Annotated in this window: 46 protein-coding genes and 1 tRNA gene; 35 read left to right on the top strand and 12 right to left on the bottom strand. The window is 72.5% G+C overall.

Features of this window, described 5'->3' with window-relative positions; all coding sequences use genetic code 11:
- The first annotated feature begins 209 nt into the window (after positions 1 to 209).
- The 17 genes from K4S16_RS03105 to K4S16_RS03025 all read left to right on the top strand — a co-directional run bounded on the left by K4S16_RS03105 (position 210) and on the right by K4S16_RS03025 (position 19,274).
- On the top strand, positions 210 to 785 hold the full coding sequence (locus tag K4S16_RS03105) for a Trp biosynthesis-associated membrane protein (RefSeq protein WP_149257251.1): 576 nt from the start codon (positions 210 to 212) through the stop codon (positions 783 to 785).
- A complete protein-coding gene (locus K4S16_RS03100; RefSeq protein ID WP_149257250.1) occupies positions 782 to 1,447 on the top strand; it encodes a response regulator transcription factor in 666 nt (221 codons plus the stop codon). Before K4S16_RS03105 ends, K4S16_RS03100 begins: the two co-directional genes overlap by 4 nt.
- Before the next feature lie 19 nt (positions 1,448 to 1,466).
- Complete coding sequence (locus K4S16_RS03095) at positions 1,467 to 1,895, top strand: DUF2752 domain-containing protein (protein ID WP_200841661.1); 429 nt, start codon at positions 1,467 to 1,469, stop codon at positions 1,893 to 1,895.
- A gap of 113 nt (positions 1,896 to 2,008) precedes the next feature.
- The gene (gene trpC / locus K4S16_RS03090; protein WP_149257248.1) at positions 2,009 to 2,815 is read left to right on the top strand and encodes an indole-3-glycerol phosphate synthase TrpC; all 807 of its coding nucleotides are present in this window, start codon (positions 2,009 to 2,011) and stop codon (positions 2,813 to 2,815) included.
- A gap of 141 nt (positions 2,816 to 2,956) precedes the next feature.
- The gene (gene trpB / locus K4S16_RS03085; protein WP_149257247.1) at positions 2,957 to 4,189 is read left to right on the top strand and encodes a tryptophan synthase subunit beta; all 1,233 of its coding nucleotides are present in this window, start codon (positions 2,957 to 2,959) and stop codon (positions 4,187 to 4,189) included.
- The gene (gene trpA / locus K4S16_RS03080) at positions 4,186 to 4,998 is read left to right on the top strand and encodes a tryptophan synthase subunit alpha (RefSeq protein ID WP_149257246.1); all 813 of its coding nucleotides are present in this window, start codon (positions 4,186 to 4,188) and stop codon (positions 4,996 to 4,998) included. The genes trpB and trpA overlap by 4 nt, the downstream gene beginning before the upstream one ends.
- A 171-nt stretch (positions 4,999 to 5,169) precedes the next feature.
- Entirely contained in the window at positions 5,170 to 5,661 is a 492-nt protein-coding gene (locus K4S16_RS03075; protein WP_149257245.1) for a vitamin K epoxide reductase family protein, read from the top strand.
- 59 nt (positions 5,662 to 5,720) lie between these two features.
- Positions 5,721 to 6,497: a thioredoxin domain-containing protein gene (locus K4S16_RS03070; RefSeq protein ID WP_149257244.1), complete on the top strand. Its 777-nt coding sequence runs from the start codon at positions 5,721 to 5,723 to the stop codon at positions 6,495 to 6,497.
- 145 nt (positions 6,498 to 6,642) lie between these two features.
- The gene (locus K4S16_RS03065; protein ID WP_149257243.1) at positions 6,643 to 7,467 is read left to right on the top strand and encodes a thioredoxin domain-containing protein; all 825 of its coding nucleotides are present in this window, start codon (positions 6,643 to 6,645) and stop codon (positions 7,465 to 7,467) included.
- A 67-nt stretch (positions 7,468 to 7,534) separates the two neighbouring features.
- Complete coding sequence (gene lgt / locus K4S16_RS45525; protein WP_235036531.1) at positions 7,535 to 8,932, top strand: prolipoprotein diacylglyceryl transferase; 1,398 nt, start codon at positions 7,535 to 7,537, stop codon at positions 8,930 to 8,932.
- Between the two features lie 11 nt (positions 8,933 to 8,943).
- The gene (locus tag K4S16_RS03055; RefSeq protein ID WP_235036530.1) at positions 8,944 to 9,678 is read left to right on the top strand and encodes a VIT1/CCC1 transporter family protein; all 735 of its coding nucleotides are present in this window, start codon (positions 8,944 to 8,946) and stop codon (positions 9,676 to 9,678) included.
- A gap of 69 nt (positions 9,679 to 9,747) precedes the next feature.
- On the top strand, positions 9,748 to 10,539 hold the full coding sequence (locus K4S16_RS03050; protein WP_149257242.1) for a hypothetical protein: 792 nt from the start codon (positions 9,748 to 9,750) through the stop codon (positions 10,537 to 10,539).
- Between the two features lie 52 nt (positions 10,540 to 10,591).
- Positions 10,592 to 11,767, top strand: coding sequence for a hypothetical protein (locus K4S16_RS03045; RefSeq protein ID WP_149257241.1), 1,176 nt, complete (start codon positions 10,592 to 10,594; stop codon positions 11,765 to 11,767).
- 408 nt (positions 11,768 to 12,175) lie between these two features.
- A complete protein-coding gene (gltB, locus tag K4S16_RS03040; RefSeq protein ID WP_149257240.1) occupies positions 12,176 to 16,747 on the top strand; it encodes a glutamate synthase large subunit in 4,572 nt (1,523 codons plus the stop codon).
- Positions 16,748 to 16,765: 18 nt separating this feature from the next.
- A complete protein-coding gene (locus K4S16_RS03035) occupies positions 16,766 to 18,229 on the top strand; it encodes a glutamate synthase subunit beta (RefSeq protein WP_149257239.1) in 1,464 nt (487 codons plus the stop codon).
- A gap of 86 nt (positions 18,230 to 18,315) precedes the next feature.
- A complete protein-coding gene (locus K4S16_RS03030; protein WP_200841660.1) occupies positions 18,316 to 18,750 on the top strand; it encodes a helix-turn-helix transcriptional regulator in 435 nt (144 codons plus the stop codon).
- A gap of 71 nt (positions 18,751 to 18,821) precedes the next feature.
- Positions 18,822 to 19,274 carry a VOC family protein gene (locus K4S16_RS03025; protein ID WP_149257238.1) on the top strand — a complete coding sequence of 151 codons (453 nt, stop codon included), beginning with the start codon at positions 18,822 to 18,824 and terminating at the stop codon, positions 19,272 to 19,274.
- A gap of 7 nt (positions 19,275 to 19,281) precedes the next feature.
- On the opposite strand, the gene K4S16_RS03020 is transcribed toward K4S16_RS03025, so the two are convergent.
- Positions 19,282 to 20,709, bottom strand: a complete 1,428-nt coding sequence (locus K4S16_RS03020) for an aminotransferase class I/II-fold pyridoxal phosphate-dependent enzyme (protein ID WP_149257237.1) — start codon at positions 20,707 to 20,709, stop codon at positions 19,282 to 19,284.
- Between the two features lie 289 nt (positions 20,710 to 20,998).
- Here K4S16_RS03020 and K4S16_RS03015 point away from each other — a divergent pair, with 289 nt between their 5' ends.
- On the top strand, positions 20,999 to 21,859 hold the full coding sequence (locus K4S16_RS03015) for a hypothetical protein (RefSeq protein WP_149257236.1): 861 nt from the start codon (positions 20,999 to 21,001) through the stop codon (positions 21,857 to 21,859).
- Positions 21,860 to 21,874: 15 nt separating this feature from the next.
- On the opposite strand, the gene K4S16_RS03010 is transcribed toward K4S16_RS03015, so the two are convergent.
- Positions 21,875 to 22,558, bottom strand: a complete 684-nt coding sequence (locus tag K4S16_RS03010) for a helix-turn-helix domain-containing protein (protein ID WP_149257235.1) — start codon at positions 22,556 to 22,558, stop codon at positions 21,875 to 21,877.
- 108 nt (positions 22,559 to 22,666) lie between these two features.
- Between K4S16_RS03010 and K4S16_RS03005 the strand changes: the two genes are divergently transcribed.
- Both K4S16_RS03005 and pyk read left to right on the top strand, forming a co-directional pair.
- Entirely contained in the window at positions 22,667 to 23,224 is a 558-nt protein-coding gene (locus tag K4S16_RS03005) for a type 1 glutamine amidotransferase domain-containing protein (protein ID WP_149257234.1), read from the top strand.
- 109 nt (positions 23,225 to 23,333) lie between these two features.
- Positions 23,334 to 24,764, top strand: coding sequence for a pyruvate kinase (gene pyk / locus K4S16_RS03000; RefSeq protein WP_149257233.1), 1,431 nt, complete (start codon positions 23,334 to 23,336; stop codon positions 24,762 to 24,764).
- 151 nt (positions 24,765 to 24,915) lie between these two features.
- Here the strand turns inward: pyk and K4S16_RS02995 are convergent, their stop codons facing one another.
- Both K4S16_RS02995 and K4S16_RS02990 read right to left on the bottom strand, forming a co-directional pair.
- The gene (locus K4S16_RS02995; RefSeq protein ID WP_149257232.1) at positions 24,916 to 25,668 is read right to left on the bottom strand and encodes a helix-turn-helix domain-containing protein; all 753 of its coding nucleotides are present in this window, start codon (positions 25,666 to 25,668) and stop codon (positions 24,916 to 24,918) included.
- Positions 25,669 to 25,876: 208 nt separating this feature from the next.
- A tRNA-Leu gene (locus tag K4S16_RS02990) sits at positions 25,877 to 25,960 on the bottom strand.
- Positions 25,961 to 26,052: 92 nt separating this feature from the next.
- Between K4S16_RS02990 and K4S16_RS44225 the strand changes: the two genes are divergently transcribed.
- Positions 26,053 to 26,655 carry an ANTAR domain-containing response regulator gene (locus K4S16_RS44225; protein ID WP_160160842.1) on the top strand — a complete coding sequence of 201 codons (603 nt, stop codon included), beginning with the start codon at positions 26,053 to 26,055 and terminating at the stop codon, positions 26,653 to 26,655.
- 239 nt (positions 26,656 to 26,894) lie between these two features.
- Here the strand turns inward: K4S16_RS44225 and K4S16_RS45520 are convergent, their stop codons facing one another.
- On the bottom strand, positions 26,895 to 27,050 hold the full coding sequence (locus K4S16_RS45520; RefSeq protein ID WP_235036529.1) for a hypothetical protein: 156 nt from the start codon (positions 27,048 to 27,050) through the stop codon (positions 26,895 to 26,897).
- Here K4S16_RS45520 and K4S16_RS02980 point away from each other — a divergent pair.
- The 5 genes from K4S16_RS02980 (at position 26,983) to K4S16_RS02960 (ending at position 31,940) form a co-directional block, all read left to right on the top strand.
- Entirely contained in the window at positions 26,983 to 28,116 is a 1,134-nt protein-coding gene (locus K4S16_RS02980) for a branched-chain amino acid ABC transporter substrate-binding protein (protein ID WP_268843215.1), read from the top strand. The two genes, K4S16_RS45520 and K4S16_RS02980, sit on opposite strands and share 68 nt — an antisense overlap.
- Positions 28,117 to 28,221: 105 nt before the next feature.
- On the top strand, positions 28,222 to 29,187 hold the full coding sequence (locus K4S16_RS02975) for a branched-chain amino acid ABC transporter permease (protein WP_149257231.1): 966 nt from the start codon (positions 28,222 to 28,224) through the stop codon (positions 29,185 to 29,187).
- Entirely contained in the window at positions 29,184 to 30,359 is a 1,176-nt protein-coding gene (locus tag K4S16_RS02970; RefSeq protein WP_200841658.1) for a branched-chain amino acid ABC transporter permease, read from the top strand. The genes K4S16_RS02975 and K4S16_RS02970 overlap by 4 nt, the downstream gene beginning before the upstream one ends.
- Positions 30,360 to 30,406: 47 nt before the next feature.
- Positions 30,407 to 31,147, top strand: coding sequence for an ABC transporter ATP-binding protein (locus tag K4S16_RS02965; protein ID WP_149257983.1), 741 nt, complete (start codon positions 30,407 to 30,409; stop codon positions 31,145 to 31,147).
- Entirely contained in the window at positions 31,137 to 31,940 is an 804-nt protein-coding gene (locus tag K4S16_RS02960; protein WP_149257230.1) for an ABC transporter ATP-binding protein, read from the top strand. Before K4S16_RS02965 ends, K4S16_RS02960 begins: the two co-directional genes overlap by 11 nt.
- A 65-nt stretch (positions 31,941 to 32,005) precedes the next feature.
- Here K4S16_RS02960 and K4S16_RS02955 read toward each other — a convergent pair whose 3' ends face one another.
- Together K4S16_RS02955 and K4S16_RS02950 are read right to left on the bottom strand one after the other, a co-directional pair.
- The gene (locus tag K4S16_RS02955; protein ID WP_160160841.1) at positions 32,006 to 32,590 is read right to left on the bottom strand and encodes a DUF4352 domain-containing protein; all 585 of its coding nucleotides are present in this window, start codon (positions 32,588 to 32,590) and stop codon (positions 32,006 to 32,008) included.
- Between the two features lie 283 nt (positions 32,591 to 32,873).
- Complete coding sequence (locus K4S16_RS02950; protein ID WP_149257982.1) at positions 32,874 to 33,230, bottom strand: PaaI family thioesterase; 357 nt, start codon at positions 33,228 to 33,230, stop codon at positions 32,874 to 32,876.
- A 138-nt stretch (positions 33,231 to 33,368) separates the two neighbouring features.
- On the opposite strand from K4S16_RS02950, the gene polA reads away from it, so the two are divergent.
- From polA to coaE, 6 genes are all read left to right on the top strand, one after another.
- Positions 33,369 to 36,059 (top strand): DNA polymerase I, encoded by a 2,691-nt coding sequence (gene polA / locus K4S16_RS02945; protein WP_149257228.1) that lies wholly within the window; start codon positions 33,369 to 33,371, stop codon positions 36,057 to 36,059.
- 1,167 nt (positions 36,060 to 37,226) lie between these two features.
- Positions 37,227 to 38,315: a polysaccharide deacetylase family protein gene (locus K4S16_RS02940; protein ID WP_235036527.1), complete on the top strand. Its 1,089-nt coding sequence runs from the start codon at positions 37,227 to 37,229 to the stop codon at positions 38,313 to 38,315.
- A 238-nt stretch (positions 38,316 to 38,553) separates the two neighbouring features.
- Positions 38,554 to 40,035, top strand: coding sequence for a 30S ribosomal protein S1 (gene rpsA / locus K4S16_RS02935; RefSeq protein WP_149257226.1), 1,482 nt, complete (start codon positions 38,554 to 38,556; stop codon positions 40,033 to 40,035).
- 214 nt (positions 40,036 to 40,249) lie between these two features.
- Positions 40,250 to 42,202, top strand: a complete 1,953-nt coding sequence (locus tag K4S16_RS02930) for an endonuclease/exonuclease/phosphatase family protein (protein ID WP_149257225.1) — start codon at positions 40,250 to 40,252, stop codon at positions 42,200 to 42,202.
- 149 nt (positions 42,203 to 42,351) lie between these two features.
- Complete coding sequence (locus K4S16_RS02925; RefSeq protein ID WP_149257981.1) at positions 42,352 to 42,786, top strand: GNAT family N-acetyltransferase; 435 nt, start codon at positions 42,352 to 42,354, stop codon at positions 42,784 to 42,786.
- Positions 42,787 to 42,811: 25 nt separating this feature from the next.
- On the top strand, positions 42,812 to 43,408 hold the full coding sequence (gene coaE, locus K4S16_RS02920; protein ID WP_149257224.1) for a dephospho-CoA kinase: 597 nt from the start codon (positions 42,812 to 42,814) through the stop codon (positions 43,406 to 43,408).
- Between the two features lie 10 nt (positions 43,409 to 43,418).
- Here coaE and K4S16_RS02915 read toward each other — a convergent pair whose 3' ends face one another.
- Complete coding sequence (locus K4S16_RS02915) at positions 43,419 to 49,283, bottom strand: TIR domain-containing protein (protein ID WP_149257223.1); 5,865 nt, start codon at positions 49,281 to 49,283, stop codon at positions 43,419 to 43,421.
- 24 nt (positions 49,284 to 49,307) lie between these two features.
- Between K4S16_RS02915 and K4S16_RS02910 the strand changes: the two genes are divergently transcribed.
- A complete protein-coding gene (locus K4S16_RS02910) occupies positions 49,308 to 50,543 on the top strand; it encodes an SLC13 family permease (protein ID WP_149257222.1) in 1,236 nt (411 codons plus the stop codon).
- A 34-nt stretch (positions 50,544 to 50,577) separates the two neighbouring features.
- Here K4S16_RS02910 and K4S16_RS02905 read toward each other — a convergent pair whose 3' ends face one another.
- The 3 genes from K4S16_RS02905 to K4S16_RS02895 are packed head-to-tail and all read right to left on the bottom strand — an operon-like array spanning position 50,578 to position 53,246.
- Positions 50,578 to 51,435, bottom strand: a complete 858-nt coding sequence (locus K4S16_RS02905) for an inositol monophosphatase (RefSeq protein ID WP_149257221.1) — start codon at positions 51,433 to 51,435, stop codon at positions 50,578 to 50,580.
- A 30-nt stretch (positions 51,436 to 51,465) separates the two neighbouring features.
- Positions 51,466 to 52,236 carry a hypothetical protein gene (locus tag K4S16_RS02900; RefSeq protein ID WP_235036526.1) on the bottom strand — a complete coding sequence of 257 codons (771 nt, stop codon included), beginning with the start codon at positions 52,234 to 52,236 and terminating at the stop codon, positions 51,466 to 51,468.
- On the bottom strand, positions 52,233 to 53,246 hold the full coding sequence (locus K4S16_RS02895; RefSeq protein WP_149257220.1) for a hypothetical protein: 1,014 nt from the start codon (positions 53,244 to 53,246) through the stop codon (positions 52,233 to 52,235). The genes K4S16_RS02900 and K4S16_RS02895 overlap by 4 nt, the downstream gene beginning before the upstream one ends.
- A 190-nt stretch (positions 53,247 to 53,436) precedes the next feature.
- Between K4S16_RS02895 and K4S16_RS02890 the strand changes: the two genes are divergently transcribed.
- Both K4S16_RS02890 and uvrB read left to right on the top strand, forming a co-directional pair.
- A complete protein-coding gene (locus K4S16_RS02890) occupies positions 53,437 to 54,597 on the top strand; it encodes a sensor histidine kinase (RefSeq protein WP_149257219.1) in 1,161 nt (386 codons plus the stop codon).
- A gap of 92 nt (positions 54,598 to 54,689) precedes the next feature.
- Positions 54,690 to 56,807: an excinuclease ABC subunit UvrB gene (uvrB, locus tag K4S16_RS02885; RefSeq protein WP_149257218.1), complete on the top strand. Its 2,118-nt coding sequence runs from the start codon at positions 54,690 to 54,692 to the stop codon at positions 56,805 to 56,807.
- 12 nt (positions 56,808 to 56,819) lie between these two features.
- On the opposite strand, the gene K4S16_RS45515 is transcribed toward uvrB, so the two are convergent.
- A complete protein-coding gene (locus K4S16_RS45515; protein ID WP_149257217.1) occupies positions 56,820 to 57,656 on the bottom strand; it encodes a GNAT family N-acetyltransferase in 837 nt (278 codons plus the stop codon).
- Between the last annotated feature and the right edge of the window lie 15 nt (positions 57,657 to 57,671).

Below are 57,671 nucleotides of genomic sequence, written 5' to 3'. Positions count from 1 at the left end.
TGGCGGCCCTGGGGGTGGGGCTGGCGGGGGGCTTGCTTTGCTTGAAGCTCGGGTCGGGGGCTGGGAGTTGTGGTGTCTGCGGGGTTGGGCTGGGGGGTCGTTGGGGGTTCGTACGGCTGCAATAAACTCAGGTGCATGTCCGTGGGAACGTCCGAAATGGTGGTCCGGCAGGTCGGTGTGCCAGTGGTGGGCCTTGAGCGGGGCGCCTTGTGACGCCTGGGCGTGAACGCGGGCTGACCGCGGTGTTGTGCGCTGCGGGGGCCGGGCTTGTGCTGCTCGCCGCTGGGCGTACCTGGGCCACTGTCAAGGCGCAGGGGTCCATTACGCCGTTCACCCAGCAGTTGACCGGGGGCGACCTCGGGGGTGCGCCTGGGGCGTTGGGGTGGGCCGGGCTTGCTGGGCTTGCGGCGTTGTTGGCTACGCGGGGGCGGGTTCGGGCTGGGGTCGGGGTGCTCATCGCCCTGTTCGGGGTCGGTATCGCCTACGCGTCCACGGTGGCCGTTCAGCGGTCCAGTGTGCTTGCGGCCGCCGGTGACAAGAGTGCTTTGCTGAGGCTCGGCGCGCATCCCCTGCTGGACGTCAACCTGTGGTGGGTGGTGTCCGTGGCCGGTGGGGTCGTGCTTGTCGTGGCCGGAATGCTTACCGCCGTGCGCTCTGCGCACTGGCCTGGGATGTCGGCCCGGTACGAGCGCGCCGCGCCGCGCCGGGCGGCGGAGGACGACCCGTCCGCCATGTGGAAGTCGCTCGACCGCGGCGAGGACCCGACCGCGCACGAGCGGTCGTGAGCGCCGACGGTGGCGGGGTCGTGCTCGTGGTCGAGCACGACCCGGCCGTCGCCGAGCTGGAACGCCGCTACCTCGCCCGGGAGGGCTTCGACGTCGAGATCGAGGGCGACCCCGCCGGGGCGGCCGCCGCCGCGGAGCGCCGCCGGCCCGACGTCGTCGTCCTGGACCTGTCCACCTCCGCGCTGCCCGCCGACCTGTACCGGCGCGTCGCCGACGCCGCCCGGCCCGCGCCCGTCGTCGCCGTCACCGGCCCCGTCGACCCGGCGGTCGCGCACCTGCTCGGCGACCACCGCGTCGACCGGCCCTTCGGGCCCCGCGTCCTCGTCGCCGCCGTCGCCGAGGCCCTGCGCGCCGGCGGCCCCGCCGAGGCGCCCGGACCCCTGCGCGCCGGACGGATCGCCCTCGACCCGCGCGACCGGGCGGCCGTCGTCGGCGACCGCCGCGTCGCCCTCACCGTCACCGAGTTCGACCTCCTCGAGTTCCTGATGGCCAACCCCGGCCGCGTCTTCACCCGCGAGCAGCTCCTCGACGCCGCGTGGGGGCCGGGCGCCGGCGCCGGAAGCCGCACCGTCGACGTCCACGTCGCGCAGTTGCGGGCCAAACTCGGGGACGGCAGCCCCATCCGGACGGTGCGCGGCGTCGGCTACGTCCTGGATACGTGACCCGCTTAGGGTGGACGTCGTGACGCGCGTATCCGTACCTGAGCGGGCCGGCTTGCGGGCTCTGGCGCCGCACGCGGCGGTGCTGGGCGGGGTCGCGGCCGGAGTCCTGGTGGTGGCGTTCGGCGCGGACCCCAACGAACCGGGCCACTACCCCGGATGCCCCTTCCTGGGGCTGACCGGGTTCTACTGCCCCGGGTGCGGAATGACGCGGCTCGTCTACGCGCTCACGCACGGGCACGTCGGCGTCGCGTTCGGGCTCAACCCGCTGCTGTTCGTCCTGCTGCCCGTCTTCGGCTACCTGTACGTGCGGTGGACGGTCACGACCGCGCGGGGGCTGCCGATGCGGTCCGTCCTGTTCAAGCCTGCCGTCGCGTATTCGTTCGTCGGCCTTCTCATCGTCTACTGGATCGTGCGCAACCTGCCGTTCGCGCACGTGCTCGCGCCCTGACGCGCGCGGCCCGGCCGGCGGGGAACCGGACGTGCCCTCCCGGGTGCGGGGCGCGTCGGAGGGGGCGGCTACGATCGGTGCACGGAACGACCTGAAATAGGGGGCCTGCGACCTTGAGCGTTTTGGACGAGATCATCGACGGCGTCCGGGCCGATCTCGCCGACAGGCAGCGCGAGGTCCCGCTCGACGCCCTCAAGGAGCGGGCGGCGAAGGCCCCGGCCCCCAAGGACGCGCTCGGCGCGCTGCGCGGGCAGGGCGTCTCGGTCATCGCCGAGGTCAAGCGGAGCAGCCCGTCCAAGGGCGCGCTCGCCGCGATCGCCGACCCCGCCGCGCTCGCCCGCGACTACGAGGCCGGCGGCGCCAAGGTCATCAGCGTGCTGACCGAGCGGCGCCGGTTCGGCGGCAGCCTCGCCGACCTCGCCGAGGTCCGCGCCAACGTCGACGTCGCCGTCCTGCGCAAGGACTTCATCGTCACCTCCTACCAGCTGTGGGAGGCGCGGGCCGCGGGCGCCGACATGGCGCTGCTGATCGTCGCCGCGCTGGAGCAGGACGCCCTGGTCTCGCTGGTCGAGCGCGCCGAGTCGATCGGGCTGGTGCCGCTCGTCGAGGTGCACACCGAGGAGGAGGCCGCCCGCGCGGTGGACGCGGGCGCCAAGGTCATCGGCGTGAACGCCCGCGACCTGCGCACCCTGCAGGTCGACCGCGGCGTGTTCGCCCGGGTCGCCCCCCTGATCCCCAAGGACGTCGTGAAGGTCGCCGAGTCCGGGGTGCGGGGTCCGCACGACCTGCTCGCCTACGCCTCCAGCGGCGCCGACGCGGTGCTGGTGGGGGAGAGCCTCGTGATCGGCAAGGACCCGCGCGCCGCCGTGGCCGACCTCGTCGCCGCCGGCGCCCACCCGGCGCTGCGGCAGAGCGGCTGAGGCACCGGGCGGCCCTCCGCCCGCGACGACTGGATAGGCTACGGACATGCAGGTCGAACCGCTCCGGGAGCGATGGCGGGGCTGATCCAGGACCCCAGTGACCGGATCAGCCGCCTCTCCCACGACAGGACGCGTTTTCTCATGACCATGGACACCGCCGCGCGCGGTGCTGGAGCCCTGCCCGACGCCACGGGCCACTTCGGCCGCTTCGGCGGGCGGTTCGCCCCCGAGGCCCTCATGGCGGCCCTGGACGAACTCGCCCGCGAGTTCGAGACCGCCAAGAACGACCCCGCCTTCAACGCCGAGCTTGAGGACCTCCTCGCGAACTACGCGGGCCGCCCCAGCCTGCTGACGGAGGCCGCGCGCTTCTCCGAGCACGCGGGCGCCCGGGTGCTGCTCAAGCGCGAGGACCTCAACCACACCGGCTCCCACAAGATCAACAATGTGCTCGGCCAGGCGCTGCTCACCAAGCGGATGGGCAAGAGCCGCGTGATCGCCGAGACCGGCGCCGGCCAGCACGGCGTCGCCACCGCCACGGCCGCGGCGCTGCTCGGCCTGAGCTGCACCGTCTACATGGGCGAGGTCGACACCGAGCGGCAGGCCCTCAACGTCGCCCGGATGCGGATGCTCGGCGCCGAGGTCGTCCCCGTGCGGACCGGCAGCCGCACCCTCAAGGACGCCTGCAACGAGGCGTTCCGCGACTGGGTCGCCACCGTCGACGACACCCACTACTGCATCGGCTCGGTGATGGGCCCGCACCCGTTCCCGCTGATGGTCCGCGACTTCCAGCGCGTCATCGGCGTCGAGGCCCGGCGGCAGTGCGTGGAGATGACCGGAGCCCTCCCGGACGCCGTCGTCGCCTGCGTCGGCGGCGGCTCCAACGCGATCGGCACCTTCCACGCCTTCGTCGGCGACGAGTCCGTCCGGCTGTACGGCTTCGAGGCGGGCGGCGACGGCGTCGCCACCGGCAAGCACGCCGCGACCCTCGTCGGCGGCTCCCTCGGCGTCATCCACGGCATGCGGACCTACCTGCTGCAGGACGACGACGGCCAGACGATGGAGACCCACTCGATCTCCGCCGGGCTCGACTACCCCGGCGTCGGCCCCGAGCACTCCTGGCTGCACGACACCGGCCGCGCCGAGTACCGCGAGATCACCGACGCCGAGGCGATGGACGCGTTCGCGCTGCTGTGCCGCACCGAGGGCATCATCCCGGCGATCGAGTCCGCGCACGCCCTCGCCGGCGCGCTCAAGGTCGGCAAGGAGCTCGGCCCCGACGCCACGATCGTCGTCTGCCTGTCCGGACGGGGCGACAAGGACATGCACACGGCCGCCGCCTTCTTCGGCCTGATGCCCGAGGGAGAGAACGCGTGACCGTCCAGACCGCCTACGACAAGGCCAAGGCCGACGGGCGCGCCGCCCTCGTCGGCTACCTGCCCGCGGGCTTCCCCACCTACGAGGGCGCCGTCGAGGCCGCCAAGACCATGGTGGACGCGGGCTGCGACGTCATCGAGATCGGCCTGCCCTACACCGACCCGATGATGGACGGCCCCACCATCCAGGACGCCGTCCACCAGGCGCTCGTCGGCGGGATCCGCGTCGCCGACGTCTTCCGCACCGTCGAGGCCGTCGCCGCCACCGGCGTCCCCACCCTCGTCATGACATACTGGAACCCCGTCGACCACTACGGCGTCGACCGGTTCGCCCGCGACCTCGCCGCCGCCGGCGGCTCCGGCCTGATCACGCCCGACCTCACGCCCGAGGAGGGCGGGGCGTGGCTGGAGGCCTCCGACGCCCACGGCCTCGACCGGGTGTTCCTCGTCGCGCTCAGCTCCACCGACGAGCGCATCGAGACGATCACCCGGGCGTGCCGCGGCTTCGTCTACGCGGCGTCGCTGATGGGCGTCACCGGCGCCCGCTCCGCCCTCGACACCGGTGCCCCGCGCCTGGTGGAGCGGACCCGCGCCGTCCTGGACAAGGCCGGCCGGGCCCTGCCGGTCGGCCTCGGCCTCGGCGTCGGAACCGGCGCCCAGGCCGCCGAGGTGGCCGGGTTCGCCGACGGTGTGATCGTCGGGTCGGCGTTCATCCGCCGGCTGCTCGACGCCCCCGACCTCGCCTCCGGGCTCGCCGGCGTCCGGGCGCTCACCGAGGAGCTGGCCGCGGGCGTCCGGCACGGCCGCTGATCGTTCCGGACAGGCCGCGGCGTCCGCGCGGGACCGGCGAAACCCGGCTCCGCGCGGACGCCCGCCCACGTCGCGGGAACTCGGGGCGGTCCGGGCGGAGTTGAAGGCTTGAGGCGCCGCCGCTCTCCAATAGGGTGTGACCGCCGGCACAGGCGGTCGCGGGAGGATCAGATGACGCAAGAGATGACGGTGAAGAGCCGGGCGGGGGCTGCGGGGCAGCCGCTGCCGCCCGCGTGGCTCCAGGCCGCGGCGTGGGTGCTGACCCTCGCCGGCCTCGGCATCTCCGTCTACCTGACGATCTCGCACTACGACGAGGGCGCCCTGGTGTGCTCGGCGTCCCGGACGGTGGACTGCCACGCCGTCACCACCAGCGAGTACTCCACCCTGGCGGGCGTCCCGATGCCGCTGTTCGGCCTCGCGTTCTTCGTGGCGTTCGGCGCGCTGCTGACGCCGTGGGCGCTGCGGTCGACCTGGGCGCCGCTGCGCTGGGGGCGGGTCGCGGCCACCTCGGTGGGCGTGCTGTTCGTGGTCTACCTGGTGACCGTCGAGCTGGCGCTCCTGCACAAGATCTGCCTGTGGTGCACCGGCGTCCACGTCATCACCGTCCTGCTGTTCCTCCTCGTCCTGGCCGACGAATTCCGGCGGGTCGGCCAGGTCGACTAGTCTCGCCGCCGTAGCGCGCCGCACCGTGCCGGCGCTGTTCCGCACGCATAGGAGAACCAATGAGCAAGGCCGCACGAGAGCGGTCCGCGAGGGAGCGCCTGGCCGCCGAGCGCAAGCGGCAGGCGGCGCGGGAGAAGCAGCGGCGGCTGCTCGCCATCGTCCTCGGGTCGGTGGTGGCCGTGGCGGTCATCGTGGTCGCGACCGTCCTCGTCATCGACCAGAAGAACAAGAACGGCCGCGCCGAGGTGCACAAGGGCGCGCTCGCCCCCCTCAGCCGCCAGGCCGACGGCTCCATCCTGATGGCGCAGTCCGGGGTCGCCAAGCCGCAGCTGGAGATCTTCGAGGACTTCCAGTGCCCGATCTGCAAGCAGTTCGAGGAGGCGACCGGCCAGACCGTCCAGAACCTCGCCCAGCAGGGCAAGGTCAAGGTCGTCTACCGGCCGTTCCACCTGTTCGGCCAGCAGAAGGACCCCGTCCGGATCAACTCGCTGCGCGCGGCCGAGGCCGCGCTGTGCGTCCCGGCCGACAAGTGGGTCTCCTACCACGACGCGCTCTTCAAGTTCCAGCCCCCCGAGGGCGAGAAGGGCTTCTCGCCCGACGACCTCGTCAAGTGGGGCAAGGACGTCGGCGTCACCGACCCGAACTTCGAGAAGTGCGTGCGGGACGGGCAGAAGAAGTCCACGGTCGACGCGATGACGAAGTACGCCCTGCAGGACCGCGGCGTCCAGGGCACGCCGACCGTCTTCCTCGACGGCAAGCAGCTCGACCAGTCGCAGTTCATGAACCCCGCCGCCCTGCGGGCGACGATCGAGTCCGCGGCGGCCGCCGCCAAGTGACCGGCCGCGTCCACGACGCCTGAACCCCGAGCGCCGCGCCGTCCCCTCCCGGACGGCGCGGCGCCGCGTTTTCCCGGCCCGGCACCCCCTTCCCCGCTACGCTCTTAGTCGCTCACGTATACGCAGAGTCACGATCGGGGGATCGATGAGCGACCAGGGCAGGGAGCCGTCCGCGCGCGAGAGGCTCGCGGACCGGCAGGCACGGGCCGCGGCCCGGCAGCGGCGCCAGAGGATGCTGCTCGTCATCCTCGGCGCCCTCGCCGTGGTCGCGGTCGCGGTCGTGGCGGGCGTCGTCACGCTCAACCGGCACGGCGAGAAGCCCCTGGAGAAGTCCTACCAGGGTGCCCTGGCGCCCGCCGCCCGCCAGCGGGACGGGTCCGTCGCGATGGCGCAGCCGGGCGTCGCCGCGCCGGTCCTCGACGTGTGGGAGGACTTCCAGTGCCCCGCCTGCAAGGCGATGGAGGAGCGGATCGGCGCGACGATGAAGCAGCTCGCCGCGGAGGGCAGGCTCAAGGTCGTCTACCGGCCGTTCCAGCTCTTCCAGCAGGACCCGCTGATGGCCAACTCGCGGCGGGCCGCGAACGCCGCCGCCTGCATGCCCGCCGACCACTGGGTCAGGTACCACGACAAGCTCTACGCCGAGCAGCCGCCCGAGGGCGAGACGGGCTTCCCCGACGCGGACCTCATCCGATGGGCCGAGCAGCTGGGGGTCGCCGACCCGTCCTTCGCCGCCTGCGTCCGCGGCAACCAGAAGATCAAGACGGTGGACCAGGCGAGCGCCCAGGCCGGCCGGGCGGGCGTCGACGCGACGCCCTACCTCGCGCTGAACGGCAAGAAGGTCCGCAACGACGTCCTGGGCTCGCCGGACGACCTCAGGAAGGCCGTCGCGAAGGCCGGCGGCGGCTCTCCCGGGCCGGGGAGCACCCAGTCCGGCGCCACGTCCGGCGGCGCCGGCGAGGGAACGGCGTAGATGACGATCTCGTAGCGGTCCCGGAGAGGGCGCACACTGCGCCCCGGAGGCGGTAACGTCAACGGTCATGCACCCGGTCGCCTACATACCGAGTCCCTCGCAGGGCGTCTGGCACCTCGGCCCCGTGCCGCTGCGCGCCTACGCCATCATGATCATCCTCGGCATCGTCGCCGCGGTCTGGCTGGGCGAGCGCCGCTGGGCCGCCAAGGGCGGCACGCCCGGCGTGATCATCGACGTGGCCGTGTGGGCGGTGCCGTTCGGCCTCGTCGGCGGGCGGCTCTACCACGTGATCACCGACTACCAGCGCTACTTCGGGGAGAACGGCGACCCGGTCCGGGCGCTGGAGATCTGGAAGGGCGGCCTCGGCATCTGGGGCGCCGTCGCGCTCGGCGCGCTCGGCGCGGTCATCGGCTGCCGGCGGCGCGGGATCTCGGTGCTGGCGCTCGGCGACGCGGTGGCGCCCGGCATCGCGCTCGCGCAGGCGATCGGCCGCTGGGGCAACTACTGGAACCAGGAGCTCTACGGCCGCCCGCTGGACGCCTTCTGGGCCCTGAAGATCGACGAGAACCACCGTCCCATGCTGGACGGCGGGCCCGGCCTCGACCCCAAGTACGCCGACGTCGCCACCTACCACCCGACCTTCCTGTACGAGTCGCTGTGGTGCGTCGGCGTCGCGGTCCTCGTGATCTGGGCCGACCGCCGCTACAAGCTCACGCACGGCCGCGCGTTCGCCCTCTACGTCGCCGCCTACACCGTCGGGCGCGGCTGGATCGAGGCCCTGCGCATCGACGACGCCCACCACGTCCTCGGGCTGCGGCTGAACGACTGGACGTCCATCGTCGTCTTCGCCGGCGCGGTCGCCTACCTGTACCTGGCCCGCGGCCGCACCGGCCCGGAGAACGTCGGCGCTCCGGCCGCCGCCGTCCCCGCCACCGAGGCCTCCGCGGCGCAGGAGAGCGTGCAGGAAGCCGCGCCGGAGGACACCACCCCCGCGGACCCGACGGCCGAAGAGACGACGGCTGGAGGCACGGCGGCCGAAGACACGACGGCCGAAGACACGACGGACGCGGAAACGCCGCCCGCAGACGCCGCGGTCGAAGACGCGGCGGTTGAAGACGTGGCGGAGCGCGCGGACGAGGAGCCCGCCGAGGAGCCCGCCGCGGAGGACGAAGCGGCGCAGGCCGAGGTCGCGGAGGCCGACGAGCCCGCGGCCGGCGAAGTGGAGCCGGAGGCGGCGACCGTCGAGGAGCCCGAGCCGGAACCCGAGGCCGTCGAGGAGGGCTCCGCGCCCGAGGCGAAGGGCGACGCTGCGGGCGAGCCCGCGGCCGAGAGCGGGCCCGAGGCGGCCGCCGGCAACGGCGCCCCCGCCGCCGAGGCCGCGGACGCGGCCGGGGACAATGGGGCCGACGGTGCCGCCGACCACGACCGCGTGGAGAAGGGGGAGCCCGTCAAGGACGGGAAGTAGGAAAGGCCACGGTGTCCGACACAGGGGAGAAGACCGAGGAGCGCGGCGTGCGCCCGGAGCAGCACCACCAGCACCGGGACGTCACCGGCGGCTGGCTGCGGCCCGCGGTGTTCGGCGCGATGGACGGGCTGGTCTCCAACTTCGCCCTGATCGCCGGGGTCGCGGGCGGCCAGGCGACCCAGAAGGTCGTGCTGCTGGCGGGCCTCGCGGGCCTGGCGGCGGGCGCGTTCTCGATGGCGGCGGGGGAGTACATCTCGGTCGCCTCCCAGTCGGAGCTGGCGGAGGCGGAGATCGAGGTGGAGCGGCTGGAGCTCGCCCGCCACCCGGCGGCCGAGCAGCGGGAGCTCGCCGAGGTCTTCGAGGCGCGCGGCGTCGACCCCGAGACCGCCGCCGAGGTCGCGCGGCAGCTGTCCCGCAACCCCGACGAGGCGCTGGAGGTGCACGCCCGGGAGGAGCTCGGGGTGACGCCCGGCGACCTGCCCTCACCCCTGCTGGCGGCGGGCTCGTCGTTCCTGTCGTTCGCGGTCGGCGCGCTGCTGCCGGTGCTGCCGTACCTGCTGGGCGCCACCAGCCTGTGGCCGGCGGCGATCGTCGCGGCGCTCGGGCTCTTCGGCGCCGGGGCGCTGGTGTCGCGGATCACTGCCCGCCCGTGGTGGTTCGGCGGGTCGCGGCAGCTGCTGTTCGGCGCCGCCGCGGCCGTCACCACTTACGGGTTCGGCGCGCTGATCGGAAGCAGCGGGATCTAACCCAAGGAATCTGGGCGAAACCACCTTTTGGGCGCGCGAGGGGGACCCGGACCGCTAAGCTCCGGGGCTGTGATCGAGGCTCGTGACTCCGGTTCCGCCGAGGCCGCCGAGGGCCGCCGGCGGGACTTCTGGCCGGCGGAGGACTCCGGCCGCAAGCTCCCCAGTCCCAAGCTGCTGTTCGGCGCGGCCGCCGCGCTGGTCGCGGTGATCGTCGCGGTCGTCGCGGTGGTCCTGCTGACCGGCGGGGGCGACGAGGCGAAGCCGCAGCAGCGGGCGGTGCCGACCGCCTACGCGCCCGACTACCTCGGCGAGGGCTTCGCCAAGCTCGCCTCCCGGTCGAACGACTCCCGCCCGATCACCGAGGGCGAGGCGTTCTCCGCCAAGACCCTGAAGTCGGGCAAGTACGCGTTCACGCTGGCCGAGTCGAAGCTGAGCTCCGACTGCAAGGAGGCCACCTGGGGCGGCCGGCTGCAGGGCGACCTCGCCAAGTACCAGTGCAGCCAGATCGCCCGCGCCGCCTACGTCAGCGACGACAAGAAGCACGTCGGCCAGTTCGCCGTGATCAACATGGTGAGCGAGGAGGGCGTCAAGCAGGTCCTCCGCGACCTGGAGCCGGCGACCGGTGCGGGCTGGGTGTCCCCGCTGCAGCCGAAGGGCGTCCCGGCGTTCGGGCCCGGCTTCACCGCCGCCTACACCAAGACCTACGGCCACTACGCCGTGGTCACCTGGGTGGAGCGCGCCGGTGGCGCGCAGCCCGCCTCGCTCAACGAGATGATCGATGTGAGCCTGGTCATCGAGAACGCCGCCGACTTCCTGTACGGGCGCCTCGACCTGGTCTCCGGCGGGAAGACCGGGCAGTGAGCCGGCCGGAGGCGGGCGCGCCGGCGACCGGCGGCGAGTAGTCTGCGCGGTCGTGGACCCCGATGAGCAGCGCCGCGGCTCCGGGCGGCCCCCGGTGAGCCGCCAGGGCCGCAGGCAGCCCGCCGCGCGCAGGACGGCGCAGCCCCGGGCGGGCGGCCCGCGCCGCACGCCCCCGCCCCGCCGTCCCGCGGCCCGCCGGGAGCGCCCCGCCCCGCCGCCTCCCAGGACGCCCTACGACGACGTTCCGTACGAGGACTCCTTCCAGGACGACGCGTTCGCCCACGGGGACGCCCACACCGGCGTCCCGCCCGAGGGCGACGGCGCCGCCCGCGCCGGGCGGCCGGACAAGCGCGGGAAGGCCCGCCAGGGCAAGGCCCAGCGCGGCAAGACCAAGCGCGGCAAGGTCGAGCGCGGCAAGGCCAAGGACGCGGGCAGGGCTCCGGGACGCCCTGGAGCGCCGGAGCGCCAGGGCGGCCCGGCGCGGCGCGCGGGCGGGCCGGGCCCGAAGCTGTACTTCGCCGCCGCGGCCGTCCTCGGGGTGCTGGTCCTGCTCGGCGCCGGAGCGGTCGTCCTGGGCGGCGACGACGCCCCGAAGCCGAAGGGGCCGACCGGCGCGAGGATCGGACGGGCCGCCGGGACGGGCCCGTCACCGGCCTCCTACTCCAGTTCGCCGTCCAGCTCCGCCTACTCCGGGATCGCGAACCGCGGCGGGGACCCGCAGCCGCTGACGGTCGGCGAGGCCTTTCCGTCCTCGGCGGCGAAGCTGCCCGTCCCGGACGGGAAGATCGCGGTGAGGCTGCGCGCCAAGCGGCTGGACGCCGACTGCGCCGCCGCCGTGTGGGGCGGGTCCGTCGCCGAGGAGCTCGGCAGGGGCGGCTGCACGCAGGCCGCCCGCGGGATCTACTCCGACACCGAGCACGGGTACGCGCTGGCCGTCGCCGTGTTCAACCTCGCCGGATCGGCGGACGCCGACCGGTTCGTCGCGAGGCTGGAGACCACGATCGGCGCGGGTTTCGTCCGGCCGCTGGAGGCACCCGCCCCCCTGGACCGCTTCGGCCGGGGCTTCGGGATGGCGCGGGGCCTCGCGATGGGCCACTTCGCGGTGGTGTCGTGGGCGCAGCGCCTGGACGGCAAGGGCGACGAGAAGGACGAGAACCTGCTGTCGCTGCTGATCGAGGGCGGCAAGGCCCCGGCGGTGCTGGGCCGCGCGGCCCGCGGCACCGGCTGAGGCCCCCTCCCGCTGAGGCCCGCCCCCCGCTCAAGCCCGTCCTGGTCAGGGCTGTTCTGCCAAGGCCCGGCCCGCCTGTGGTCCGGTCCGGCCGGGGCCGGCCCGGTCGAGGCCCGGACCGGGTTTGGGACGGTGCATTTTTCGGTACGTCTTGGGCGTGACACCGTAAACATCGGGCCCCGGTGATGATCCTCACCGAGGTCACGGCGTTTCGCGGCGGGACCGGGCCGGTAACCTGGTCTAAACCACTCCGAGATGACGCACGTCCGATCGCGCCGACGAAGTTTCGCGATCTGGTGCAGTCGGGCATGATCCCGACAGTGATGTAATGTCATCTCACCGCAGCAGGGCCAACGTCGTCCCGTGCCGCACTGACATCGAAGCAGTGACACGACGACGGGAGGGTTGATGGCTGCTGCTGCCCTCACACCTGATGGCCGTGTACCGGGACGCCCCCAGCCGCAGGGACTGTACGACCCGGCCAACGAGCACGACGCCTGCGGCGTCGGCATGGTCGCCGACCTGCACGGACGCAAGAGCCACGACATCGTCCAGAACGCCCTGGACGTACTGAAGAACCTGGACCACCGGGGCGCCGTCGGCGCGGAGCCCGACGACGGCGACGGGGTCGGCATCCTCGTCCAGATCCCGGACGCGTTCTTCCGCGAGGTCTGCGACTTCCCGCTCCCCGAGGCCGGCGGCTACGCGGCCGGCCTCGCGTTCCTGCCCGCGGACGGCGACGAGCGCGCCGCCGCGGTCGCCCACGTCGAGACGCTGTGCGTGGAGGAGGGCCTCACGGTCCTCGGCTGGCGCGAGCTCCCGCACGACCCCCACTTCACCGGCCCGGCCGCCCGCCGGGTCATGCCGCACTTCGCGCAGCTGTTCCTCGCCCCCGCCGCGGGCGGCCCGCACGAGGGCAAGACCGGCCTGGACCTGGACCGCGCCGTGTTCTGCATGCGCGAGCGCGCCGAGCAGGACGTGCGGGTCTACTTCCCGAGCCTGTCCAGCCGGACGATCGTCTACAAGGGGATGCTGACCACCCCGCAGCTGGAGCCGTTCTTCCCCGACCTGTCGGACCGCCGCTTCACCAGCGCGATCGCGCTGGTCCACTCGCGGTTCTCCACCAACACGTTCCCGGCCTGGGAGCTGGCCCACCCGTACCGGTTCATCGCCCACAACGGCGAGATCAACACCGTGAAGGGCAACCGGAACTGGATGCGGGCCCGCGAGGCGCTGCTGAAGTCCGACCTCATCCCCGGGGACATCTCCCGGATCTTCCCGGTGATCGACATCGAGGCGTCCGACACCGCGTCGTTCGACGAGTGCCTGGAGCTGCTGCACCTCGGCGGCCGGTCGCTGCCGCACGCGGTGCTGATGATGATCCCGGAGGCGTGGGAGAACCACACCGAGATGGACCCGGCCCGCCGGGCCTTCTACGAGTTCCACTCCACGCTGATGGAGGCGTGGGACGGCCCCGCCAGCGTCAGCTTCACCGACGGCACCGTCGTCGGCGCTGTCCTGGACCGCAACGGGCTGCGCCCGGGCCGGTACTGGGTGACCGACGACGGCCTGGTCGTGCTGGCCAGCGAGGCCGGCGTGCTCGACATCCCCGCCGCCAAGGTCGTCCGCAAGGGCCGGCTCCAGCCCGGCAAGATCTTCCTGGTGGACACCGCCGCCGGGCGGATCGTCGAGGACGACGAGGTCAAGGCCGAACTGGCAGCCGAGCACCCGTACGGGCAGTGGCTGCACGAGGGCCTCGTCCGGTTCGAGGAGCTGCCGCAGCGCGAGCGGGAGATCCCGACCCACGAGACGCTCGTCCGCCGGCAGCAGACGTTCGGCTACACCCTCGAAGAGCAGCGGATCATCCTGTCGCCGATGGCGCGGACGGGCGCGGAGCCGATCGGGTCGATGGGCACCGACACCCCGATCGCGGTGCTGTCGGAGCGCCCGCGGCTGCTGTTCGACTACTTCAAGCAGCTGTTCGCGCAGGTCACGAACCCGCCGCTGGACGCGATCCGCGAGGAGCTCGTCACCTCGCTGCAGTCCACGCTCGGCCCGGAGGGCAACCTGCTGGAGCCCGGCCCGGACTCGTGCCGGCGCCTGGTGCTGCCGACCCCGATCCTGGACAACGACGAGCTCTCCAAGATCATCCACATCGACGACGAGGGGTCGCTGCCGCACCTGGCCGCCTACGTCGTGCACGGCCTGTACGAGGTCGCCGGCGGGGGAGAGGCCCTCCAGGCCCGCCTGCAGGAGATCAACTCCGAGGTCAGCCGGGCCATCGAGGCCGGCGCGCGGATCATCGTGCTGTCGGACCGCGGCGCCGACTCCGCCCGCGCCGCGATCCCGGCGCTGCTGCTGACCGGCGCCGTGCACCACCACCTGATCCGGGAGAAGACCCGCACCCAGGTCGGCCTCGTGATCGAGACGGGCGAGGCCCGCGAGTGCCACCACATGGCGCTGCTCATCGGGTACGGCGCGTCCGCGATCAACCCGTACCTGGCGATCGAGACCGTCGAGGACCTCGTCCGCGGCGGCGTGATCGAGGGCCTGGACCCGGCGAAGGCCGTCCGGAACCTGGTGAAGGCGTACGGCAAGGGCGTCCTGAAGGTCATGTCGAAGATGGGCGTGTCCACGGTCGCGTCCTACACCGGCGCGCAGATCTTCGAGGCGATCGGGCTCGGCGAGGACGTGGTGTCGCGCTGCTTCACCGGCACCACCTCCCGGCTCGGCGGCGTCGGCTTCGACGTGCTGGCCCGCGAGGTCGCCGAGCGGCACGCCCGCGCCTACCCGCCGGGCGGCAACGAGCCGGCGCACCGCACCCTGGAGGTCGGCGGCGAGTACCAGTGGCGCCGCGAGGGCGAGCCGCACCTGTTCAACCCGGACACGGTGTTCAAGCTGCAGCACGCCACCCGCACCCGCCGCTACGAGATCTTCAAGGAGTACACCTCCAAGGTCGACTCGCAGGCCGAGAAGCTGATGACGCTCCGCGGGCTGTTCCGGCTCCGGGAGGGCGACCGGGAGCCGGTGCCGATCGAGGAGGTCGAGCCGGTCTCGGAGATCGTCAAGCGGTTCTCCACCGGCGCGATGTCGTACGGCTCCATCTCGGCGGAGGCGCACGAGACCCTCGCGATCGCGATGAACCGCCTCGGCGGCAAGTCCAACACCGGCGAGGGCGGCGAGGACCCGGCGCGCTTCACCCCGGACGAGAACGGCGACCTGCGGCGCAGCGCGATCAAGCAGGTGGCCTCCGGCCGGTTCGGCGTGACCTCGGAGTACCTCACCAACTCCGACGACATCCAGATCAAGATGGCGCAGGGCGCCAAGCCCGGCGAGGGCGGCCAGCTGCCCGGCCACAAGGTCTACCCGTGGATCGCCAAGACCCGGCACTCCACCCCGGGCGTCGGCCTCATCTCGCCGCCGCCGCACCACGACATCTACTCGATCGAGGACCTCGCGCAGCTCATCCACGACCTGAAGAACGCCAACCCGGCGGCGCGCGTGCACGTCAAGCTCGTCGCCGAGGTCGGGGTCGGCACGGTCGCGGCCGGGGTGTCCAAGGCGCACGCCGACGTGGTGCTCATCTCCGGGCACGACGGCGGCACCGGCGCGTCCCCGCTGACGTCGCTGAAGCACGCCGGCGCGCCGTGGGAGCTCGGCCTCGCCGAGACGCAGCAGACGCTGCTGCTGAACGGGCTGCGCGACCGCATCGTCGTGCAGACCGACGGGCAGATGAAGACCGGCCGGGACGTCGTCGTCGCGGCGCTGCTCGGCGCCGAGGAGTACGGCTTCGCGACCGCGCCGCTGGTGGTGTCGGGCTGCGTCATGATGCGGGTCTGCCACCTGGACACCTGCCCGGTCGGCGTCGCCACCCAGAACCCCGTGCTGCGGCAGCGGTTCAACGGCAAGCCCGAGTTCGTCGTGAACTTCTTCGAGTTCGTCGCCGAGGAGGTCCGCGAGTACCTGGCGGCCCTCGGGTTCCGGTCGCTGGACGAGGCGATCGGGCACGTCGAGATGATCGACACCCGCGAGGCGGTCGAGCACTGGAAGGCGGCCGGCCTCGACCTGGCGCCGATCCTGCACGTCCCGGAGGTCGCCCCGGGCGGGGCCCTGCACCGCGTCACCGAGCAGGACCACGGGCTGGAGAAGGCCCTGGACAACACGCTCATCCAGCTCGCCGAGGGCGCGATCTCGTTCGGCGACCCGGTGCGGCTGGAGCTGCCGATCCGCAACGTCAACCGGACGGTCGGCACCATGCTCGGCCACGAGGTGACCAAGAAGTGGGGCGGCGGGGGACTCCCCGACGACACCGTCGACGTCACCTTCACCGGCTCGGCGGGCAACTCGTTCGGCGCGTTCGTCCCGCGCGGCATCACGCTGCGGCTGGTCGGCGACGCCAACGACTACGTCGGCAAGGGCCTGTCGGGCGGCCGGGTCACGCTGCGTCCCCCGGCGGACGCCGGGTTCGCGGCCGAGGAGCAGATCATCGGCGGCAACGTGATCCTCTACGGCGCCACGTCCGGCGAGCTGTTCGCCCGCGGGGTCGTCGGCGAGCGGTTCTGCGTCCGCAACTCCGGTGCCACCGCCGTCGTCGAGGGCGTCGGCGACCACGCCTGCGAGTACATGACCGGGGGCCGCGCGGTGATCCTCGGACGGACCGGCCGCAACCTCGCGGCCGGCATGTCCGGCGGCATCGCCTACGTCCTGGACCTGGTACCCGAGCGGGTCAACACCGAGATGGTCGACCTGGAGCCGCTGGACGCCGCGGACACGGGCCTCGTCCGGACGCTGACCGAGCGGCATCTGGCCGAGACCGGCTCCGCGGTGGCCCGCCGGCTGCTGGAGGACTGGGACGCCTCCGCCGCCCGCTTCACCAAGATCATGCCGCGCGACTACCGGCGGGTCCTGGACGCCATGGCCAAGGCCGAGGCCGAGGGGCGCGACGTCGACGAGGCCGTCATGGCCGCGGCGCAGGCCTGAGAGAGGGGGACTTCCAACATGGCTGACCCGAAGGGTTTCCTGACCGTCGGGCGGGAGCTCCCGAAGCGCCGCCCGGTCGACGTGCGGATCAGGAGCTGGTCCGAGGTCTACGAGGACTTCGGCACGGACCGGCTGGAGAAGCAGGCGAGCCGCTGCATGGACTGCGGCATCCCGTTCTGCCACCAGGGCTGCCCGCTCGGCAACCTCATCCCCGAGTGGAACGACCTCGTGTACCGCAAGGACTGGCACGAGGCCGTGGAGCGGCTGCACGCCACCAACAACTTCCCGGAGTTCACCGGGAGGCTGTGCCCGGCCCCGTGCGAGAGCGCCTGCGTCCTCGGCATCAACCAGGACCCGGTGACCATCAAGCGGGTCGAGGTCGAGATCATCGACCGTGCGTTCGCGGAGGGCTGGGTGCGCCCGCAGCCGCCGTCAGTCCAGACCGGCAAGCGGGTCGCCGTCGTCGGCTCGGGGCCCGCGGGCCTCGCCGCCGCCCAGCAGCTCACCCGCGCCGGGCACGACGTCACGGTGTACGAGCGCGCCGACCGCGTCGGCGGCCTGCTGCGCTACGGCATCCCCGAGTTCAAGATGGAGAAGCGGCACCTCGACCGGCGCCTCGCCCAGATGCGCGCCGAGGGCACCGCCTTCCGGACCTCGGTGAACGTCGGCATCGACATCACCGCGGACGACCTGCGCGCGTCCCACGACGCCGTCGTCCTGGCGGGCGGCGCCACCGCCTGGCGGGACCTGCCCGTCCCGGGGCGCGAGCTCAAGGGCGTCTACCAGGCGATGGAGTACCTGCCGCCCTCGAACAAGGTGCAGGAGGGCGACTACGAGGAGTCGCCCATCTCCGCGAAGGGCAAGCACGTCGTCGTCATCGGCGGCGGCGACACCGGCGCCGACTGCATCGGCACCGCGATCCGGCAGGGCGCGGCGTCGGTCACCCAGCTGGAGATCATGCCGCGGCCGCCGCAGGCGCGCCCCGACGGCCAGCCGTGGCCGACGTACCCGATGCTGTTCAAGGTGGAGAGCGCCCACGAGGAGCTCGCCGACATGGGCGGCGACCGCGTCTACGCCGTGTCCACCACCGAGTTCGTGGGCGACGCCGACGGCAACGTCCGCGCGCTGAGGCTCGTGGAGGTCGGCGGCCCGCAGACCGGGTTCGCGCCCGTCGAGGGCTCCGAGCGGGAGATCCCCGCCGAGCTGGTCACGCTCGCCATGGGCTTCCTCGGCCCGCAGCGCGAGGGCCTGCTGGAACAGCTCGGCGTCGAGCTGGACCAGCGCGGCAACGTGGTCCGCGACAGCGACTACCGGACGTCCGTGGACGGCGTGTTCGCCGCGGGCGACATGGGCCGCGGCCAGTCCCTGATCGTCTGGGCCATCGCCGAGGGCCGCGCCGCCGCGCACGGCGTCGACGCCTACCTCGGCGGCCGGACGAACCTGCCGTACCCGATCCCGCCGACGGCGCGCCCGATCGCCTGACCCGGGCGGCGGCGAGGCCCTGGAGGACCTCCTCCGGGCCTCGCCGCCCGCGGGTTCTGTCCGGGCGGTATGCCAGCATCAGGCCCATGGGAAACGTTCGGGTGGAAGCGCCGCCCGTCCTGGACACCGCCGTCCTGCGGCGGATGAGGCTCGCCCGCGACGCCATGGACCGCGAGTGGGCCGAGCCGCTGGACGTCTCCGCCGTCGCGGCCCGCGCCGGGTACTCGCGCTACCACTTCGTCCGGCTGTTCCGCGAGGTCTACGGCGAGACGCCCGGCGCCTACCTCACCCGCCGCCGCATCGAACGCGCACAGGACCTGCTGCGCACCGCCAACCTGACCGTCACCGAGATCTGCATGCAGGTCGGCTTCACCAGCCTCGGCACGTTCTGCACCCGCTTCAAGCAGCAGACCGGGACGACTCCCACCGAGTTCCGCAGGCGCGCCCGCGCCGGCGCCACCTCCGCGATCCCCGGATGCTTCGTGATGTTCTGGGCTGGCGGCTTTCGCAAGCAGCAATAACGAAGAAGCCCGGGCCTCCTGCCGCGCCCTAGCGTGAACGCATCGACCCTGTTCCCGAAGGAGACACCGGCATGATCACCAACCTCGGGCTGGCCACCGTCTGGGTGCTCGACCAGGACTCGGCCAAGAAGTTCTTCACCGACAAGCTCGGCCTGGAGGTCCGCGACGACATGACGCTCGGCGAGGGCGGGATGCGCTGGATCACCGTCGGCGCCAAGGACCAGCCCGAACTGAGCCTCGCCCTCATGGTCCCCGGCCCGCCCACCATGGACCCCGACTCCGCCGCCCAGATGAGGGCCCTCATCGCCAAGGGCGTCCTTGGCGCGGGCGCCTTCAACACCGACGACTGCCAGGCCGAGTACGAGCGGCTGTCGGCCCGGGGCGTCGAGTTCGTCCACCCGCCCCAGAAGCGCCCGTACGGGATCGAGGCGATCTTCCGGGACGACTCCGGGTGCTGGTTCAGCCTCACCCAGACCTTCGACGAGCTCGACGAGAGCGCCCCTTGGCCCGGCGACGAGGGCTGAGCGGCCCTCACCCGGCGAGGCGGGCGCCGAGTTCCCGGAGCACGTCCACGAGCCGCTCCACGTCGGCCTTCGTCGTCCGCCAGTTCACCGGCGCCGGACGGAACACCGTCATGCCCCGGTAGGTGGTGGTGCCCGCGTAGACGCGGCCGTCCGCGAGCAGGGCCTCGCCCAGGCGCGCGTTCAACTCGTCCAGACGCTCCTCCGGGACGCCCTCGGGGCGGTACCGGAAGCACGCGATGCAGAGCTGCACCGGCGCGAGCAGCTCCAGGTCGGGCGCCGCCTCGACGAGCCCGCCCAGATGGGCGGACACGTCGAGGTGGCGCTCCACCATCTCCCGGTACCCGTCCCGCCCGTACGCCCGCAGCGTCGCCCAGATCGGCAGCGCCCGCGCACGGCGGGACGACTCCGGGCCCAGCATGTTGTAGTTGACCCGCTCGCCGTCGGGGTCCGGCAGGTACGCCGCGCCCCACGCGCCGAACGCGCGGCTCAGCCACGCCGGGTCCCGGACGAAGGAGAACCCGCTCTCGTACGGCACGTTCAGCCACTTGTGGCCGTCCGCCGTCACCGAGTCCGCCCGCTCGACACCGCGCGCGAGATGCGCCGTCCGCGGGCTGAGCGCCGCGAACAGCCCGAACGCGCCGTCCACGTGGAGCCACGCCCCGTGCCGCTCCGCGAGGTCCGCCAGCTCGGCGACCGGGTCGCTGTCGCCGGTGTTCACCTCGCCGAGATTCGCCACGACGACCGCGCGCCCGCCCGCCTCGGCCAGCGCGGCGTCCATCGCCGCGAGATCGACCCGCCCCGCGTCGTCGCGGGCGAACGTCCGGACGGTGTCGCGGCCGCAGCCCAGGATCTGCAGCGCCTTGCGGGTGCTGACGTGCACCAGCCCGCTGCTGAGCACCGGCATCGCCGGCAGCCCCGCCAGGCCCTGCGACGCGACGTCCACGCCGTGCTCGGCCGCCCACCAGTGCCGCGCGCACGCCAGGCCCGTCACGTGCGCGAACGTGGCGCTCGGCGTCAGCACGCCGCCGAATCCCGGCGGCAGGCCGAACAGCTCCTTCAGCCAGCGCAGCACGACCGTCTCCGCCCGCGCCGCCAGCGGCGACGTCAGCCACAGCCCGGCGGCCTGGTCCAGCAGCGACGCCGCCCAGTCGCCCGCCATCGCCGCCGGCGTCGACCCGCCCACCACGAAATGGAAGAACCGCGGCCCCGACGAGTGCGTCGCCGCCCGGGTGCCGACCCGCACCAGCTGCTCGACCGCGGCCACCGCGCCGTCCCCCCGCTCGGGCAGCGGCCCGTCGAGCTCGTCCAGCAGCGGGTCCATCGACCGGTCGTGGACGGGACGGTCCGGCAGGCTCGCCAGGTACGGTCCCGCCGCCCGGGCCACCACCGCGAGCGGGTCACCGGCCACGTCATGTTCGTCCAGCGGATCACTCATGGCGCAAGGAGATCACAGACACGGTCCCGCCGGGAACGCCCGATGGTTCGGAAAGGGGCGACTTGTGGTCTTCGCGCTGGTCGGCTACGGTCCCGCCAGGGTTCGCCCCGCGGCGGCCGGGCGCCTCCGCGGCTCCCTCCGCGCCCCCGGCGACCACCCCGGGGCCGCTCGCTCCCGCACCCCGCGACGCGGGACCTCAGGGGCCCGGCCACCCACCGCTGGGGTGGCCGGGCCCACCGCGTCCGATTCCTACAAGACGCGCGCCCCTCTCCCGCCTAGCGTCGGAACCATGAAGGTCCTGCACGAAACCGGCCTCGCGCGCGCCGCGGAGTTCATGCGCCTCAACGCCCGCCTCATCGACCGGCACCGCTTCGCCCTCCACTTCCGCGGCGGCCCCGCCGCGCCCGTCCTCGCCGCCCTCAGGGCCTACGAGAACCCCGACGGCGGATACGGGCACGCCCTGGAACCCGACCTGCGCGGCGAGGACAGCCAGCCCGTCCCCGCCCAGCACGCCCTGCAGTTCCTCCACGAGGCCGGCGCCGACGACGACCCCGCCGTCACGCGCGTCGCCGGCTACCTGGCCTCCATCACCAGCGCCGGCGGGGGAGTGCCCTTCGTCCTGCCGACCGTCCGCGACGCGCCCCACGCCCCCTGGTGGCAGACCCCCGACGACCCGCCCGGCACCATCAACCCCACCGCGACCCTCGCCGGCATGCTCCACCGCGCCGGCGCCGACCACCCGTGGCTCGGACCCGCCACCGACTTCTGCTGGCGCTACCTGGAGGCCCCAGGCGCCGAACCCGGCGCCTACGACGTCCTCGCCGTGCTGACCTTCCTCGACCACGTCCCCGACCGCGACCGCGCGGAGGCCTCCTTCGCCCGCGTCCGCGACCTCCTCGCCGCCCACGCCCGCAGCGACCACCAGGAACCCCTCGACTTCGCCCCCGACCCCGGCGGCCACGGGCGCCGCCTCTTCGACACCGACCGCATCGACGCCTGCCTGGACGCCCTCGTCGACGAGCAGGGCGACGACGGCGGCTGGGACGTCGCCTTCCCCATCTGGACGCCCGTCACCCGTCCCGAATGGCGCGGCTTCGTCACCGTCGAACGCCTCAGGACGCTGCGCGCCTACGGGCGCCTCGAGCCCTGACCGGGCCGGAAGCGGTCACAGCAGGTTGCGGACGGGCTCGCCCGCCAGGTCCCGCACCTCGTGGGCGAAATGGGCCTGGTCGGCGTAACCCGCCGCGAACGCGGCCTCCGCCAGCGGCGACCCCGCCCGCGCCAGGCCCAGCGCCCGCTGGAACCGCAGCACCCGCTGCAGCGTCTTCGGCCCGTACCCGAACGCCGCCAGCGACCGGCGCCGCAACTGCCGCTCACCGATCCCGAGCGCGTCCGCCACCCCCCGGACCGAACCCCTCGCCAGGCCCGCGACCACCCCGGCGACGAGCGGATCCGCGGGCCCCATCCGCTCCCGCACGGCCGCGACCAGCGCACCCCGGCGATCGTCCGCCGCCGCCACGGCCTCCGCCAGCCGGTCGGCCTCCCCGCCCCACAGCTCCCGCAGCGGCACCCGCCCGTCCCGGAGCGCGTCGGCCGGGACGCCCAGCACCGGCGGCGCCGTCCCCGGCGCGAACCGCACCGCCGCGATCTCCTCGCCCGGCCGCATGACCGCCGGCATCGGGCCCGTGTCCGGACCCGCCACCAGGATCCCGCCGCCCGCCCAGACGAGGTCCACGCAGCCGTCCGGGAGCACGCGCTGGACGAACGGCTCGGCGTCCGGCGGCAGCGCCGCCGTCCACGAGCAGGCCAGGCCCGGCGTCCGGTACTCGCGATAGCCCGTGGGGTTCACCCCTCCTGCATACCACCCGCGTGCGCGGAGCCTGCATACCGCCCGCGTTCCCGGGCAGGGGCCACAGAGCCGACTTGACCGACCCCATCGGCTCAAATGGAGGAGACCATGCCTAACAACGATCTTCAGGGCAAGACCATCGCCTTCCTGTGCGCCCCCGAGGGCACCGAGCAGATCGAACTGACCGAGCCTTGGAAGGCCGTGGAGCAGGCCGGCGCCACCCCGCGCCTGGTCTCCACGCAGTCCGGCCGCCTCCAGGCGTTCAACCACCTGGACAAGGGCGACACCTTCCCCGTCGACACCACCGTCGACGTCTCCCGGCACACCGAGTTCGACGGCCTCGTCCTGCCCGGCGGCGTCGCCAACCCCGACTTCCTGCGCACCGACCCCGACGCCGTCGCGTTCGCACGTTCCTTCTTCGACGCGGGCAAGCCCGTCGCCGTGATCTGCCACGCCTCCTGGACCCTCATCGAGGCCGACGTCGTCCGGGGCCGGACCATGACGTCCTGGCCGAGCCTGCGGACCGACCTGCGCAACGCGGGGGCGACCTGGGTGGACGAGGAGGTCCAGATCTGCGAGGACGGCCCCAACGTCCTGGTCAGCAGCCGCAAGCCCGACGACCTCAAGGCGTGGTGCCAGGCCGCCGTGGAGGCGTTCAAGCGGTGACGCGGCCACATGTGGTCTAGACCTCTGACCTAGACCACTGGGTGAACCCCGGGGGACCATATCCTGCACGAATATCCGTACCGGCAAGTAACTAAGTACGGTTGTGCACGTGACCCGTCGAGCGAAGATCGTCAGCACCATCGGTCCGGCCTGCTCCAGCACCGAGCAGATCCACGCCCTCGTCGAAGCCGGCATCGACGTCGCCCGCCTCAACATGAGCCACGGCGAGCACGCCGTCCACGAAGAGGTCTACCACCGGATCCGCGCCGCCGCCGACGCCACCGGGCGCGGCGTCGGCATCCTCGCGGACCTGCAGGGCCCCAAGATCCGCATCGGGCGCTTCCCCGACGGTCCCGTACGGCTCACCCTCGGCGACGAGTTCACCATCACCACCGACGACGTCCCCGGCACCCGCCGCGAGGTGTCCACCACCTACGAGGGGCTGCCGGGCGACGTCAGCCCCGGCGACACCGTCCTCATCGACGACGGCCGCGTCGCCCTCAAGGTCACCTCCGTCGACGGCCCCCGCGTCAACACCACGGTCACCGTCGGCGGCATGGTGTCCGACAACAAGGGCCTCAACCTCCCCGGCGTCCCGGTCAGCGTCCCCGCCCTCACCGAGAAGGACGAGCGCGACCTGCGCTGGGCCCTGCGCCTCGGCGTCGACCTCGTCGCCCTCTCCTTCGTCCGCACCCCCGCCGACGCCGACATCTGCTACCAGATCATGGAGGAGGAGGGCGTCCGCGTCCCCCTCATCGGCAAGATCGAGAAGCCCCAGGCCGTCGAGCGGCTCCCCGAGATCGTCGCCGCCTTCGACGGCATCATGGTGGCCCGCGGCGACCTCGGCGTCGAGATGCCCCTCGAACAGGTGCCCATCGTCCAGAAGCGCGCCATCGAGCTGTGCCGCGAGAAGGCCCGCCCGGTCATCGTCGCCACCCAGATGCTCGAATCCATGATCTCCGCGCCCCGCCCCACCCGCGCCGAGACCTCCGACGTCGCCAACGCCGTCTTCGAGGGCGCCGACGCCGTCATGCTCTCCGGCGAGACCAGCGTCGGCCAGTACCCCATCGAGTCCGTCCTCACGATGAGCCGCATCGTGCAGACCGCCGAGCAGGCCTCCCTCCAGGCCACCCACACCCTCGAGCGGATGCCGGAGACCGTCGGCGGCGCCATCGCCCGCGCCGCCGCCGAGGTCGGCGCGATCGTCGGCGCCGAGGCCCTCGCCGCCTTCACCATGTCCGGCGAGACCGCCCGGCGCCTGTCCCGCTACCGCTCGCCCATCCCGCTGCTCGCCTTCACCTCCGTGCCCGCCGTCCGCGGGAGGCTGGCGCACGTCTGGGGCGTCGAGACCTTCATCGTCCCCCAGGTCGACCACACCGACGCCATGTTCCGCCAGGTCGAGCAGGCCCTCCTCGAAATCGGCCGCTGCCAGAAGGGCGACAAGGTCGTCGTCGTCGCCGGCTCGCCCCCCGGCACGCCCGGCTCGACGAACGCCCTCCGCGTCCACAGCCTCGGCGACGCCATCGCCATCCCGCACTGACCACCATCCTGCCGGGCACCGCGCGACCCGCACCCCGCGCGGTGCCCGGCTCCTCCCACGGCCCCTGCACGGCCGGTCCCAGAACCTTGCCCACCGGGCACTAATCACCGCCCGGTCTCATTTCCACGACGCTCCGGAAACCCGCGCACCCTCAGTACTTCGGCCCGACGAACCCGTCCAGCCGCGCCACCGCCTCCCTCTTCGCGACCGAGACGTTCCGCGCGTTCATCTGCGTCCACTCGACCCCGAGCCGGTCCAGCGCACCGGTGAACATCCTCTGGATGTCCAGCGACACGTTGGCGAAGTTGTAGCGGGGGTACTCGTACCATCGGTCCCCGCCTCGGAGACGCTTGCGCACCCGGTTGATGACCCGGCACCCGTCCGAGTGGATCAGTCCGCGGACGAACTCCTCCGTGCGCGCGTCGACGATCTCCCGCTGCCACCCCTCCAGCTCGATCTTCCGGGTGTGCTTCGCCCCAGGCCCGTGCTGGGGGAACAGGCAGGGCCAGTGCTTGGAGTACGAGCCCACCATCGTGCAACCGGGTTTCTGGCGGCGCCCGACTCGCGACGACAGGACTGTCCCCACTGCCTCGGCCGCCGCGTCGATCAAGCCCGGCCACGCGTCGGAACAGGCAATCTCCAGCCGGTAGACGCCGTTGTGCTGCCGGGCGAGATGCCCATCTCCGAGATAGAGACCGAGAAGGTAGGAGTAGGCCGCGGGATCGACCGCCCGGTCGTGGCACCGGGGGCATAAAGGAGGGGTGCGGCTCGCGGCCTTTTCGGGATGTTTCTTCCAGTAGCCCAGTGTGGATTTGGGGACGCCGGTCTGGCGGTGGACCTCGGCGATGGTGAACCCTGCGGCCAGCAGGCGTAGCGCCACTGGGCGCTGTCGCGGATCGTACATGGCCGCAGTCTTGCGGCCACCACCGACAGTTCTGCCTTGATCACTCCCTGTGGAGGTCATGGGTGGCTTCTGCCGCTGATATCAACCGTCGCCTTGCGAAAGGACGGAGTTCTCCCGATGGTGCGTTGCCTGCGGTAGAGGCGCCACCTCGATGCGGCAACGCCCCCAGCGTGATGCTTGGGGGCGAGGAGAAGTGCTCGCATATGGGTACCGGGAGCGGGATTCGAACCCGCACGCCCTTTCGGACAAATCCTTTTGAGGGATTCGTGTCTACCTGTTCCACCATCCCGGCATTTATCCGGACATGTCCCTTTCTTGCCCGGTCGGTCTCCCTGGTGTGGGGCGACGGGGACCAGGGTAGCGGGTTTCGGTAGGCTCGGGGGCGTGGAGAGTGCTCGGCGAGTTGTGATCGCGGAAGACGAGGCCCTGATCAGGCTGGACCTGAAGGAGATGCTTCAGGAGGACGGCTACGACGTGGTCGGGGAGGCCGGTGACGGTGAGACGGCCGTCCGGCTAGCAGGGGAGCTGAAGCCCGATCTCGTGATCCTCGACGTGAAGATGCCGGTGCTGGACGGCATCTCGGCGGCCGAGCGGATCTCCGCCGAGCGGATCGCGCCGGTGGTGATCCTCACGGCGTTCTCCCAGCGCGAGCTCGTCCAGCGGGCGACCGAGGCGGGCGCGATGGCCTACCTCGTCAAGCCGTTCTCCAAGACCGACCTGACGCCGGCGATCGAGATGGCGGTGAGCCGGTACACCGAGCTGCGCGCGCTGGAGGCCGAGGTCGCGGGCCTGCAGGACCGGCTGGAGACCCGCAAGGTGGTCGACCGGGCGAAGGGGCTGCTGCAGCAGGCGCACGGGTGGTCCGAGCCGGAGGCGTTCCGGTGGATCCAGAAGACCTCGATGGACCGGCGGCTCACGATGCGGGCCGTCGCCGAGGCGGTCGTCGCGGGCGCCTCCGGAGGTCAGGACGAGTCCGCCGCGGGCTGACCCCTCGGCGCCGTCGCATCCCGGGTTTGTCAAGGTCCAAAGCGCAGGTCCGCGCGTGGACTGTGGTCGTCACGTTCGGTAATCGTCCCAGGCAATGCATGGTGTCGGATGGGCACAGGGGAGTAACGAACGAGTAACCCTTCGATCCGGGGGTCCTGTTCTGGGGTGGGTCGACGGTGTACGACATAGCTGGTCCCCGAGTGACCGGATTCCTCCCCTGAGGCGCCGGCGTCGGGGCTTCACTCGTACCCGATCCCCTCCCGGATCCGGATGGAAAGGTTGGGCACCTTGCGGCGCAACAAGATGAGGATCACCGGCGCGGTTGCGGTGAGCGCGGCGCTCGCGCTCAGCGCCGTGGCCTGTAGTGACGACGATGGCGGCTCCGGCAGCGGCAACGAGGTCACTATCGGGTTCATGGGTGACCTGACCGGTGAGAACTCCGGCCTGGTGATCCCGCCCAAGCAGGGCGCGCAGCTGGCGGTCGAGCAGTACAACGCCACGAACCCCAAGGTCAAGATCAAGCTCAAGACCTACGACAGCCAGGGCAAGCCGGAGCAGGCGACGACGCTGGCGCAGGGCGCGGTCAAGAACGACAAGATCGTGGCGCTGGTCGGCCCGGCGTTCTCGGGTGAGTCGCAGAGCGTCGCGCCGATCCTGGAAGAGGCCAAGATCCCGAGCGTGTCGCCGTCGGCGACCAACATCACGCTCGGCGAGAAGGGCTGGAAGTACTGGCACCGGGTCGTGGCCGACGACGCCGCGCAGAGCGAGGGCGCCGCGAACTTCCTGGTGAACTCGGTGAAGGCGAAGAAGATCTTCACGGTCTCCGACAACCAGGACTACGGCAAGGGCCTCGCGGACGCCATCGCCAAGGCCGCCGGCTCCAAGGGCGCGCAGACCCAGACCGACGCGGTGGACGACAAGGCGACGGACTACTCCTCGACCGTCAACAAGATCAACCAGTTCAAGCCGGACGCGGTCTACTTCGGCGGCTACTACGCGGTGGCGGGGCGGCTGTTCAAGCAGCTCCGCGAGGCCGGCTACAAGGGCAAGATGATGTCCGGCGACGGCTCGCTCGCGACCGGTCTGATCGAGGGCGCCGGCAAGGAGAACGCGCAGGGCGCGCTGCTGAGCTGCGGCTGCCTGATCGACGCCGAGGGCAAGACGAACCCGAAGGCCAAGAAGTTCGCCGACGACTACAAGGCGAAGTACAACTCCGAGGTCGCGATCTACTCGACCGAGGGCTTCGACGCCGCGACGGCGATCATCGAGGCGGTCAAGGCCGGCAAGACCGAGCCGGAGGACATCAACACCTACCTCAAGACCGAGGACATCCAGGGCGTCGGGAAGCAGATCAAGTTCGCCGACAACGGTGAGCTGGCGGTCAACGACATCTTCATCTACGAGGTGAAGGACGACAAGCTGCCGCTGCTCGGCAACAGCAACGAAGCGAAGGTCTCGTAGGGCGTCACCACGCCCGGACCCCGCCCCCGGTCCCCGGGGGCCCCTGATGGCGCGGGAGCGGGAGCGCTACAGCGCTCCCGCTCCTTTTGACGAAGGCGACCGAAGGTGCTCGACGACTTCATCAATCAATTCTGGCCGTCGACCGTCGACGGCCTGGCGCTGGGCGCGATCTACGCGCTGCTGGCGCTGGGCTACACGATGGTCTACGGCGTGCTCCGGCTGATCAACTTCGCGCACGCCGACATCTTCATGGTCGGCACGTTCGCGGCGCTGTGGACGGTGCGGACCCTGGACGTGTCCGCCGTGGGCGGCGTCGCGCTGATCGGCGTGGTGGCGCTCATGGCCGTCGTCGGCGGCGCGGTGGCGGGCGGCGGCGCGATGCTGCTGGAGGTGGCGGCCTACCGGCCGCTGCGCAAACGGGGGGCGTCGAGACTCGCGGCGCTGATCTCGGCGATCGGCGCGTCGATCTTCATCCAGCAGCTGATGGGCACGGTGCTCATCAGCAAGGTGTTCGGGACGTCGAAGGAGGGCGGCAAGCTCGACGTCAACGAGCACTTCAAGAAGCTGTCCGACGTCGTGGACTTCGGTCCGATCCTGATCCGCAACGACCAGCTGATCGTCTTCATCGGCGCGGTGCTGATGATGGTCGCGCTGGACCAGTTCGTGAACCGCACGAAGCTCGGCCGGGGCATCCGCTCGACGGCGCAGGACCCGGAGACGGCCGTGCTGATGGGCGTGAACATCGACCGGGTCGTGCAGGTGACGTTCCTGGTCGGCGGTGTGATGGCCGGTGTGGCCGCCGCGCTGTACTTCCTGCGCTTCGAGAGCACGAACTACTTCGTCGGCTTCCTGCTCGGCATCAAGGCGTTCACGGCGGCGGTGCTCGGCGGCATCGGCAACATCCGGGGGGCCCTGGTGGGCGGCTTCACCCTCGGGTTGCTGGAGATGTACGGTTCGAGCTTCTTCGGATCCCAGTGGCGCGACGTGGTCGCGTTCTCCGTGCTCATCCTTGTCCTGATGTTCCGTCCCACCGGCATTCTCGGTGAGTCCCTCCAGCAGGCGCGCGCATGAACCTCACGAAGAACGGAAACGGCAAGGGCGGCGCGGGCGGCCTCGCCTCGCGGCGCGACATGTTCTCCCTGGACCCGCTGCGCGACTGGTGGGCGGGCGCCCCCGGCGCGGTGCGCTGGGTGGTGTACCTCCTGCTGGTCGTCGGCGGGCTGCTGCTGCCGAGCGAGGCGATCGGCTCGTTCATGGCGCCGAGCGGCAGCGACTGGGCGTCGATGCTGAGCAGCCAGATCGCGATCTACGTGCTGCTGGCGATCGGGCTGAACGTGGTGGTCGGCATGGCCGGCCTCCTGGACCTCGGGTACGTGGCGTTCTACGCGGTCGGCGGCTACACGATGGCCATCTTCGCGACGCGCTACGGGTGGAACTTCTGGGAGTCGCTGGGGCTGGCGATCGGGTTCTCGGCGCTGGCGGGGGTCATCCTCGGGGCGCCGACGCTGCGGCTGCGCGGCGACTACCTGGCGATCGTCACGCTCGGCTTCGGTGAGATCGTCAAGCGGACGGCGAACAACAGCTCGTTCGTGAACGGGCCGCGCGGCGTGCAGGAGATCCCGCACCCGCCGTCGCTGTCGGAGTTCGAGATCCTCGGTGTGCAGCCGCTGAAGTACGGGCTGCTGGACGCGCGGCCGTACTACTACCTGCTGCTGCTGTTCATCGTCCTCGCGATCATCTTCGTGAAGCGGCTGGAGCGGTCGCGGGTGGGACGCGCGTGGGCGTCGATCCGGGAGGACGAGGACGCGGCGGAGCTGATGGGCGTGCCGACGTTCAAGTTCAAGCTGGCGGCGTTCGCGATCGGTGCGGCGATCGGCGGCAGCGGCGGCGTGGTGTTCGCCGCGCAGATCACCTCGATCAACCCGCAGAACTTCGAGTTCCTGGTGTCGGCGCTGATCCTGGCCGGCGTGGTGCTGGGCGGTTCCGGCAACCTTCCGGGCGTCATGCTGGGCGCGGCGGTGCTGGCGTGGCTGCCCGAGCGGTTCCGGTTCCTGCACGACTACCGGATGCTGATCTTCGGTGCGGCGCTCGTGGCGATGATGATCTTCCGTCCGGAGGGGCTGTGGCCGTCCCGGCAGCGGAAGGCGGAGCTGGCCGAGGGCACCGGCGGCATGGGCAGCATGGGCGCCGAGGTGGCCGGTCCGGGCCAGTCCGACGCGGCCGCCGTGGAGGAGGGCAAGTGAGCGAGGCGGAGGGCGGTGCGCCCGTCCTGGAGCTGCGGGACGTCGTCATGCGGTTCGGCGGCGTGGTCGCGCTCAACAAGGTGGACATCACGATCCGCGAGGGCGAGATCTTCGCGCTGATCGGCCCGAACGGGGCGGGGAAGACGACGGTGTTCAACGTGACCACCGGCGTCTACCGGCCGACCGAGGGGCAGGTGGTGTTCCGCGGGAAGCGCATCGACGGCAAGAAGCGGTACACGGTCACGAAGCTGGGCGTGGCGCGCACGTTCCAGAACGTGCGGCTGTTCCACAACATGACGGCGGTCGAGAACGTGATGGTGGGCGCGGACGCGCACCACCGGACGGGGTTCGTCGGGGCGGCGCTCGGGCTGCCGTGGCACCGCAGCGAGGAGCGCCGCGGGCGCGAGCGGGCGCAGGAGCTGCTTGAGCTCGTGGGCATCCCGCACCGCGGCGAGGAGGCGGCGAAGAACCTGCCGTACGGCGACCAGCGGCGGCTGGAGATCGCGCGGGCGCTGGCGACCGAGCCGAAGCTGCTGCTGCTGGACGAGCCCGCGGCGGGCATGAACCCGGCCGAGAAGGTGGCGCTGCAGCAGCTGATCCGCGACATCCGCGACACCGGTGTGACGGTGCTGCTGATCGAGCACGACATGAGCCTGGTCATGGGCATCAGCGACCGGGTCGCGGTGCTCGACTTCGGTCAGAAGATCGCGGACGGCCTGCCGGCCGAGGTGCAGAACGACCCGCGGGTCATCGAGGCGTATCTGGGGGCTCCGGCCGATGCTTCTTGAGATCAGTGACATCCACGTCCACTACGGGAAGATCGCGGCGCTGAAGGGCATCAGCGCGGAGGTCGGCCAGGGGGAGATCGTCACGCTGATCGGCGCGAACGGCGCCGGGAAGACGACCACCCTGAAGACCGTCTCGGGGCTGCGTCCGCTGTCCTCGGGAGCGATCCGGTTCGACGGCCGGGACATCAGCAAGATGCCCGGGCACAAGCGGGTGCTGGTCGGCATCGGGCAGGCGCCGGAGGGCCGGGGGATCTTCCCCGGCATGACGGTGGAGGAGAACCTCCTGATGGGCGCCTACGCCCGCAAGGACGACTCCGCCAAGGAGCTGGCCGAGGCGTACGAGCTGTTCCCGCGGCTGGCCGAGCGGCGCAAGCAGATGGGCGGCACGATGTCCGGCGGCGAGCAGCAGATGCTCGCGATCGGGCGGGCGCTGATGGCCAAGCCGAAGGTGCTGCTGCTGGACGAGCCGTCGATGGGGCTCGCGCCCATGCTCGTGCAGCAGATCTTCTCGATCATCCAGGAGATCAACCGGCGCGGCACGACGGTCCTGCTGGTGGAGCAGAACGCGCAGCAGGCGCTGCAGATCGCGCACCGGGCGTACGTGCTGGAGACGGGCCGGGTGGTGAAGTCGGCTCCGGCGGCGGATCTGCTGGACGACCCGGAGGTCCGGGCGGCCTACCTGGGCGGCGAGCTCGGCGACGGCGCCGGTGCCGCGGGCGGTCCGGCGGCCGGCTCGGCGGCCGGTTCGGAGGCCGGTTCGGAGGCCGGTTCGGAGGAGGACAAGCCAGAGTAGCGGCTCGTCCGGGCGTCTCAGGCCCGCTCGGTCCGGTTCGTCCGGGCCGGGCGGGCCTCGCGCGTTCAGGGCAGCCGGATCTCGGCGGGGGCGGGGTCGCTCGTCGCGCCGACCGGCGGTGAGCCGTACAGCCGGACGGCCTTGGTCTTCGCGCCGCGGGGGACGTCGAACCACAGGTCGAACTCGACGCGCATGGAGGCGCCGACCGAGATCCGCTCCGGCTGCCGCTTGATCATGGTGGCGTTGACGTCGGGGGAGTAGGTCCTGCCGTCGGTGGTGACGAGCCGCTGCTTCCAGGTGTCGAAGACCTGGATGTCGCGCCCGGTGTTGACGGCGAGGAGGCGGACGCGGGTGAACGCGCCCTTGGCGTTCATGGCGGCGTGGGTGCCCATGACGTCGGTCATGGACTCGCGGAACCCGACGACGGTGAACCGCATGTCGGCGCTCTTGCCGGTCCTGCCCTCGGGGACGGCCTCTCCCTCGCGCGCCTTCTCGGCCGGGATCTTGTAGTCGGGGAGGGAGGTGGCGTGCCCGGATCCGGAGCACCCGGCGAGCGCGAGCGCGGCGAGCGCGAGCGCGGCGCCAGCGAGGGCGGTGCCCGCGCGGGGGCGGCGGCGCGGGCCGCGGGTGCGCGAGTGAGGGTGGCGCATGCCTCGGAAGGTACGTCCGGCGGGCGGGCCGGGTGAACGGGCGGGATCGTTTCGCAACGCAACCGCAACCGGTGACGGACCTACACCGGTGTCGGGGCGGGCGGCGCCGTCGGCCCCGGACATGCGTTGACCCGGGGTCACCTTTGGGGCCGTACGAACCTTCCCCGGGCGCGTACGTTGTCTACTCGGTGACCCCGGGCCGGTCTGATCCACGCTACAGACCCGGGGCCGCGCATCGCAAAGAAAGTGCGGATCAAGGCGCGTCAGTGGGGCGGGCGGCGCCTCAGCCGCCGGACGGGGCGTCGCGCAGCATGCAGGTGAGGCGCGCGGTGCAGACCCTCCGGTCCTGGTCGTCGGTGATGACGATGTCGTAGGTGGCGAGGGTGCGGCCCCCGTGCACCTGGGTCGCCACGGCCGTGACGTACCCCTCGGTCGCGGACCGGTGGTGGGTGGCGTTGATCTCGATCCCGACGGCGATGCGGCCCGGGCCCGCGTGCAGGGCGGCGCCGGCGGAGCCGATCGACTCGGCCAGGACGCAGGAGGCGCCGCCGTGCAGGAGGCCGTAGGGCTGGGTGTTGCCCTTCACCGGCATGCGGCCCACGACGCGCTCGGGCGACGCCTCCAGGTACTCGAGGCCCATGGTCTTCGCCAGGTCGCCCTGCGGGTCGAACTCGCCCCCCGCGAGGATCTTCGCGATCGGGTCGTGCGGGCTCGCGCCGTCGGTGTCAGTCACTTACGCCTCCACAAAACTGTCGTACGCGCAGACTAGAGTCCTGGTGTGGCGACCTCACCAACGACCCCTGACAAGCGCGACCGGCTCCTTCTGCTCGACGGCCACTCCTTGGCCTACCGGGCGTTCTTCGCCCTGCCCGTGGAGAACTTCTCCACGACCGACGGGCAGCCGACCAACGCCGTGTACGGCTTCACCTCGATGCTCATCAACGTCCTGCGCGACGAGCAGCCCTCCCACATCGCGGTGGCGTTCGACCGCTCCGAGCCGACGTTCCGGCACGAGCAGTACGTGGAGTACAAGGCGGGCCGGCAGAAGACGCCCGACGAGTTCCGCAGCCAGGTCAGCCTGATCTTCGAGGTGCTGGACGCGCTGCGCATCCCGCGGATGTCGGTCGCGGGGTTCGAGGCCGACGACATCATCGCCACGCTGTCCGTCCAGGCCGCCCGCGCCGGGATGCAGACCCTCGTCGTCACCGGCGACCGCGACGCGTTCCAGCTGGTCAACGACTCGGTGACGATCCTGTACCCGGTGCGCGGCGTCTCGGAGCTGGCCCGGATGGACCCGGCCGCCGTCGAGGCCAAGTACGGCGTCCCGCCCGAGCGGTACCGCGAGCTCGCCGCCCTCGTGGGGGAGAGCAGCGACAACCTGCCCGGCGTGCCCGGCGTCGGCCCGAAGACCGCCGCCAAGTGGCTCACCAAGTACGGCGACCTCGACACCCTCGTCAACCGCGTCGACGAGATCAAGGGGAAGGCCGGCGACAGCCTGCGCGAGCACCTGTCCGGCGTGCTGCGCAACCAGCAGATCAACAAGCTCGACTGCGAGGTCGGCCTGGAGCTCACGCCGCCGCAGTTGACGATGGGCCAGTGGGACCGCGAGGAGATCCACACCCTGTTCGACTCGCTGCAGTTCCGCGTCCTGCGCGAGCGGCTGTACGCCACGATCTCGGCGGCCGAGCCCGAGGCCGAGGAGGGCTTCGACGTCGAGGTCGAGGCGCTCGAACCCGGCGCGCTCGGCGCCTGGCTCGACGCCAACACCGCCGACCGGACCGGCGTCGCCGTCACCGGCACCTGGGGCCGCGGCACCGGCGAGATCACCGCGCTGGCGCTGGCGTCCAAGAAGGGCCCGGCCGTCCACATCGACCCGGCCGAGCTGATCGAGGACGACGAGCGCGCCCTCGCCGCCTACCTCGCCGACCCCGCCCGCCCGAAGGCGATCCACGAGGCCAAGGGGCCGATGCTGGCGCTCGCCGCGCGCGGCATGCGGCTGGAGGGCGTCACCAGCGACACCGCGCTCGCCGCCTACCTCGCGCTCCCCGGCCAGCGGACGTTCGACCTCGCGGACCTCGTCCTGCGCTACCTGCACCGCGAGCTGCGCAGCGAGACCGAGGACTCCGGCCAGCTCACCCTGGACGGCTCCGGGGAGGAGGAGGCCGCCGAAGCCCTCGCGGTCCGCGCGCGCGCCGTTACCGAGCTCGCCGACGTCCTCGACAAGGACCTCGACAAGCGCGGCGCCACCCGCCTCCTGCGCGACGTCGAGCTGCCCCTGGTCGGCGTCCTGGCCGGCATGGAACGCGCGGGCATCGCCGTCGACGCCGACCACCTGGCCGGCCTGTCCGCGTCCCTGGGCGGCCAGGTCAAGGAGCAGGAGCAGCTCGCCCACGCCGCCGTCGGCCGCGAGTTCAACCTCGGCTCGCCCAAGCAGGTCCAGCAGGTCCTGTTCGACGAACTGAACCTCCCCAAGACCAAGCGCACCAAGACCGGCTACACCACCGACTCCGAGGCCCTCACGACCCTCCTGGAGAAGGACGGGCACCCCGTCCTGGAGCACATCCTCCGGTGGCGGGAGGTCGCCAAGCTCAAGAGCATCGTCGACTCCCTCATCCCGATGGCCGACGACGCCGGGCGCATCCACACCACCTTCAACCAGATGATCGCCGCCACCGGCCGGCTCTCCTCCACCGACCCCAACCTGCAGAACATCCCGATCCGCACCGCCGAAGGCCGCCAGATCCGCGAGGCGTTCGTCGTCGGCGACGGCTACGAGTCCCTCCTCACCGCCGACTACTCCCAGATCGAGCTGCGCATCATGGCGCACCTCTCCGAGGACGACGCCCTGCTGGAGGCGTTCGGCTCCGGCGCCGACTTCCACACCATCACCGCGTCCCGCGTCTTCGGGCTGCCGCCCGAGCAGATCGACTCCGAGCTGCGCGCCCGCATCAAGGCCATGAACTACGGCCTCGCCTACGGCCTGTCGGCCTACGGGCTCTCCCAGCAGCTCCGGATCTCCCCCGACGAGGCGCGCGGCCTCATGGAGGAGTACTTCGAGCAGTTCGGCGGCGTCCGCGACTACCTGCACGACATCGTCGCCAAGGCCCGCCAGGAGGGCTACACCGAGACCATCCTCGGCCGCCGCCGCTACCTGCCCGACCTCAACTCCGACAACCGCCAGCGCCGCGAGATGGCCGAGCGGATGGCCCTCAACGCCCCCATCCAGGGCTCCGCCGCCGACATCATCAAGGTCGCCAGCCTCAACGTCGACCGCGCCCTCCGCGACGCCGGCCTGACCTCCCGCATGCTCCTCCAGGTCCACGACGAACTCGTCTTCGAAGTCGCCCCGGGCGAACTCGACGAACTGAAGACCCTCGTCAGCACCCAGATGGCCGGAGCCTACGAACTGCGCGCCCCCCTCAGCGTCTCCATGGGCACCGGCCGCACCTGGCAGGATGCGGCGCATTAATTGCTTTTTTCTCCTCCTTCGGGCCTTGGCGGCCCTCCATCGTCGATAAAAGCGGGCGATCGCTGGCATCGCTTCGTCTCGCCTTGACGGCTCGCTGCGCGATCAGATTCTTGCTTCGCTTGAATCTGCCTTCGGACGCGATCGCGGCCCCCCAGGTTGTCGCGGGGTGCTGTGGTGGCTGAGGTTGTTGCGGTGCTTATTGCAGTGGCCTCCTCCTTCGGGCCTTGGCGGCCCTCCATCGTCGGGCACTGCGGCGATCGCTGGCATCGCTTCGTCTCGCCTTGCGGCTCGCTGCGCGATCAGGTTCTCGCTTCGCTTGAACCTGCCTTCGGACGCGATCGCGAGTCCCAGGTTGTTGCGGGGTGCTGCGGTGGCTGAGGTCGTTGCCGGTCGGAGCGTAAGGCTTGCCCAGTGGCTCGCTGCGCGATCAGGTTCTCGCTTCGCTTGAACCTGCCTTCGGGTGCGATCGCCAGGCTTGGGTCGTCGCGTGGCTGCGGTGCGGGCTGCGGCCGTCTCGGTAGGGGATGCCGGGAGTGCGTACGGCTCGCCTGGCGGCTCGTTGGTTGGACGGGGCCGGCTGCGTTGACGGCAGCCGCAACCGTTGGGGGCATTCGGTGGGTGTGGCGGTTGCCGTGGTGGTGGCTGCTCCGCATGGCCCTTTTCGTCACGCTGCTACGTGTCGCCGCGACGTGTCAGTGCGCGTGGCCGCATCTGGGGGGCGACGCCGTCGGCTGGGTAGAGCCGGGCGTCGCACGGGCGCGGAGTGCCTTCGGGAGGCCTGGGGCGCCTTGAGAGCGTGATCGCCGTCGTGTGAGCGGTGGTGGGGTGCTTGGACTGCGGCCGGAGAGGGTGTCGAGTTGGGTGTTTTGAGTTAATTGCGGCTTTTGTGGGCTTGTGTCCTTTGTGGTGTTGTGGTGGGGACTGCTTGTCGGCTTGGGTTTTGGGGGTGTTGTTTTTCGGGGGTGGGTGGGTTTTACCGGGGGTTTTCGGACTTGGTTTGTTGTGGGGCGGGGCGGGGGTGGTGGGTGAGGGTCATATGGGTACGTCGGTTGGTGTCCGTAGATGTCCGGGGGGTCGTACGCTGTCCTCCTGGTCCTGATCGGGTCGACCGGCGGGGGTAATGTGCCTCTCCTTCACAAGATCGCTGGAGTTGTGATCGTCTGCGCCGTGGTCCTGGGGCTGACGCTTCCCGGGAGCGGGAAGGAGCGTCGTAAGGAGAACGTGGCCCGGCGGGTCGGGGCCGCGTCGGGGGCGACGCCCACCGCGCGGGCGGCCAAGGCGGGGACCACGCCGGTGCCAGGGGCTTCTGGGGCCTCGGGCAGCGCCACGCCCACCGCGGTGGTGTCCACGCCCATCGCGGCGGCGGCGCCCGGAGCGGCCGCCGTCAAGGCGAACGAGCTGGGGCAGATCCCGGTGCTGATGTACCACCGGATCATGAAGAAGCCCGAGCTGTCGCTGGACCGGTCGAGCAAGGAGCTCTACGACGAGCTGACCGGGCTGGCCAAGGACGGCTACTACCCGATCACTGCCGCCGAGTTCGTGAGCGGGCGGATCGACGTGCCGGCCGGGAAGCACCCCGTGGTGCTGACGTTCGACGACAGCACGCCCGGGCACTTCGGCCTTGACCCGCAGGGCAACCCCAAGCCCGACACGGCGGTCGCGGTCATCCAGCAGGTCGCCCGGGAGAACCCCGGGTTCCGGCCGGTCGCGACGTTCTACCTGAACAAGGAGCTGTTCGGGATGGACGACACGCAGGCCGCGGCCGGGCTGCGGTGGCTCCAGCAGCACGGGTTCGAACTCGGCAACCACACGGTGTCCCACCCGAGCCTCTCCGGCATGTCCGAAAAGGGCGTGCACAAGGAGATCGGCGACATGGAGGACCGGATCGTCCGGCTCACCGGGGCGCACACGACGACGTTCGCGTACCCGTTCGGGGCCGTGCCGAAGAAGAAGGCCTGGGCCGAGAAGCTGGACGGCCGGTACGCCTTCCAGGGGATCTTCCTCGCCGGGTGGCGGCCCTCGGTGTCCCCGTTCGACGCCGACTTCGACCGGTGGAACATCGACCGGGTGCGCTCCGAGGGCAAGATCAAGGAGAACGACTGCACCAAGTACTGCTCCACGGCCTGGCTCGAGTACCTGGACAAGAACCCCGATGAGCGGTACACATCTGACGGGGACCCGAACACGGTGACGTTTCCCAAGGCGGCCGAGGACCGGATCGCCAAGTGGTACAGGGCCTACGCGCGGACGTACTGACCCGTGCCCGCCGGTGGCGGATTGACCACGGGAGTTCGGTCCCATATCCTGATCGCTGCGCTGTGGGCCTGCGCGCGCTTCGGACGGAGCAGGCTCGCGCTCGGTCAGGTCGGCGACATCGGTTCGGTTCACTGACGCGGCGTTGGTCGCGTCCCATTCCGGTCCTCGGCAGGGCGGATAACGGCCCTCCGCGCACAACCCATACGACTTCCATGTCCGTACCGGAGCCAGCCGACACATGACGAGCAGCACCGAGGCCACCTCGACCACCCCGCAGGTAGCGGTCAACGACATCGGGTCCGAGGAAGCCTTCCTCGCAGCGATCGACGAGACCATCAAGTACTTCAACGACGGCGACATTGTCGAAGGCACTGTCGTCAAGGTCGATCGTGACGAGGTCCTCCTCGACATCGGCTACAAGACCGAGGGCGTCATCCCCTCGCGCGAGCTGTCCATCAAGCACGACGTCGACCCGAACGAGGTCGTCTCCACCGGAGACCACGTCGAGGCCCTCGTCCTCCAGAAGGAGGACAAGGAGGGGCGTCTGATCCTGTCCAAGAAGCGCGCCCAGTACGAGCGCGCCTGGGGCACGATCGAGAAGATCAAGGACGAGGACGGCATCGTCACCGGCACGGTCATCGAGGTCGTCAAGGGCGGCCTCATCCTCGACATCGGGCTGCGCGGCTTCCTGCCCGCCTCGCTCGTCGAGATGCGCCGGGTCCGCGACCTGCAGCCCTACGTGGGCCGCGAGCTCGAGGCCAAGATCATCGAGCTGGACAAGAACCGCAACAACGTGGTGCTGTCCCGCCGTGCCTGGCTTGAGCAGACGCAGAGCGAGGTCCGCCAGACCTTCCTCAACACCCTGCAGAAGGGCCAGGTCCGCAAGGGCGTCGTCTCCTCGATCGTCAACTTCGGCGCGTTCGTCGACCTCGGCGGCGTCGACGGTCTGGTGCACGTCTCCGAGCTGTCCTGGAAGCACATCGACCACCCCTCCGAGGTCGTCGAGGTCGGCCAGGAGGTCACGGTCGAGGTCCTGGACGTCGACATGGAGCGCGAGCGCGTCTCCCTGTCGCTCAAGGCGACCCAGGAAGACCCGTGGCAGCAGTTCGCCCGCACCCACCAGATCGGGCAGGTCGTCCCGGGCCGGGTCACCAAGCTGGTGCCGTTCGGCGCGTTCGTCCGCGTCGAGGAGGGCATCGAGGGCCTGGTGCACATCTCCGAGCTGGCCGAGCGGCACGTGGAGATCCCCGAGCAGGTCGTCCAGGTCGGCGACGAGATCTTCGTGAAGATCATCGACATCGACCTCGACCGGCGCCGCATCAGCCTGTCGCTCAAGCAGGCCAACGAGGGCGCCGCGGGGATCGAGGAAGAGGACTTCGACCCGACCCTGTACGGCATGCCGGCCGAGTACGACGAGCAGGGGAACTACAAGTACCCCGAGGGCTTCGACGCCGACACCGGCGAGTGGCTCGAGGGCTTCGACGAGCAGCGCGAGACCTGGGAGCGGCAGTACGCCGAGGCCCGCGCCCGCTTCGACGCCCACCGCAAGCAGATCGAAGAGGCCCGCAAGGCCGAGGCGGAGGCCGGCGCCGAGCCCGCGGGTGGCGGCGGCGGCGAGACCTCCTACTCCGGCGGCGGCGAGAGCGAGTCCGGCGGTGGCGCCCTCGCCACCGACGAGGCGCTCGCCGCGCTGCGGGAGAAGCTCTCCGGCGGCCAGTGAGGCCCTGACGCGCCGTCCGCGCGCGGCCGCCCAGGCGGCCCCGCGCGGCGGCCGGTGACATACTGAGCACGGCCGGAGAACGATCTTTCGGGATCGGCCTCCGGCCGTGCTTCGGTTACGCCACCATGGCTCCGAGGCCGCGCGCCGGTCCGCGGCGCCCCCCAGCATCCGCATGTCCCGAAGGTCCGCTCGTCCCCCGGGAGCACTCGTTCAATTGGCCAGCACAGACGTAGGCACCAGGACCGGCGGCCCCGCGGCGGCCGGCCCCCCGATCGTCCCGCAGGGCCCCGCGCGACTCGCGCTGATCGCCGTCACCGTCGCGGTGCTGGCGCAGACGCTGAGGTTCTCGCTGCCGCAGCTCGACCACTTCGCCGACCAGGCCGGGACCGCGGCCGCCGCCGGCGCGGTGCTCGTGGTCTACCTCGCCGGGTTCGCCGCCCCGCTGATCCGCCGCCTCGCCGGCCCGCGCGGGCTGCTGCTCGCCGGCGTGGGCGGGCTGTTCGCCGTCCGGCTGCTCGCGCAGGCCGTCGACCCGCGCACCTGGCTCGCGTTCGCCGGCACCGCCGTCGGCATGCTCGCCGTCGCGGCGCTGTACGAGGGTGCCCGCGGCCTGTCCGGGGTGGGGTTCGCGACGGCCACCGTCGCGGGCCTGTCCATCGACACCGCCGTGCGGATGTGCTTCGCCACCTGGGACGCGGTGTGGCGCGACGGCCTCGGCCCCTGGCTGGCCTGCCTGGCGTTCGTCGGCGTCGGCGCCGCCGCGCTCTACCGCGAGCTGGCGTCCGGGCCCGTCACCGCGCCCGGCGTCTCGTGGCGGGACGCGCTCGGCGCCGCGGCGTTCGGGCCGTTCCTCGCGCTGCAGGTCCTCGTGCTCGCCAGCCCCGCGTTCGTGGCCTCGTCGGGGTGGCAGTCGCTGACCGGCGCGCACGTCGCGATCGTCATCGGGCAGGGCCTCGCGCTGGCGTTCCTCGCCTCCGGGCTCGCCGTGCGGGCGGTGCCGGGCGGCGTGTGCGTGCTCGGCGGGACCGTCCTCGGCGTCGGCGCGGGCGCCGTCGCGGGCACGTACGCGATCTCCGGTATCGAGGTCGTCCCCATCGTGATCGTCGGGCAGGTGCTGTCGGCGTGGCTGCTGGCCGTCGCGTGCCGGGCGCCGCTGCGCCGCGCGGGCACCGGCGGGCCGGTCTGGCGGGTGGACGCCGGCGCCGCGCTCGGCGGCCTGCTCATCGCCGCGATCCTCATCCCGTACCAGGTCAGCGCGGTGTCGCCGCTGCCGGTCCCGAACAACGTGCTGCCCGGCATCGCCGGCATCGCGCTCGGCGCGCTCGCGGCGATCGCCGCGGCCCGCGGCGGCCCGCTGCCCGCCCGCGCCCCGCTGCGCGCCCTCACCGCCGGCGGCGCCGCGCTGGTGCTGCTGGCCGGCACCCTCGTGTTCACCGTCGCCGCGCCGGACGGCGAGGCCCCGGCGGCGCCCGCCGGCGGCCAGGTGCGGGTGCTCAGCTACAACATCCACGACGCCGTCAACCAGGACGGGCGCCTCGACCCCGAGGGCGTCGCACGCGTCATCGAGGGCCAGCACGCCCAGGTCGTCCTGCTCCAGGAGGCCGGACGCGGGTCGCTGCTGTCGGGCACCACCGACGTCGCCGTGTGGCTGTCGCGGCGCCTCGGCATGAAGCTGGTCTGGGGGCCCGCCGCCGACGGCCAGTTCGGCAACGCGATCCTGACCTCGCTGCCGGTGCGCAGTTCCGGGACGGGCCGGATGCCGAGGGGCGACTGGTCGCAGATCCGCGGCTACGTGTGGGCGCGGCTCGCCGTCGGCGGCACCACGATGGACGTGTGGTCGACGCACCTGGAGGGCGGCGACGACCAGCGCGGCGAGCGGTCCCGGGAGATCGCGGCGCTGCTGCGGGCCTGGGGCGGCGCGCCCCGCACGCTGATCGGCGGCGACTTCAACGCCGGGGCGGGCAGCGCGGAGCTGACCGCGATGACCGACGGCACCGACCTGCGCAACACCGCGATCGGCGGCGAGCAGTACCCGACGCGGCCGGACGGCACGAGCACCGACTGGGTCTTCGGGTCCGACGGGGTGCTCGTCACCGACTACTCCGTGCCCGAGTCCGAGGCCTCCGACCACTACCCCGTCGCGGTCACCGTCCGGATCGGGCGGTGACCGGACGCCGGCGCCGCTCGCGGCTAGGTTCCTGACATGAGCGAAGCGAACCGGGGGGTGCGGGGGGTCGTCCCCCCGCAGGGAGACTGCCTGTGAGCGTCGAGACGGTCGTGATCGAGCGGGCGGGCCCGGAGGACGCGGGTGAGGTGATGACCGTGCAGCGGGCCGCCTACGTCACCGAGGCGCAGCTGTACGGCGATCCGTTCATCCCGCCGCTGGTGGAGTCGGCCGAGCAGCTGCGCAAGGTGCTCGCCGGTGACGCGGTGGTGCTGAAGGCGGTGCTGGGCGGCCGGCTCGTCGGCGCCGTGCGCGCCCAGTTCAACGACCGTACGTGCCTGGTGGGGCGGCTCGTCGTCGTCCCCGACCTCCAGGGGCGCGGCATCGGGCGGCGCCTGCTGACGGCGCTGGAGGGCGAGGTTGCCGGGCGCGCCGATGCGTGCGTGCTGTTCACCGGCCACCTGAGCGAGTCGAACCTGCGCCTGTACCGGAGCCTCGGCTACGCGGAGGTGCGCCGGGAGCGCGTCGCCGCCCACCTCACGCACGTGCACATGCGCAAACCCCTCGTCCCCGCCGGAACCGGCTAGCGGCCGCGCCGCTAGGGTGAGTCCCGTGCTGAAAGTGGGACTCACCGGCGGTATCGGATCCGGCAAGAGCGAGGTGTCGAAGCGGCTGCGCGAGCACGGCGCGGTCGTCATCGACGCCGACATGATCGCCCGCGAGGTGGTCGAGCCGGGCACCCCGGGCCTCGCCGCCGTCGTGGCGGAGTTCGGCGAGGACGTCCTGCTGCCGTCCGGCGCCCTCGACCGGGAGAAGGTCGGCCGCGTCGTGTTCGCCGACCCCGACCGGCTCGCCGCCCTCAACGCGATCGTCCACCCGCTGGTGGGGGAGCGGATGCAGGAGCTGATGGACGCCGCCCCCGCGGACGCGGTCGTCGTCTACGACGTCCCGCTCCTGGCGGAGAACGGTCTCGCCGGCATGTACGACGAGGTCGTCGTCGTGGACGCGCCCGAGGAGGTCCAGTTGGACCGCCTCGTCGCCCGCCGCGGCATGACCGAGGAGGACGCCCGCGCCCTCATGGCCAACCAGGCGTCCCGCGAGGAGCGCCGCGCCGTCGCCACCCGCGTCATCGACAACTCCGGCTCCCTCGCCGACCTGAAGACCCAGGTCGACGCCCTCTGGGAGGCCCTCACCCGCAGCGCCTCCTAGAACCGCCCCCCTAGAACGGGGCGTCGAGGGGGAGGCGGTGGACCTCGGCGAGGTAGGCGTCGAGTTCGCCCGGCTCGAAGCGGCACATGCCCACGGCGTACCAGAACTCGGCGGTGGCGTTGCCCTCCCACTTGTAGCGGCCGTCCGGCGCCAGGGCCGCCCAGCCCTCGGCCAGGCCGAGGAGGGTGGCGCGGCGCGCGGGGGCGTCGCGGTCGGCGACGTCCCACAGGATGATGGCGCCGTCGTCGCCCGCGGTGGCGAGGAGGGAGCCGTCCGGGCTGAACGCCGCGGACCAGACGCGGCGGGTGTGGCCGGTGAGGGTGTGCAGAAGCCGACCGTTGGACGGGTTCCACAGGCGCACCACCATGTCGTCGCCCGCGCTGGCGAGCATGGCCCCGGACGGGTGGAACGCGGCCGTCCACAGGCGTCCGGTGTGCCCGGTCAGGGTGTGCAGGAGTTCGCCCGCGGACGGGTCCCAGAGGCGGACGGTCCCGTCGTTGCCGGCGCTGGCGAGGGTCTCGCCGGACGGCGAGAACGACACCTGGTACACCCGGTCGGTGTGGCCGCGCAGTGCGGAGGCGAGTTCGCCCGTGCGGGGGTTCCAGAGGCGGACGAGGCCGTCGTCGCAGCCCGTCGCGACCAGCGCGCCGCCGGGCTGGAAGTCGATGGAGCGGACGCGGCCCCGGTGGTCGGCCAGGTTGACGATCTCGCGGCCGGTCGTCCAGTACCAGAGCCGGACGGAGTCGTCGTCGTTGGCGGTGGCGAGGACGTCCCCGGACGGGGCGAACGCCTGCGCCCAGACGTGGTCGGTCTCGACGTTCAGCTCGCGTTCGAACGTGCCCGTCCCGGCCTGCCACAGGTGGACGCCGCCGTCGTTGGTGGCGGTGGCGAGCTGGGAGTCGCGGGTGTTGAACGCGGCGGAGGTGAGGTTGTCGGCGACGCCGCGCAGTTCGCGGATCATGCGGCCCGAGCGCGGGTCCCACAGCCGGACGAGGCCGTCGTTGCCGCTGCTGGCGAGCATCCCGCCGTCCGGGCTGAACGCGACGCGGGTGACGCGGCGGCCGTGGCCGCGCAGCACCACCCGGCACTGGCCGGTCTCGGCGTCCCACAGCCGGGCCGTGCCGTCGTTGCTGCTGGTGGCGAGCTGCGAGCCGTCCGGGCGGAACGCGAACGGCCACACGGCGCCGCGGTGCCCGGCCAGTTCGAGGCGCTGCCGGCCGGTGCGCGGGTCCCACAGGCGGACGGACCCGGCGCTGTCGGCGGTGGCGAGCCGGCCGCCGTCCGGGCTGAACGTGGCCTGGTAGATGCCGCCGCCGTGGCCGGTGAGGACGCTGCGCTGCCGGCCGTCCTCCCAGATCCGGACGGACCCGTCGGTGTCGCCGGTGACGAGGAGGTCCCCTTCGGGGTGGAACGCGATGGCGTAGACGCGGCCGGTGTGGCCGAGGAGCTCCTGGCGGATCTCGCCGGTGCGGATGTCCCAGAGCCGGACGACGCCGGCCTCGTCCCCCGCGGCGAGCAGGGAGCCGTCCGGGTGGAAGACGGCGCGGAACACCGCGCCGTGGTGCCCGGCCAGCTCGCGGCGCAGCGCGCCGGTGGCGAGGTCCCAGACGCGCAGAGTGCCGCCCGCGTCGCCGGTGACCATGAGCGAGCCGGCGGGGTCGAACACGGCGGTGTAGACGGGGGCGGTGTGCCCGGCGAGCTCGTGCAGGAGCACGCCGGACACGGTGTCCCACACGCGGATGGTCCCGTCGGCGGCGCCGGCGGCGAGGAGGTCGCCGCCCGCCGGGGAGCGTCCACCGACCACCACGGGCCACACGCCCGCGGGGTGGACGGCGAAGGTGTGCGCGGTGTGCCCGGTGGCGAGGTCCCACAGCCGGACGGACCCGTCGGCGGACCCGCTCGCCAGAAGGCGGCCCTCGGAGTCGAACGCGACCGCGTAGGCGCGGTCGGTGTGGCCCTGGAGGTTGCGCAGGGGCGTGCCCGTGACGGCGTCGCAGACGAGGACGCCGCCGTCCTCGCTGCCGACGGCCAGGACGGAGCCTCCGGGGCTGTAGGCGAGCGGCTGCGGGAGGCGGCTCGTCTGGAAGTGGAAGCCGTAGGGGACGCCCACCGCGGCCGGGGCGACCTGGATGTCGATCGGGCGGCCGGGCGCGATGGCGGCCTCGCGCAGTTCGGGGGCGGTCGCGACGCGGTCGGGGAGCACGGCGTCCACGAGGGCGGCGCGGGTCCAGCGGCTGCCGTCCACGGCGACGTCCCGCAGGTCGGCGCGGGCGAGGCGGGCCCGGGACAGGTCGGCGCCGCGCAGGTCGGCGCCGGTCAGCATGGCCTCGTCCAGCCGCGCCCCGGCGAGGGAGGCGTCCCGCAGGACGGCGCGCGAGAGGTTCGCGCCCACCAACTGGGCGTCGGTGAGGTCGGCGCCGGTGAGGTCGACTTCCTGGAGGTCGCGGTAGGACAGGTCCTCGCCCTGCAGGCGGGCGCCGCGCAGGTCGGTGTGCGCGGGGGTGCGCAGCCGTGTCGTGATGCGGATCGCGTTGGCGCGGGCGATGTCGTCGCCCTCGGGGTCGGCGAGGACGCCCGCCGTCCACTCCTGGCAGGCGCGGGTGTCGGCGAGGTCGCACAGGAAGTCGACCGTGAGCTGGGTCAGGGCGCGGCGGCTCAGGGCGGCCGGGGCCTCGCCCTTGGCGAACTCGTCGGCGATGTGCCGGGCGACGAGCCACTCCATGACGGACTGGTGGATGAACCCGAACAGCCCTTCGGGCGTGCGCACGAGCAGGCTTCCGGCGCCGACGGCGTGGGTCACCTGGTGCGGCGACATCCGCCCCGCGGTGAGGCCGGTGAGGGCGTCGGCGACGTCGGCCAGCTCGGCGAGGCGCAGGAACTGCTCGTTGCCCTCCCACAGCCGCAGCGCGAGCGTGCCCACGGCCTGCCACATGTCCTCGGCCTTCATCCCGGACGGGCCGCCCGCGCCGCCGACCCGCTCCGCCTCGTACGCCAGCCAGGACGACAGGATCTCCTGGTAGAGGTCGGCGGGGCTGACGGCGCGGCGGGCCTGCGCGACCGCGCGCAGCCGCTCCTCGGGGAGGTCGGCGATGAACGACAGCATCCGCGGGTTGGACGTCAGCGCCAGCAGCTCCTCGATCCCCGCCAGCAGGCTCAGCCGCTCCTCGGCGGCGTCCTCGTCGCCGTACCGGTTCACCAGGTACGAGCGGACCTGCGTGGGCGCGAACTCCTCCAGGGAGAGGACGCGCCGGTGCGGCAGCACGCCGACCTTCTCGCCGAGGGCGGTCAGCACCTGGGCCTGGGACTTGAAGTGCTGCGTCCGGCTCGCCACCACGATCTTCGCCTTGTCCTGGGCGGCCTGCAGCAGCGTGTCGAGGTGGTCGGCGGCCCGGTCGTAGGTCATCCGCGTCACCAGCTCGTCGAACCCGTCGAAGAGCAGGACGATGCGGCCCTGGCGGAGCATGTAGTGGAACGCCTTGAGGTCGATCAGCTCCTCGCCGTGGTTGGCCAGGTGCGCGGCGACCAGGCCGTCCACCGAGTGCGCCTTGTCGAGCGCCCGCAGCTCGATGAGGATCGGGATGACGTGCGGGAGCTCCTGCGGGACGCGGCGGGCCAGCTCCCGCAGGGCGAAGGTCTTGCCGCGGCCGAAGTCGCCGAGGAGCAGCAGGAACCGCCCGTGGTCGGCGGCCAGGAGCCGCAGCATCTCGCCGACGACGTCGTCGTGGACGTCCGTGCCCGAGCGGCTCTCGCCGCCGGGGCCGCCCTCCGGAAGGAACCGGTCGAGCTCCCGGTAGCGCTGCGGGACGTACAGGGACGGCGGGTAGAGGCCGCCCGCGGACAGCCGCCGCGTCTGGGCCGCGACGTACTCCGACAGGTCGACCAGGCCCTGGAACTCGGTGAGGCTGCGCACACGGATGCCGCGGCGCAGCGCGTCGTCGCGCACGGACCGCGCCGGGGCCGGCCCCAGGTACACCAGCTCGGACCCGTGGTCGGTCCCGTCGGCGTGCACGTGCCGGACGAACGCGTCCACGTCCGCCTCGGTCACCTGCCCCACGTGGGCGCCGATCCGGTACTGGCGGACGAAGCCGTCCTCCAGGTGGGTGAGCAGCAGGTGCGGCGGGTCGGACCGGCCGTCCTCGCGCGCGGGCGGGACGACGCGCCGGATGGTGGCGCGCTCGAACCGCGTCTCGCACGCCTCCGTCAGCCGGTCGAGCAGGCGCGCCGTGGGGTCGGGGACGGGGTCGGCGCTGCCGTCGGCCCCGGGGCCGAGTTCCGGGGAGGGAGGGGCGGGAGGGGTCTGCGCGCGCGGCGGCGGGAACGTTCCGCTCACGGCCGTCCAGGACCGTTCGAGGCGTTCCGGGCCGCGCCTCCCGGCCTCCTCGGGGATCCAGCGCTCCAGCCCTTCCGGGTGCACGACGACGAGCTGGTGCCGGCCCGGGCCCAGCGCCGGGACGGACGGGACGCCGCCGCCCGCCAGCAGGGGGACGGTGCCGTACTCCGACTCCGTCCCCTGGAAGAACAGGTTGACGTGGGAGGCGAGGAGCGTCTCCACCGTCTCGGGGTCGCGGAGCACGCCCGGCTCTCCGGCGACGGGCGTGTGCTCGATCGCGCCGAGGCGCAGCCAGCCCTCGCCCTCGAAGTGCCGCAGCCGCTCGTTGAACCAGGCGGCCTGCGCCTGCCCGACGCGCCCGTACCGGTCCTCCTCGCGGTGCGTCTGCGGCAGGGTCGAGTTGAGCCCGGCCACCACGACCTTCAGATCGGGGACGGGGAACAGCGTCCACGGCTGGGCGCTGTCGAAGATGAGCGCGTCGATGCCCTGGTAGAACTCCTTGAACAGGCCCGCGTAGTGCCGCCACTTCGGCCAGTACGGCGGCTGGGGCTCGATGTCGTCGGCCTCGCAGCTGGAGAAGTACGCCTGGCACGCCGCCCGGGTGACGTCGTGCGTGCCCGGCACCACCACGACGCGCTGCGCCTCCAGGCCCAGCAGCGCGCGCAGGCTCGTGAGGAACGACAGCGCCTCGGCGAACTCCTTGCGGCTGCCGGAGTGGGTGATGTTGCCGGTGACCACGAGCAGGTCGGGCCGCGGCACGCCGGAGTCGGCGAGCCGGGTGACGTCGCTCCAGATCCGGTCCTGCAGCTCGGTGGCGGTCGTCGGCTCGCCGGGCTCGGCGAGCGTCCGGCCGAACCGGGGGCCGGAGACGTGCAGGACGGTCAGCCGCTCGCGCGGCTCCTGCGCGGTGTCGGCGGCCGGGAACGCCGGCGCGGCGACGGGCGCCCGCCGGGCGGGCCGCTCCCCGGCGGGCTCGGGCCGCCGATCCCCGCCCGCAGGCCCGTCAGCCTCCTCCAGACGGCCCACAAGGGGCTCCCGGCCACCGGGAAGCGGCCCGGGGCGGTTCGGGGCCCCTCCGGGGAATCCAGGGCCGTTCAAGGGGCGCGCGTGGCCGGCGAGGGCCTCCTGGATGCGCCGCATCAGCAGCCGCCGCGCCTCGTCCGGGTCGTCGACCCCCACCAGGTCCACGTAGGTGATCGTGGAGAGGAGCCCGTCGATCGGGCAGTCCTCGATGCGGACCGTGACCAGCTTGCGCGCCGGGTCGTCAGGGTCGGCCCGCAGCGCCGCCATCCACTCCAGCCGCCCGTACCGGGAGCGCAGGTAGTTGCGCGACAGCACCGCCACCACGACCTTCGCCTCCGACAGGCCCCGGTCCATGTAGTCGATGAAGTTGGTCCCGGGGACGAAGTCCCACGCCTGCATCATCGTGCGGTGCCCCGCGGCCTCCAGTTGCCAGGCGATCCAGGACGCCCACCGTTCGTCGGCCGGGGAGTAGCTGATGAAGAAGTCGGGCGGGCGCTCCTGGGGGTGGCCGGGGGTCGTCATGGCGCCAGTATCGCCTGTGGAATCATGACGCGCGTGCCGCCCGCCCCGATCGAGGCCCTGCGCCGCGCCCTCGGCTCCCTGGGCGTCCTCGACTGGATCCGCATCGCCGTGCTGGTGCTCGGCCTGGTGTTCGTCGCGACCGGCCTGCTGCCCGCCGACACGGCCCGCTCCAGCGTCGGACGGATCGCGCCCCTGCTGCTCTTCCTGTTCAGCGTCATCATCCTGGCGGAGCTGACAAAGGAGGCGGGGGTCTTCGACGCGATCGCGCAGCGGATGGCCCAAGCCGGACGCGGCAACTATCTCGCGCTGTTCCTGCTGTGCGTGGCGTTCGCGTCGCTCACCACCGTCTTCCTCAACCTGGACACCACCGCAGTGCTGCTGACCCCGGTCATGCTGGCGCTGGCGGCGCGTGCGCGGATCGCGACCCTCCCGCTCGCGATGACGACGGTGTGGCTGGCCAACACCGCGAGCCTGCTGCTCCCGGTGTCCAACCTCACCAACCTGCTCGCCGCCGACCGCGTGGCGCTGGAGACGCGAGCGTTCGCGGCGCGCATGTGGGCGCCGCAACTGGCGGTCCTGGCCGTGACGATGGCGCTGCTGTGGGCGTTCTACTGGCGGCGGCGGATGCGCGGCGAGGAGACCTACGACCCGCCCGAGCCGGTGCCCGTCCGCGACCCGGTGCTGTTCTCCGCCACCGGCGCGGCGTGCCTGCTGTTCATCGGGGCGATCCTCGCGGGCGTGCACACCGGGATCCAGCTGGGCGTCGCCGCCACCGTCGCCGCCGCCGTGGCCGTGGCCGCCTTCGCCGTGCGCGACCGGTCGGTGCTGCGCCCCGTCCTCATCCCCTGGCAGCTCATGGTGTTCGTCACCGGGCTGTTCCTCGTCGTCCCCACCCTGGAGCGGTTCGGGCTGGACGACGCCATGCGCGGCCTGATCGGCGGCGACGGCGGCACGGCCGGGGCCTTCCGGGCGGCGTTCTCGGGGGCGGGCCTGTCGAACGTCCTCAACAACCTGCCCGCCTACGTCGCGGGGGAGTCGGCCGTGCCCGCCTCCAACAGGGACCAGCTGCTCTCCCTGCTCATCGGGACGAACGTGGGGCCCGTCATCACGCCCTGGGGGTCGCTGGCCACGCTGCTGTGGTTCGAGTGGTGCCGGCGCTGGGACGTCCGCGTGCCGATGCGCACGTTCGTGCTGGCGGGGACGGTCCTGGCCGTGGCGGGCTCCGCCGCCGCCGTGGGCGTCCTCCTGCTGACCCGCTGACCCGGTCGCCCGGCAGGCGAAAGCGGGGCCCGTGCTACGGGTCGATCTTCGCCGTGGTCTCCAGGAGGCGGTCGAGCAGTTCCGGACGCGCCGCGACGAACCCCAGTTCGGACGCCGGGCGGTCGATGCCCAGCTCGTAGGGCGCGCCGTCCAGGCGGCGCAGCTCCGCGCCCGCCTCGGCGGCCACCAGCGCCCCGGCGGGCAGGTCCACGATCTCGGGCAGGTAGCCGACGATGCCGTCGATGTCGCCGCGCGCCAGCATCGTCCACGCCACCAGCGGCGCCCACAGCTGCAGCATGCGCGCGCAGCGCAGCTCCAGGGCCGAGCGCATGGCGAACGCCACCGGATCGCCCGCACCGACCTTGTGGCCCTGCGTCCAGGCCAGCAGCGGGTTCTTCTCCCGCCCCGGCCGAGGCCGGTCGGCCAGTGCCAGGGGCTTCCCGTCCGGACCCAGCGTGCCCCTGCCGCGCACCGCCGACCACGTCCGGCCGCTTACCGGGTCGTGGACGACGCCCAAGACCGGCTCGGCGCGCGCGCACAGCGCCAACCCGACGGCGTACACCGGCATGCCGATCGCCACGTTGTTGGTGCCGTCCAGCGGATCGACGAGCCACACCATGTCCTCGCCGGGCGCGCCGTCGAGGATCCCGGACTCCTCGGCGATGATCCGGTGCCCCGGGTACGCGGCCCGGAGCCGCCCGACGATCAGGTCCTCGGCGGCGGTGTCCAGCTCCGTCACCACGTCCCCGCCGTCGCCCTTCGGCCGCACCCCCAGGGGGCCGTCCACACGGGCGCTGAGCAGCGCGCCCGCCGCCTCCGCGGCCTCCACGGCCACGCGGCGCGCCTCGGAGAGGTCGACCGGAAGGGCCGCTGACGGGGTCGTGGGTCTCATCGGGCCTCTCCAGTCGGATCCGGCGGCCGGCTACCGGCGCGGCGAGCAGTGGGCGGCGGCGATCCTGCGGGCCGAGCGCCGCAGGGCCCGCACAGTGTCGGCTTGGTCGGAACGCGAGCGGCGAACCTTGTGGCTGGAGACGTCCAGGGGACCGAGCGACAGGTCGCCCCCGCCCGGCGTCTGGCGGCCCAGGGCCACAGTGGCGGCGTCCCGCCCGTCCTCTATCAGCGTGCTGTGGAAGACGCCCGCGGGCAGAGTGTAGGACTCGCCTGTCCGGTGCGTGGTGGACTTGGCGGGGACGCAGTTGACGGCGCGCCCGGTCGCCTTCAGCTCGTCCAGGTCGCCCTGGCTCAACACCTCGAAGACCTGCTGCGTCCCGGTGGCGGAGGCCTCAGTGACCTCCATCCGCACGTTCCGGACCGTCCCGTACAGGACGAAGCTGAGCAGGTCCCAGCTGTGGCAGTGCACCGGCGACGTGGTGGACGGCGCCGGAAGCACCTCCGGCGTCCAGATGTGGAGGCACACCCCGAGGTCGCCGCTGCGCTCCAGGGGGAGGCACAGGAAGCCCAGGGGGTGCCGCACGGCCGGGAGGGTCGAGCGGCCCGCCGCGACATCTTCCAGGACGCCGTCGAGGACGCGCCCCGCCCATGCCGGAAGCGTCCGCGCCGCGGTACCGGCGTGGATCTCCTCGCGGATCTCCTCGTACCTCACTCCGGCGGCCTCACCCTTCGCCGAGACGCCTTCCCGGGCGCCTTGCGGACCGTCGCCCGCGCCCTGCCCGGCCTCTCCAGGCCCGGTCACTCGTACGGGTCCTTGGCCCGCAGGGCCTTACGTATGATCTCTATGACATCGCGGTCGGCATAGCCCTGCGCGAGGTCGATTCCGATGACCTCGAAGAGCTTGCGCACTTCCTCCACGGTCGGCTCGTCGTCCAGGGGCGCGAGCCTGGCCTGCTCGACCGGGACGCGGCGCGCCTGGTCGAGGCTGGTCTGCAGTTCCGCGCTCACCCAGCTGTAGTAGAACTTCGCGTTGTCGATCACCAGGGCCTCGCCGCGCGGGTCGTCGCGGGTGACCACGACGCGGGACGAGGCGAGGTCGTACCGCAGCGTCGTCATCGTCTGCGCGAGGCCGATGTCGATGTCGAGCATCGCGAACCGCTGCTTGTGCCAGCACGCCGCCAGGATGGTGGCGTAGGCCTCCTTGCGGGTGCGCTCCAGCGTCCAGGGCTCGCCCGTGGCGTCCGGGCCGTCCGACACCGAGCGGCGGTGGCGCGCGTACGCCTCGCACACCTCCACGTTCGTGGGGTCGAGGATCTCCAGGCGGAACAGCAGCGTCCGCCGCTCCCTGCGCGCGGCCGCCACGCACTCGGGCAGCGTGCGCGCGCGGATGTAGGTGCCCGTGCCGCCCTTGAAGAACCACCGGTCGGTGTCGCGGCGGGCGTCCGCGAGGACCTGCGCCACCTGCGCCCCGCTGATGACCCGGACGACCGTGGTCTCGTCCAGCGCGCGCTTGGTGTCGGACAGGACGCTCTCGAACCCCTCGATATGGGTCAGCTTGGCGTCGAGCTCGCCGAGCGTGGCCGACGAGGCGCGCAGCGTGTCGCGCACCTCCGCCTCGACCGGGAGGCGCCGCCCGCGGTCGCGCAGCACCGACGTCGCCAGCAGGCCGATCACCGCGAGGATCCCGCTGTTGGTGATCTCGGTCTCGTTCGGCAGGTTCACCCCGAGGCCGAGGACCGCGACGACGATCGCGAGCACCAGCGCGATCACTGCGTCGGCGTTCTTCCCGAACCAGTTGGCGAATCGGGCCATTGTGCGGTTTCCCCGTCCTAGTCGGCGCCGGGGGTGCTCGGGAGGCGTCTGAGGGTCGCGTCCCCCTGGAACGACACGGCCGGCGCGGTCATCGTAACCACAGCGTCCGTCCGCCGGAAAAGCCCCGCAGGTAAGGGGTTCGCTCACCTGTGCGACGATGCGCCCTTCCGGTCGCTATAGGCTCGTCGCCATGCGCGTGCGGGGCTGGTGGACGGGGGCGGCGGGGGCTTGGCCCACCCGGCGTTCCCGTGCCTTCGACATCGCGCTCGCCGTGACGCTGGCGGTGGCCGACGGCCTCTTCCTGTGGTTCGCGGAGCAGAAGTTCTGGCTCCCGCCCCCCGTCGTGTCCGTCAGCAGCGTCGTGCTCGGGCTGGCCCTGATCGTGCGGCGCTCCCATCCGGTGGGGCTCGCCGTGTTCGCGGTGGTGTTCGGCACCGTCACCGGCGCGGGGGCGTTCGGGACCCTCGTGATCCTGTACTCGCTCGCCGCCTACACCGCCTCCCGCCGCACGGTGGTGGTCATCGCGGTCGCCGGATACGTCGCCAACCTGGTCCTGCCCGGCCCGACGGCGGCGACGGAGTCCTTCCTCGCGCAGGCGATCTTCGGGATCGCGTTCGTCGGGGTCCCCGTCCTGCTCGGCCTCTACATGGGCGCGCGCAAGCAGCTCCTCGCCTCCCTCCAGGAGCGCGCCGCGAGGCTCGAACGCGAGCAGCACCTGCTCGCGGAGCGCGCGCGGGGGGAGGAGCGCACCCGCATCGCACGGGAGATGCACGACGTGGTCGCCAACCGCATCAGCGTGATGGTCGTCCACGCGGGCGCGCTTAAGGCGATCGCGGTCCGCGATCCCGAACGGGCCGCCGAGACCGCCGCCGTCATCGGAGACATGGGGCGGCAGGCCCTGGAGGAGCTCCGCCACGTCGTCGGCGTGCTCAGGCAGGGGGAGAAGGCCCTCCCGCAGGAGGTGGTGACGCTCGCCCACCTCCGCGAGCTGGTCGGCCAGTCCGGTGCCGCGGGCCTGCGCGTGGACCTGAAGGTCCGCGGGGAGGAGCGCCCCATGCCGCCCGCCGTCGGGCGGACGGTCTACCGGCTGGTGCAGGAGGCCCTCACCAACGTCCACAAGCACGCCGGCGCCGCCGACACCCGCGTGGACCTCGGCCTCCTCCCGGAGGCGATCGAAGTGGAGATCGCCAACGAGCCGCCCACCGCAGGGCCCGAGCACCGGCTCCCCTCCGGGGGCAACGGCCTGATCGGGCTGCGCGAGCGCGTCACCGCCCTCGGCGGCAGCTTCGACGCCGGCCCCCGCGGCGGCGGCTACGCCGTCCGGGCCAGGCTCCCGCTGCCCGCCTCCTGAGCCCCGGGCCGCGCCCGCTCGGCCGCGGAATGTCGGAGCCCCTGCATACAGTTGGGAGAGCAGGGGAGTACGCCGGATCCAGGGGAGTGCCGATGCGCCCAGTCACGGACCTGCGGCGCCGCGTGGCGCCGTTCGAGGTCGTCACCGAGATGACGCCGTCGGGCGACCAGCCGACGGCGATCGCCGACCTCGCCGCCCGCGTCGAGCGCGGCGAGAAGGACGCGGTGCTGCTCGGCGCGACCGGCACCGGCAAGACCGCCACGATCGCCTGGCTGGTGGAGAAGCTGCAGCGGCCCGTCCTCGTCATGCAGCCGAACAAGACCCTCGCCGCCCAGTTCGCCAACGAGCTGCGCGAGATGCTGCCGAACAACGCCGTCGAGTACTTCGTGTCGTACTACGACTACTACCAGCCCGAGGCGTACATCCCGCAGACCGACACCTACATCGAGAAGGACTCCTCGATCAACGACGAGGTCGACCGGCTGCGGCACTCGGCGACCAACTCGCTGCTCACCCGCCGCGACACCGTCGTCGTCGCGTCGGTGTCCTGCATCTACGGCCTCGGCACCCCGCAGGAGTACGTCGACCGGATGGTCCGGCTCAGCGTCGGCCAGGAGATCGACCGCGACGACCTGCTCCGGCAGCTCGTCGGCATGCAGTACACCCGCAACGACCTCGCCTTCACCCGCGGCACGTTCCGCGTCCGCGGCGACACCGTCGAGATCATCCCGCAGTACGAGGAGCTCGCCGTCCGGATCGAGATGTTCGGCGACGAGATCGAGAAGCTCGCCACCCTGCACCCGCTCACCGGCGAGCTGATCACCGAGGACGACGAGCTGTACGTCTTCCCCGCCTCCCACTACGTCGCCGGCCCCGAGCGCATGGAGCGGGCCATCCGCGACATCGAGGCCGAGCTGGAGGAGACCCTCGCCGTGATGGAGCGGCAGGGCAAGATGCTGGAGGCGCAGCGGCTGCGCATGCGCACCACCTACGACATCGAGATGATGCGGCAGGTCGGCACCTGCTCCGGCATCGAGAACTACTCCCGCCACATCGACGGCCGCGGCCCCGGCACGGCCCCCAACACCCTCCTGGACTACTTCCCCGAGGACTTCCTCCTCGTCGTCGACGAGTCCCACCAGACCGTCCCGCAGATCGGCGCCATGTACGAGGGCGACGCGTCCCGCAAGCGGATGCTGGTCGAGCACGGGTTCCGGCTCCCGTCCGCCATGGACAACCGGCCGCTGAAGTGGGAGGAGTTCCTCGACCGGATCGGCCAGACCGTCTACCTGTCCGCGACGCCGGGGCCCTACGAGATGAACCGCGTCAAGGGCGACGTCGTCGAGCAGGTCATCCGCCCCACCGGCCTGATCGACCCGGAGATCGTCGTCAAGCCGACCAAGGGCCAGATCGACGACCTCATCCACGAGATCCGCGAGCGCACCGAGCGCGACGAGCGCGTCCTCGTCACCACCCTCACCAAGAAGATGGCCGAGGACCTCACCGACTACCTGCTCGAACTCGGCATCCAGGTCCGCTACCTGCACAGCGAGGTCGACACGCTGCGCCGCATCGAGCTGCTGCGCGAGCTGCGCGCCGGCGAGTTCGACGTCCTCGTCGGCATCAACCTCCTCCGCGAGGGCCTCGACCTGCCCGAGGTCTCCCTCGTGGCGATCCTGGACGCCGACAAGGAGGGCTTCCTGCGCTCCGAGACGTCCCTCATCCAGACGATCGGCCGCGCCGCCCGCAACGTGTCGGGCCAGGTCCACATGTACGCCGACACCGTCACCCCGTCCATGGAGCGGGCGATCGACGAGACGAACCGGCGCCGCGCCAAGCAGCGGGCCTACAACGAGGAGCACGGCATCGAGCCGCGGGCGCTGCGCAAGCGCATCGCCGACATCCTCGACTCCCTCGTCCGCGAGGACGCCGACACCGAGACCCTCATCGGCGGCGCCGGGCGCCAGCAGAGCCGCGGCAAGGCGCCCGTGCCGGGCCTCGCGTCCCGCACCAGGGAGGTCGGCCGGCACGCCGCCGACCTGGTCGGCGAGCGCCCGCGCGAGGAGCTGGAGGGCCTCATCGAGCAGATGACCGAGCAGATGCACCAGGCCGCCACCGACCTGCAGTTCGAGCTCGCCGCCCGGCTCCGCGACGAGATCAAGGAGCTCAAGCGCGAGCTGCGCGACATGAAGGAGGCCGGCGTCAGCTGACGCCCGGGGCCGTCACGCGAAGGCCAGCACGACCCGGTCCTCGACCGGGCGGTAGCCGAGCCGCCGGTAGACGCCGTTGCTGGTCGGGTTGGCGAGGTCGGTGAACAGCACGACCTCGGCGGCGCCCGCCTCCTGGGCGGCCCGGGTCACCGCGGCGGTCACCGCGGCCCCGTAGCCGCGGCGGCGGTGCTCGGCGGGGGTGTACACGGGCGCCACCCGCGCCGCCCCCGCGACCGCCGGAGTCCTTCCCGCCATCGCCACCGGGCGGCCGCCGGCCTCCCACAGCGTGACGCCGCCCTCCGCGAGCCGACCCTCGATCACCGCCGGGTTCGGGTCCCCGTGGCCGCCGGCGTCCCGGTGGAACGCCGCGAACCAGTCGCGCACGAGGCCCCGGTCCCCGCCGTCCGCGACCCGCGCGGCCCCCTCCGGCGGCGGGTCCGGCATGTCGAGCCCCGCCAGCCGGTGGAGCCGCTGCCGCAGCTCGACCCGGGCCCGCGCCCCGGTGCGGCGGGTCCACGCCTCCGCGAACACCTCGGCGAGGTCCGGAGCCCCGTTGACGCCCTGGAGCCTCGTGTCCCGTCCGGCCAGCGCTTCGGCCAGCTCCGGGACGGCCGGTTCCGGCATCGCGCTGAGCAGGACCGGGTACGCCCCGGTCCACATGAACGTGCCCGCGACGCCGCCGCCGTCCGACGACCAGCCGAACAGCGCCGTCCGGTAGAGGCCGGACCCCTGCCGCCGGATGGCCTCGGCCACGGTCAGCGGCACCGTGTTGGCGACGGGATCGGCGCGCAGGAACCCTCCCGCACGCGCGAGGAACTCATGGACATCACCGGTCAGATTCCACGCCATGCCCCAGCATGCCCA

This window comes from Actinomadura sp. K4S16, from assembly GCF_008327685.1.
Classification (GTDB): domain Bacteria; phylum Actinomycetota; class Actinomycetes; order Streptosporangiales; family Streptosporangiaceae; genus Spirillospora.
Note: the sequence above shows the minus strand (reverse complement) of the source record. Positions and strands in the feature narration are given on the sequence as shown.

Bases quoted from the DNA above. Each gene is read 5' to 3' on its own strand.
- trpB (WP_149257247.1), top strand. From the start codon at position 2,957: ATGACCATGGACACCGCCGCGCGCGGTGCTGGAGCCCTGCCCGACGCC.
- K4S16_RS03075 (WP_149257245.1), top strand. From the start codon at position 5,170: ATGACGCAAGAGATGACGGTGAAGAGCCGGGCGGGGGCTGCGGGGCAG.
- K4S16_RS03070 (WP_149257244.1), top strand. From the start codon at position 5,721: ATGAGCAAGGCCGCACGAGAGCGGTCCGCGAGGGAGCGCCTGGCCGCC.
- K4S16_RS03065 (WP_149257243.1), top strand. From the start codon at position 6,643: ATGAGCGACCAGGGCAGGGAGCCGTCCGCGCGCGAGAGGCTCGCGGAC.
- lgt (WP_235036531.1), top strand. From the start codon at position 7,535: ATGCACCCGGTCGCCTACATACCGAGTCCCTCGCAGGGCGTCTGGCAC.
- gltB (WP_149257240.1), top strand. From the start codon at position 12,176: ATGGCTGCTGCTGCCCTCACACCTGATGGCCGTGTACCGGGACGCCCC.
- K4S16_RS03035 (WP_149257239.1), top strand. From the start codon at position 16,766: ATGGCTGACCCGAAGGGTTTCCTGACCGTCGGGCGGGAGCTCCCGAAG.
- K4S16_RS03030 (WP_200841660.1), top strand. From the start codon at position 18,316: ATGGGAAACGTTCGGGTGGAAGCGCCGCCCGTCCTGGACACCGCCGTC.
- K4S16_RS03025 (WP_149257238.1), top strand. From the start codon at position 18,822: ATGATCACCAACCTCGGGCTGGCCACCGTCTGGGTGCTCGACCAGGAC.
- K4S16_RS03020 (WP_149257237.1), bottom strand. From the start codon at position 20,709: ATGAGTGATCCGCTGGACGAACATGACGTGGCCGGTGACCCGCTCGCG.
- K4S16_RS03015 (WP_149257236.1), top strand. From the start codon at position 20,999: ATGAAGGTCCTGCACGAAACCGGCCTCGCGCGCGCCGCGGAGTTCATG.
- K4S16_RS03005 (WP_149257234.1), top strand. From the start codon at position 22,667: ATGCCTAACAACGATCTTCAGGGCAAGACCATCGCCTTCCTGTGCGCC.
- K4S16_RS02995 (WP_149257232.1), bottom strand. From the start codon at position 25,668: ATGTACGATCCGCGACAGCGCCCAGTGGCGCTACGCCTGCTGGCCGCA.
- K4S16_RS02970 (WP_200841658.1), top strand. From the start codon at position 29,184: ATGAACCTCACGAAGAACGGAAACGGCAAGGGCGGCGCGGGCGGCCTC.
- K4S16_RS02965 (WP_149257983.1), top strand. From the start codon at position 30,407: ATGCGGTTCGGCGGCGTGGTCGCGCTCAACAAGGTGGACATCACGATC.
- K4S16_RS02960 (WP_149257230.1), top strand. From the start codon at position 31,137: ATGCTTCTTGAGATCAGTGACATCCACGTCCACTACGGGAAGATCGCG.
- K4S16_RS02955 (WP_160160841.1), bottom strand. From the start codon at position 32,590: ATGCGCCACCCTCACTCGCGCACCCGCGGCCCGCGCCGCCGCCCCCGC.
- K4S16_RS02950 (WP_149257982.1), bottom strand. From the start codon at position 33,230: ATGGGCCTCGAGTACCTGGAGGCGTCGCCCGAGCGCGTCGTGGGCCGC.
- rpsA (WP_149257226.1), top strand. From the start codon at position 38,554: ATGACGAGCAGCACCGAGGCCACCTCGACCACCCCGCAGGTAGCGGTC.
- K4S16_RS02925 (WP_149257981.1), top strand. From the start codon at position 42,352: ATGACCGTGCAGCGGGCCGCCTACGTCACCGAGGCGCAGCTGTACGGC.
- K4S16_RS02915 (WP_149257223.1), bottom strand. From the start codon at position 49,283: ATGACGACCCCCGGCCACCCCCAGGAGCGCCCGCCCGACTTCTTCATC.
- K4S16_RS02910 (WP_149257222.1), top strand. From the start codon at position 49,308: ATGACGCGCGTGCCGCCCGCCCCGATCGAGGCCCTGCGCCGCGCCCTC.
- K4S16_RS02905 (WP_149257221.1), bottom strand. From the start codon at position 51,435: ATGAGACCCACGACCCCGTCAGCGGCCCTTCCGGTCGACCTCTCCGAG.
- K4S16_RS02895 (WP_149257220.1), bottom strand. From the start codon at position 53,246: ATGGCCCGATTCGCCAACTGGTTCGGGAAGAACGCCGACGCAGTGATC.
- K4S16_RS02890 (WP_149257219.1), top strand. From the start codon at position 53,437: ATGCGCGTGCGGGGCTGGTGGACGGGGGCGGCGGGGGCTTGGCCCACC.
- uvrB (WP_149257218.1), top strand. From the start codon at position 54,690: ATGCGCCCAGTCACGGACCTGCGGCGCCGCGTGGCGCCGTTCGAGGTC.
- K4S16_RS45515 (WP_149257217.1), bottom strand. From the start codon at position 57,656: ATGGCGTGGAATCTGACCGGTGATGTCCATGAGTTCCTCGCGCGTGCG.